General features: G+C 62.8%; 36 protein-coding genes (1 of these 36 running past the window's edge). 23 read left to right on the top strand and 13 right to left on the bottom strand.

What is annotated here, in order from left to right:
- Both BW995_RS18875 and BW995_RS18870 read right to left on the bottom strand, forming a co-directional pair.
- Positions 1 to 2,748 carry the 5' portion of an efflux RND transporter permease subunit gene (locus BW995_RS18875; protein WP_076401991.1) on the bottom strand. It extends 345 nt beyond the left edge of the window, so the window shows 2,748 of its 3,093 coding nt (coding positions 1–2,748); its start codon is at positions 2,746 to 2,748; the stop codon falls past the left edge of the window.
- On the bottom strand, positions 2,748 to 3,914 hold the full coding sequence (locus tag BW995_RS18870) for an efflux RND transporter periplasmic adaptor subunit (RefSeq protein ID WP_076401990.1): 1,167 nt from the start codon (positions 3,912 to 3,914) through the stop codon (positions 2,748 to 2,750). The genes BW995_RS18875 and BW995_RS18870 overlap by 1 nt, the downstream gene beginning before the upstream one ends.
- A gap of 220 nt (positions 3,915 to 4,134) precedes the next feature.
- Here BW995_RS18870 and BW995_RS18865 point away from each other — a divergent pair, with 220 nt between their 5' ends.
- Genes BW995_RS18865 through BW995_RS20665 form a run of 4 tightly spaced genes read left to right on the top strand, consistent with a single transcriptional unit; the run spans position 4,135 to position 8,738 of the window.
- Complete coding sequence (locus BW995_RS18865) at positions 4,135 to 5,388, top strand: ABC transporter substrate-binding protein (RefSeq protein WP_084194992.1); 1,254 nt, start codon at positions 4,135 to 4,137, stop codon at positions 5,386 to 5,388.
- A gap of 14 nt (positions 5,389 to 5,402) precedes the next feature.
- Positions 5,403 to 7,274 (top strand): ABC transporter permease, encoded by a 1,872-nt coding sequence (locus BW995_RS18860; RefSeq protein ID WP_076401989.1) that lies wholly within the window; start codon positions 5,403 to 5,405, stop codon positions 7,272 to 7,274.
- The gene (locus BW995_RS20670; protein ID WP_076401988.1) at positions 7,271 to 8,065 is read left to right on the top strand and encodes an ABC transporter ATP-binding protein; all 795 of its coding nucleotides are present in this window, start codon (positions 7,271 to 7,273) and stop codon (positions 8,063 to 8,065) included. The genes BW995_RS18860 and BW995_RS20670 overlap by 4 nt, the downstream gene beginning before the upstream one ends.
- Positions 8,052 to 8,738, top strand: coding sequence for an ABC transporter ATP-binding protein (locus BW995_RS20665; RefSeq protein WP_076401987.1), 687 nt, complete (start codon positions 8,052 to 8,054; stop codon positions 8,736 to 8,738). Before BW995_RS20670 ends, BW995_RS20665 begins: the two co-directional genes overlap by 14 nt.
- Here the strand turns inward: BW995_RS20665 and BW995_RS18845 are convergent.
- On the bottom strand, positions 8,702 to 9,421 hold the full coding sequence (locus BW995_RS18845; protein WP_076401986.1) for a GntR family transcriptional regulator: 720 nt from the start codon (positions 9,419 to 9,421) through the stop codon (positions 8,702 to 8,704). The genes BW995_RS20665 and BW995_RS18845 overlap by 37 nt on opposite strands.
- A 192-nt stretch (positions 9,422 to 9,613) precedes the next feature.
- Here BW995_RS18845 and BW995_RS18840 point away from each other — a divergent pair, with 192 nt between their 5' ends.
- The 12 genes from BW995_RS18840 (at position 9,614) to BW995_RS18785 (ending at position 24,131) form a co-directional block, all read left to right on the top strand.
- Positions 9,614 to 10,918, top strand: a complete 1,305-nt coding sequence (locus BW995_RS18840; RefSeq protein WP_076401985.1) for an NAD(P)/FAD-dependent oxidoreductase — start codon at positions 9,614 to 9,616, stop codon at positions 10,916 to 10,918.
- A 3-nt stretch (positions 10,919 to 10,921) separates the two neighbouring features.
- Positions 10,922 to 11,662, top strand: a complete 741-nt coding sequence (locus tag BW995_RS18835; RefSeq protein ID WP_076401984.1) for a type 1 glutamine amidotransferase — start codon at positions 10,922 to 10,924, stop codon at positions 11,660 to 11,662.
- Between the two features lie 383 nt (positions 11,663 to 12,045).
- Positions 12,046 to 12,885: an ABC transporter substrate-binding protein gene (locus BW995_RS18830; RefSeq protein WP_076401983.1), complete on the top strand. Its 840-nt coding sequence runs from the start codon at positions 12,046 to 12,048 to the stop codon at positions 12,883 to 12,885.
- Between the two features lie 57 nt (positions 12,886 to 12,942).
- A complete protein-coding gene (locus BW995_RS18825) occupies positions 12,943 to 14,277 on the top strand; it encodes a dicarboxylate/amino acid:cation symporter (RefSeq protein WP_076401982.1) in 1,335 nt (444 codons plus the stop codon).
- 78 nt (positions 14,278 to 14,355) lie between these two features.
- A complete protein-coding gene (locus BW995_RS18820; RefSeq protein WP_076401981.1) occupies positions 14,356 to 15,024 on the top strand; it encodes a hypothetical protein in 669 nt (222 codons plus the stop codon).
- 22 nt (positions 15,025 to 15,046) lie between these two features.
- On the top strand, positions 15,047 to 16,021 hold the full coding sequence (locus BW995_RS18815; protein ID WP_076401980.1) for a LysR family transcriptional regulator: 975 nt from the start codon (positions 15,047 to 15,049) through the stop codon (positions 16,019 to 16,021).
- A gap of 208 nt (positions 16,022 to 16,229) precedes the next feature.
- The gene (locus tag BW995_RS18810) at positions 16,230 to 16,715 is read left to right on the top strand and encodes a formate dehydrogenase subunit gamma (RefSeq protein ID WP_076401979.1); all 486 of its coding nucleotides are present in this window, start codon (positions 16,230 to 16,232) and stop codon (positions 16,713 to 16,715) included.
- A complete protein-coding gene (locus tag BW995_RS18805) occupies positions 16,712 to 18,271 on the top strand; it encodes a formate dehydrogenase beta subunit (RefSeq protein ID WP_076401978.1) in 1,560 nt (519 codons plus the stop codon). The genes BW995_RS18810 and BW995_RS18805 overlap by 4 nt, the downstream gene beginning before the upstream one ends.
- Before the next feature lie 12 nt (positions 18,272 to 18,283).
- Positions 18,284 to 21,148 carry a formate dehydrogenase subunit alpha gene (fdhF, locus tag BW995_RS18800; RefSeq protein ID WP_076401977.1) on the top strand — a complete coding sequence of 955 codons (2,865 nt, stop codon included), beginning with the start codon at positions 18,284 to 18,286 and terminating at the stop codon, positions 21,146 to 21,148.
- Between the two features lie 16 nt (positions 21,149 to 21,164).
- Complete coding sequence (fdhD, locus tag BW995_RS18795) at positions 21,165 to 22,070, top strand: formate dehydrogenase accessory sulfurtransferase FdhD (protein ID WP_084194989.1); 906 nt, start codon at positions 21,165 to 21,167, stop codon at positions 22,068 to 22,070.
- The gene (locus tag BW995_RS18790; protein WP_076401976.1) at positions 22,067 to 22,297 is read left to right on the top strand and encodes a formate dehydrogenase subunit delta; all 231 of its coding nucleotides are present in this window, start codon (positions 22,067 to 22,069) and stop codon (positions 22,295 to 22,297) included. Before fdhD ends, BW995_RS18790 begins: the two co-directional genes overlap by 4 nt.
- Before the next feature lie 112 nt (positions 22,298 to 22,409).
- Positions 22,410 to 24,131 carry an OFA family MFS transporter gene (locus BW995_RS18785; protein ID WP_084194988.1) on the top strand — a complete coding sequence of 574 codons (1,722 nt, stop codon included), beginning with the start codon at positions 22,410 to 22,412 and terminating at the stop codon, positions 24,129 to 24,131.
- A gap of 355 nt (positions 24,132 to 24,486) precedes the next feature.
- On the opposite strand, the gene BW995_RS18780 is transcribed toward BW995_RS18785, so the two are convergent.
- From BW995_RS18780 to BW995_RS18745, 7 genes are all read right to left on the bottom strand, one after another.
- The gene (locus BW995_RS18780; RefSeq protein ID WP_076401974.1) at positions 24,487 to 24,696 is read right to left on the bottom strand and encodes a hypothetical protein; all 210 of its coding nucleotides are present in this window, start codon (positions 24,694 to 24,696) and stop codon (positions 24,487 to 24,489) included.
- 171 nt (positions 24,697 to 24,867) lie between these two features.
- The gene (locus BW995_RS18775; protein ID WP_076401973.1) at positions 24,868 to 25,935 is read right to left on the bottom strand and encodes a sulfotransferase family protein; all 1,068 of its coding nucleotides are present in this window, start codon (positions 25,933 to 25,935) and stop codon (positions 24,868 to 24,870) included.
- A 10-nt stretch (positions 25,936 to 25,945) separates the two neighbouring features.
- Positions 25,946 to 27,562, bottom strand: a complete 1,617-nt coding sequence (locus BW995_RS18770) for a sulfatase (protein WP_175617128.1) — start codon at positions 27,560 to 27,562, stop codon at positions 25,946 to 25,948.
- A 772-nt stretch (positions 27,563 to 28,334) separates the two neighbouring features.
- Positions 28,335 to 29,606 (bottom strand): NAD(P)/FAD-dependent oxidoreductase, encoded by a 1,272-nt coding sequence (locus tag BW995_RS18760; RefSeq protein WP_076401970.1) that lies wholly within the window; start codon positions 29,604 to 29,606, stop codon positions 28,335 to 28,337.
- Between the two features lie 138 nt (positions 29,607 to 29,744).
- The gene (locus BW995_RS18755) at positions 29,745 to 30,476 is read right to left on the bottom strand and encodes an amino acid ABC transporter ATP-binding protein (RefSeq protein WP_076401969.1); all 732 of its coding nucleotides are present in this window, start codon (positions 30,474 to 30,476) and stop codon (positions 29,745 to 29,747) included.
- Positions 30,473 to 31,129 (bottom strand): amino acid ABC transporter permease, encoded by a 657-nt coding sequence (locus BW995_RS18750; protein ID WP_076401968.1) that lies wholly within the window; start codon positions 31,127 to 31,129, stop codon positions 30,473 to 30,475. The genes BW995_RS18755 and BW995_RS18750 overlap by 4 nt, the downstream gene beginning before the upstream one ends.
- 102 nt (positions 31,130 to 31,231) lie before the next feature.
- Entirely contained in the window at positions 31,232 to 31,993 is a 762-nt protein-coding gene (locus tag BW995_RS18745) for an ABC transporter substrate-binding protein (protein ID WP_245821543.1), read from the bottom strand.
- A gap of 378 nt (positions 31,994 to 32,371) precedes the next feature.
- On the opposite strand from BW995_RS18745, the gene BW995_RS18740 reads away from it, so the two are divergent.
- Complete coding sequence (locus BW995_RS18740) at positions 32,372 to 32,995, top strand: cupin domain-containing protein (protein WP_076401967.1); 624 nt, start codon at positions 32,372 to 32,374, stop codon at positions 32,993 to 32,995.
- Here the strand turns inward: BW995_RS18740 and BW995_RS18735 are convergent, their stop codons facing one another.
- Entirely contained in the window at positions 32,996 to 34,219 is a 1,224-nt protein-coding gene (locus BW995_RS18735) for a TIGR03862 family flavoprotein (protein ID WP_076402008.1), read from the bottom strand.
- Positions 34,220 to 34,648: 429 nt separating this feature from the next.
- On the opposite strand from BW995_RS18735, the gene BW995_RS18725 reads away from it, so the two are divergent.
- From BW995_RS18725 to BW995_RS18700, 6 genes are all read left to right on the top strand, one after another.
- The gene (locus BW995_RS18725) at positions 34,649 to 38,008 is read left to right on the top strand and encodes a transglutaminase family protein (RefSeq protein ID WP_076401965.1); all 3,360 of its coding nucleotides are present in this window, start codon (positions 34,649 to 34,651) and stop codon (positions 38,006 to 38,008) included.
- Between the two features lie 57 nt (positions 38,009 to 38,065).
- Positions 38,066 to 40,681: a circularly permuted type 2 ATP-grasp protein gene (locus BW995_RS18720; RefSeq protein ID WP_076401964.1), complete on the top strand. Its 2,616-nt coding sequence runs from the start codon at positions 38,066 to 38,068 to the stop codon at positions 40,679 to 40,681.
- Positions 40,678 to 41,553, top strand: a complete 876-nt coding sequence (locus tag BW995_RS18715) for a transglutaminase family protein (protein ID WP_076401963.1) — start codon at positions 40,678 to 40,680, stop codon at positions 41,551 to 41,553. The genes BW995_RS18720 and BW995_RS18715 overlap by 4 nt, the downstream gene beginning before the upstream one ends.
- Entirely contained in the window at positions 41,550 to 43,019 is a 1,470-nt protein-coding gene (locus tag BW995_RS18710) for a circularly permuted type 2 ATP-grasp protein (RefSeq protein ID WP_076401962.1), read from the top strand. Before BW995_RS18715 ends, BW995_RS18710 begins: the two co-directional genes overlap by 4 nt.
- 32 nt (positions 43,020 to 43,051) lie before the next feature.
- Positions 43,052 to 44,023 (top strand): alpha-E domain-containing protein, encoded by a 972-nt coding sequence (locus tag BW995_RS18705; RefSeq protein WP_076401961.1) that lies wholly within the window; start codon positions 43,052 to 43,054, stop codon positions 44,021 to 44,023.
- Between the two features lie 168 nt (positions 44,024 to 44,191).
- Positions 44,192 to 44,908 carry a TetR/AcrR family transcriptional regulator gene (locus BW995_RS18700; protein WP_076401960.1) on the top strand — a complete coding sequence of 239 codons (717 nt, stop codon included), beginning with the start codon at positions 44,192 to 44,194 and terminating at the stop codon, positions 44,906 to 44,908.
- Positions 44,909 to 44,961: 53 nt separating this feature from the next.
- On the opposite strand, the gene BW995_RS18695 is transcribed toward BW995_RS18700, so the two are convergent.
- The gene (locus tag BW995_RS18695) at positions 44,962 to 45,618 is read right to left on the bottom strand and encodes a flavin reductase family protein (RefSeq protein WP_245821542.1); all 657 of its coding nucleotides are present in this window, start codon (positions 45,616 to 45,618) and stop codon (positions 44,962 to 44,964) included.
- Between the two features lie 108 nt (positions 45,619 to 45,726).
- Positions 45,727 to 57,591 carry a hypothetical protein gene (locus BW995_RS20885; protein WP_217696144.1) on the bottom strand — a complete coding sequence of 3,955 codons (11,865 nt, stop codon included), beginning with the start codon at positions 57,589 to 57,591 and terminating at the stop codon, positions 45,727 to 45,729.
- Positions 57,592 to 57,671 lie beyond the last annotated feature (80 nt).

Genomic DNA, 57,671 nt, shown 5'->3' with positions numbered 1-57,671 from the left:
CAGGATCACCCCGATAAAGCCATACAGGTTCAGCGGCATCCCCGACAAATCCAGCGCCAGCAGCGCCCCGACCGCCGCCGACGGCAGGCCCGACAGGATGGTCAGCGGGTGGATGAAGCTTTCATACAAAATCCCCAGCACGATATAGACCACCAGCACCGCCAGAATCAGCAGCCCGCCCATGCCCTTCAGCGACGAGGTAAAGGCCTGCGCGGTGCCTTCAAAGGTGGTCTGGGTGGTCGATGACAGGGCGACCGCCTGTTTCAGCGCCTCCAGCTTGTCCACCGCCTGCCCCAGTGATACCCCCGGCGCCAGATTGAACGACAGCGTCACCGAGGGTAACTGGCCCAGATGGTTGATCGACTGCGGCAGGGACGAGGCGGCAATGCGTGTTACCGCACTCAGCGGCACCAGTTGCCCGCTGCGCTCGGAGCGGACATACAGGCGGCTGAGGTCGTTCAGCTCCTGCTGATACTGCGGCAACAGTTCAAGGATCACCTCGTACTGGTCGGCATCGCGGTACAGGGTCGACACCTGCTGTCCGCCAAAGGCCGAGCCCAGCACGGTTTCAATCTGCGCCGGGGTGATCCCCAGCACCGCCGCCCGGTCACGCAGGATTTCCACATGCACCGCAGGCGACGACAGTTCGAGGTTGCTGGTCACATCCAGAAAGCCCTCGGTCTGCGCCAGCGCATCGGCCAGCCGGATCGACCCGGCATAGAGGGTTTGCAGATTCAGGTCCTGCAAGGTGTACTGATATTGCGCCTTCGACACCGACCCGCCGATGCGGATCGACGGCGGGACGCTGAAATAGGCCTTGATGCCCGGCACGGTCGGCACCATCTTGCGAAGTTCGTTCAGGATGAGGAACACGCTTTTCCGGTCCTCGAACGGCTTCAAGGTCACAAACAGCGTTCCCGAGTTGGCCGAGGCGCGCGACCCTCCGGCCCCGATCGACGACATCACCCCGTCAACACCGGGATGGCTGCGCAGGATTTCGGCCAGTTTTTGCTGGCGAACGGCCATTTCTTCCAGCGAAATGCCGACGGTGCCTTCGGTATAAGCGGTGATGCGGCCACTGTCGCCCACTGGCAGGAAATCCTTTGGCACCACCATGAACAGCCACACCGAGGCGGCAATGCTGGCCAGAAAGGCGCAAAAGGTCAGCCGGTGGTGGCGCATGCACCACTGCAAGGACCGCCGGTACAGGTCCTGTACGGCATCAAAGGCACGCTCGCTGGCCTGATAGAACCGCCCATGCGGCCCGCCATGCCCCCGGATCAGGCGGCTGCACAGCATCGGGGTCAGCGTCACCGACACCACCCCCGACACGATGATCGCCATCACGATGGTCATGGCAAATTCATTCAGCAAGCGCCCGACCACGCCCCCCATGAACAGCACCGGAATGAACACCGCTGCCAGCGAAATGGTCATCGAAATGATGGTAAAGCCCACCTCGCGCGCGCCATCGAGCGCCGCCTGAAAGGGCGACTTGCCCTGTTCCTGATGGCGGACGATGTTTTCCAGCATCACGATGGCATCATCGACCACAAAGCCAACCGACAAGGTCAGCGCCATCAGCGACAGGTTATCGAGGCTGTAGCCCATCGCCGCCATCCCGGCAAAGGTGCCGATCACCGCAATCGGCAGGGCCAGCGACGGAATGATGGTCGCCGACAGGCTGCGCAGGAACAGGAAGATCACCATCACCACCAGTGCCGCCGACAACAGCAGGGTGAACTGCACGTCATGCACCGAGGCGCGGATGGTCAGGCTGCGGTCATACAGCACCTCCAGCGTCACCGTGGGCGGCAACTGGGTGCGGAAGGTTGGCAGCACCTGGCGGATGCGGTCAACCATCTCGATGGTGTTGGCCCCCGGCTGGCGCTTGATGGCGAGAACGATCGAGCGGGTGCCGTTGAACCAACTGGCAACCTTGGTGTTTTCCACGCTGTCCACCGCCTGCCCGATATCGCCGAACCGCACCGGTGCGCCATTGCGATAGGCGACCACCTGCTGCACGAAATCTTCGGATGTCCGCAGCTTGCCACTGGTGTAGATGGTGGCGGTCCGCGTCGGTCCGCTGAGGGTCCCGGCAGGCTGGTTGACGTTCAGCGCCTTGATCGCCGCATTGACCTCGTCCAGCCCCAGACCGCGGGCGGCCAGCGCGTTGGGGTCCACTTGCAGGCGCACGGCATACTTTTGCGAGCCATAGACGTTGACCTCGGCCACGCCTTCGATCACCGACAGCCGCCGGGCCAACTGGCCTTCGGCAAAATCGGCCACGTCGGACAGCCGCATGGTCTGCGACCCCAGCGCCAGATACAGCACCGGCGCATCGGCCGGATTGGTCTTGCGGAAGGTCGGCGGCGAGGTCATCTCGTCGGGCAGATCACGCTGCGCCGACGACAGCGCGGTCTGTACGTCCTGCGCGGCAGCGTCAATGTCGCGATCCAGGGCGAACTGCAAGGTGATCTGCGTTGATCCCAGCGTCGAAGTCGACGCCATCGACTCGATCCCGGCGATGGTCGCCAGCTTGTTTTCCAGCGGCGTTGCCACCGACGAGGCCATTGTTTCCGGGTCGGCCCCGGACAGGGTGGCGGAAATGCTGATGGTGGGGAATTCGACGGCGGGCAGCTCGCTGACGGGCAGGCGCAGATAGCCCAGCACGCCAAACAGGATCATCGCCGCCATCACCAGAATGGTCATCACCGGGCGGCGGATACACAGTTCGGCCAGCGACATTATTTTTTCTCCGTGCCGTCAGCCGGGGCCGGGGCTCCTGCCGGTGGACTGACCACCGTCACCGGTAAACCCGGTGCCAGCCCAAGCTGACCATCGGTCACCACCCGGTCGCCCGCCGCCAGCGCCGGACCACTGTCACCGTCAGCCGCCGCCACCGCAACCTGGGTTCCGTCCTGCCGCAGCACCTTGATCCGTCGCATCTCGGCGGTCTGCTGGCCGTTGATGACATACAGATAGGCCCCGTGCTGCCCGGCATTGATCGCCTCCTGCGGCACGATCATCGCCTGCGGCAAACTGCCCAGACGCACCGCCACCTGTACGAATTCACCGGGCACCAGTCGCAGATCCTGATTGGCGGTGGTCGCCCGCAATTCGACCGTCCCGGTTGCAGCGTCAACCTGTGGGGCAACGAAATCAACGGTGGCGGCAATCCGGTCGTTGATCACCGCCTGCACCGCCCCGCCCGCCATCGCCGCCTGTACCAGCGGGATATCCTGCTGCGGCAGGGTAAAGGCGATGCGGATCGGTGACAGGGTTGCCAGATCGACCAGCGCCGCGCTGTCATTGACCAGATTGCCCGGATGGACCCGCACCGCCCCGGTCTTGCCACTGATCGGCGCGCGCACTTCGGTATAGCTGAGGTTCAGGCGGGCCAGATCGACCGCCGCCTGATCGGCCGCCACCGTTGCCGCCAGCGCCCGTGCCTGCGCGGTAGTTTGCTCCAGTTGCTGGGTCGAGGCATAGCCCTTTTGCGACAGGCTGCCATAACGGCCAACATCGGCGCGGACGCTGGCAAGTTGCGCCTGATCGCGCTCCAGTGCCGCCTCGGCCTGTCGCAAGGCGATCTCATAGGGGGCACGGTCCAGCCGGAACAGCACCTCCCCGGCGGACACCATCTGGCCTTCGCGGAACAGGGTTTCCTGCAACAGGCCGGACACCCGCGCCTTCAGCGACACCGAGGCAATCGCCGTCACCCGTCCGATGCTGTGGGCGGTCAGCGGGAAATCCTGTTGCCGGGCCGGAGCGACGCTGACCGCCACCGCCCGCACCTTGGGGGCCGGAGGCAGCGACGCCGGAGCCTTGCCCAGCACACTCCATCCAACCGCCACTACTGCCACAGCGGCGATCCCCGCCAGCACCAGCCGCCCCCGCTTTGCCGGACGCATCTGGTGCCCTCCCGCCGCAGCGGGGTCTTTTTCCTGAACCATACCTGACCGTCGCTTTCTGCCGCGGAACTGATCTGCGGATATCCTTGCCAACCAAGACTGAACGTAGGATGACCAAAAACGCGAAACAAGCGACCGATTTGTTTATCGGCCTGTTCTTCCCGTGGCCCAGACGCTAAACTCCGGCCTCCATATCCGGGTGACGGGAGCAAGACAGGCGATGCTGACGTGGGTGACTGAGACGCGGACAACGACGCGGGTGGCCGTTCAGGGGGCCATTCGGCGCACCCTGCTGGCGGCAGCGGTAACGCTGTCGGCCCTGTGGGGCACGCCGCAGGCCGGGGCCGCCGAGCCGATCCGCATTGGTGAGGTCAACAGCTATTCCCGCCTGCCCGCCTTCACCGAGCCATACCGCAAGGGCCTGCTGCTGGCACAGGAGCAGATCAACGCCAACGGCGGCGTTCTCGGGCGACCGCTGGAGGTGATCACCCGCGACGACGGCGGCAAGCCGGGCGACGCCATCACCGCCGCCAACGAGCTGTTGAGCCGGGATCAGGTCAGCCTGCTGATGGGGACGTTCTTTTCCCATGTCGGGCTGGCGGTGGCCGATTTTGCCCAGCAAAAGAAGGTGCTGTTCCTCGCCGCCGAGCCGCTGACCGATGCCCTGATCTGGTCACAAGGCAATGACTATACCTTCCGCCTGCGTCCCAGCGTGTCGATGCAGGCCAAAATGCTGGCCGAGCAAGCCGCCAAGCTCCCCGCCAAACGCTGGGCAACGGTGGCTCCGAATTATGAATACGGTACCTCGGCAGTGGCAGCGTTCAAGGATGCCCTGACCGCCCTGCGCCCGGATATCGAATGGGTCGGGGAACAATGGCCCGCCCAGGGCAACATCGACGCCGCCGCCACCGTGCAGGCGCTGGCACTGGTCAAGCCCGAGGCACTGTTCAACGTCACCTTTGGCCCCGACCTGACCAAATTCGTCCGCGAGGGCAGCGTGCGCGGCCTGTTTGATGATCTGCCGGTGGTCAGCCTGCTGACCGGCGAGCCGGAATACCTCGACCCGCTGGGGGCCGAAACCCCGGAAGGCTGGATTGTTACCGGTTATCCGTGGAGCCAGATCACCACCCCCGAGCATCAGGCATTCCTGCAAGCCTATCAGGCCAAATACAATGACTATCCGCGTGTCGGCTCGGTGGTTGGTTACAGCGCAATGATGAGTGCCGCCGCCATCATCAAAAAGGCCGGTTCAACCGACACCGCCGCGCTGATTGCCGCCGCCAAGGGCATCGATGTCGCCACCCCGTTCGGCCCGATCACCTTCCGCGCCGCCGATCATCAATCCACGCTGGGGGCCTTTGTCGGCAAGACGGCACAAAAGGACGGGGCCGGGGTGATGGTCGATTTCAGCTATCGCAACGGGGCAGACTATCTGCCGCCGCCGGAGCAGGCTGCGGCCCTGCGCCCCCGGTAAGACAGGCAACGATCGTGGATTTTCTGCTGGTGCAGGCGCTCAACGGTCTGGCGAGCGCCTCCTCCCTGTTTCTGGTCGCCAGCGGTCTGTCGCTGATTTTTGGCGTCACCCGCATTGTCAACTTCGCCCATGGCGCTTTTTACATGCTGGGGGCCTATGGCGCCTACAGCCTGTATCGCCTGCTGCTGCCGCTGCTGGGCACCGGCTGGGGGTTCTGGCTGGCGCTGCCGCTGACGGCGCTGGCGGTGGCAGCGGTGGCCGCACTGGTCGAAATCCTGATTCTCCGCCGCCTGTATGACGCCCCCGAGCTGTTGCAATTGCTGGCCACCTTTGGTCTGACGCTGATCACCGAAGATCTGGTGTTGATGGTCTGGGGGGCCGAAGACCTGCTTGGCCCGCGCGCACCGGGGTTAAAGGGGGCGGTCAGCATTCTGGGGCAGAAATTCCCCCTCTACGATCTGGCGCTGTTGGCCGTCGGGCCAGTGGTCTGGCTGGCCTTGCGCTGGTGGCTGACCCGCACCCGCTGGGGCTTGCTGGTGCGGGCGGCAACACAGGACCGCGCGATGGTCGCCGCGCTGGGGGTCAATCAGGCGTGGCTGTTTACCGGCGTCTTTGCGCTGGGGGTGTTCCTTGCCGCCCTCGGCGGTGCCATCCAGCTCCCCCGCGACGCCATCCACCATGGCATGGGCCTGCAAGTGATCGTGGCGGTGTTCGTGGTGGTGGTGATCGGCGGTCTGGGCAGCATCAGCGGGGCCTTGCTGGCCTCGGTGCTGATTGCCGAGCTGAATGCCTTTGGCATCCTGTTGTTCCCCCGCATCACACTGGTGCTGATGTTTCTGGTGATGGCGGCGGTGCTGATCGTCCGTCCCTCTGGCCTGCTGGGCAAGCCACAGGCCCCGGCGCAGGCCGTGTCTCCTAGCCGCCCGTGGCAACCATGGCAGCCCCCCGTTCGCTGGCTGCTGCTGGCAGCGGTGGGGCTGGCGGCCAGCGCCCCGCTGTGGCTGGGCGATTACCGGCTGAGTGTTGCCAGTGAAATCCTGATCTTCATGCTGTTTGCCGCCTCGCTGCACCTGATGATGGGGGTTGGCGGACTGATCAGCTTTGGTCATGCGGCCTTTTTCGGGCTGGGCGCCTATGGCGCCGCCCTGTCGGTCCACTGGCTGCAGGCTCCGATGGGACTGGCGCTGCTCAACGGCCCGTTGCTGGCAATCGCCGGGGCGATCCTGCTGGGCGGGTTCTGCCTGCGCCTGTCCGGGGTCTATCTGGCGATGCTGACGCTGGCCTTTGCCCAGATCGTCTGGTCCGTGCTGTTTCAGGGCGGCGAGTGGAGCGGCGGCGACAACGGTCTGCTCGGCATCTGGCCGCAGGCGTGGGCAGCCTCTCCCGCCGCCTTTTATGGCCTGACGCTGGCGGTGGTGGTGCTGGCCATTCTGCTGATCCGCCGTCTGAGCCTGTCGCCGTTCGGCTATGCCGTGCGCGGCTGCCGTGACAATCCGTTGCGCGCCGAAGCCATCGGCCTGCCGCGCGGGCCGCTGCACTGGGCCTGCATGGTTTTTGCCGGAGCCTTTGCCGGGCTGGCCGGGGCGCTGTACGCCTTTTTGAAGGGCAGCGTGTTCCCCGATAGCGTTGCCATTCCGCTGTCGGTCGATGGTCTGGTGATGGTAATGCTGGGCGGGGTGCAGAGCCTGACCGGCCCGGTACTCGGCGCGCTGGTCTACAAGGGCCTCTCCATGTCGCTGATCAGCGCCGTCGAATACTGGCGCCTGATTCTGGGGGGGCTGATTGTGGTGCTGGCAACCGCCCTGCCACAGGGGCTGAGTGGTGTCATCGACCTGGTGCGACGTGCCCCACCCACCGGCCCATCCACTGAAGAGCCACGCCCATGAGCTGTTCCCTGCTGCCTCCGGTGCTCGAAGCCCGCGCCCTGCGCAAAAGCTATGGCGGTGTGGTGGCGGTGGCTGGTCTGTCGCTGTCGGTGCCACGCGGGCAGATCCTCGCCCTGATCGGACCCAACGGAGCCGGAAAGAGCACCACCTTCAACCTGTTGACCGGCCACCTGTCGCCGGACAGTGGCGATGTCCTGCTGAACGGCCAATCGCTCGCGGGGCTGCCACCGCGCCGCATCTGGCGGATGGGGGTCGGACGGACCTTTCAGGTTGCCGCCACCTTTGGCTCGATGACCGTGCTGGAAAACATTCAGATGGGGCTGATTTCAGCCCATAACCGCTATCGCGCCCTGTGGCCGTGGGCCGGGGCGCTGTACCGCGATCAGGCGATGGCCCTGCTTGATCTGGTCGGCCTCGGCCCGCTGGGTCCGCTGCCCTGCGCCACTCTGGCCTATGGCGATGTCAAGCGGCTGGAACTGGCGCTGGCGCTGGTCAATGATCCGCATGTGCTGTTGATGGACGAACCCACCGCCGGGATGGCGCTTGCCGAACGGGAAAGCGTGATGGAACTGACCGTCACCCTCGCCCGCCAGCGCACCATCACCGTGGTGTTCACAGAACATGACATGGATGTGGTGTTTCGCCACGCCGACCGGGTGGCGGTGATCAATCGCGGAACCCTGCTGGCAGACGGCACCCCCGACGAGGTCCAACAGAACGAACAGGTCCGTGATGTCTATCTCGGGCGCGGCGCGACCTATCGAAAGCAGGCCCCCGATGCTGAGCGTTAAGCACCTGAACCTGTGGTACGGTCAGGCCCACATCCTGCACGATATCCACCTTGAGGTTGCCAAAGGCGACGCCGTGGCGCTGATTGGCCGCAATGGCGCGGGCAAAAGCTCGACCATGATGGCCCTTGCCGGTCAGATCAGCCGCCAGACGGGCCGTGTGCGGGGTGATATCCGGTTTGACGGGCGGCCCTTGAACGGACTGCCGCCGCATCTCATCGCCCGGCTGGGTCTGGGCTGGGTGCCGGAAAACCGCCGGATTTTCAGCGAATTGTCGGTGCAGGAAAACCTGACGGTCGGTAAACAGCCCGCCCGCGACGGCCTGCGCCCGTGGACGGAAGAGCGCCTGTTTGCCCTGTTCCCCAATCTGGCCGAACACCGCCACCGTCCCGGCGGAGCGCTGTCGGGCGGAGAACAGCAAATGCTGGCCATCGCCCGCACCCTGATGGGCAATCCGTCGCTGGTGCTGCTGGATGAGCCATCCGAAGGACTGGCCCCGCGCATCGTCGAACAGATGCTCGACGCCCTGCGGGCGATGCGGGCCGAAGGCCTGACGCTGATCGTGTCGGAGCAAAACGTCCTGACCGCCCGGCTGGTGTGCAACCGGGCCTATGCGCTCGACCGTGGCAGCCTGATCGATTATGGCCCGCTGGATTCCCCGGCGCTGCCGATATAGGCGTTCAGCAGCTCGGCGGTACCGGCGTGGGTGATGCCATCGCGGATATCGGCCCCGATCGCCACCCGCAAGGCCATCGCATCGCGGCGACGGATGGCGGTCAGCGCCTCGGCGTGGCGGTCAACGGTGTAATGGTCGCTGAGACGCGACAGCGCCAGCCGGACAAACGGCCCCAGTTGCAGCCACAGGCTTTCCACCAGCGGCATCGCCGTCTGGTGCGGGTTGGCGGTATAGATGATGCGGTGGAACTGCTGATTGAGGATGGTCGCCTGTTCGACATCCCCGGCGGTGTTGGCGGCATCAATGCCCCGATCCACCTCGGCCAGTTGCTCAAGGGTGGCTTCGGTCAGCCACGGCAAAGCCCGCTCGGCAGCATGGGACTCGATGGCAATGCGCAGCTCGCACAGCTCCTGAAAACGGGCCGCCGTCATGTGCGGTACCAGAACCCGGCGGTTGTCGCGCACTTCCAGCGCCTGTTCACTGGCCAGACGGCGCAGGGCTTCGCGCACCGGCATGGTGCTGACATCCAGCGCCGCCGCGATCTCGCGGATGGTCAAAGGCCGCCCCGGCGGGATGCGGCCAATCATCACCGCTTCGCGCAGGACCCGATAGACCCACTGGTTGACGGTTTCCCGTTCGCCGCGCGCCGGCAGGGGAATATTTAGGGCTGCGGACTTTGCCATGGAATTCTGCCTGTTTGCCAACACCTCTGATCTCAGTGGCCTTTACCCTTGTCGCTGCACCGCGTCAACCGGAAGCCGAATGGCTGCATTGCGAAAAAAGTGATCACATTTTATTTGACGCCGCCGCCATCCTTTGCTGTGATCACAGAACACGCCACATTTCCGGCGTCCCACAATCCAAGAGGCCCCAGCATGGCGCATCCGTCTTCCATCCCTCAGGGTGAACTGCCGCAGACCTACTATGCCGCGACGGCCAACCCGACGCCGGAACGGCCATCGCTGAAGGGGCCGGTGGAAAGCGATATCTGCGTGATTGGCGGTGGCTTCACCGGGCTGTCGGCGGCGCTGCATCTGGCCGAACGCGGCTTTAAAGTGGTCCTGCTCGAAGCCGCCCGCATCGGCTGGGGCGCTTCGGGCCGCAACGGCGGGCAGATCGTCAATGGCTATAGCCGTGATCTGGAGGTGATCGAGCACCGCTATGGCCTCGAGGCCGCCCGCACACTGGGCAAAATGTCGCTGGAAGGCGGCGACATCATCCGCGAGCGGATCGCCAAATACGGTATCGCCTGTGCCTACCGCCCGACCAACGTCTTTGCCGCCTATAGCCAGAAGCAGATGCGCGAACTGAGCGGGATGCGCGAAAACTGGCTGCGCCATGGCCACGATGGTCTGGAAGTCCTCGACCGTGACGGCCTGCGGCGGCATGTCGGCAGCGATGTCTATGTCGGTGGCATGATCGACCATCGCGGCGGCCACATGCACCCGCTGAATCTGGCGCTGGGCGAAGCAGCAGCGCTGGAAAGTCTGGACGGAGTGATTTACGAACAGACCCGCGTCCTGCGCATTGACCGCAGCGGCCCGACGCCGGTGATCCACACCCCGGAAGGTCAGGTGTCAGCCCGCTATGCCGTCACCTGCGGCAATGCCTATCTGGGCGATGCGGTACCGGAACTGACCGCCAAGATCATGCCGGTCAGCACGCAGGTGGTGACCACCGAAGTGCTGGGCGAAGCGGTGATCAACGAGCTGTTCCCGACCATGACCGCCGTCGAAGATGCCAACTATGTGCTGGATTACTTCCGCCCGACCGAAGACCACCGCCTGCTGTTTGGCGGCGGCATCGTCTATGGCGGGGCCGAACCGGCGGACATTCAGGCGTGGCTGCGCCCGCATCTGGAAAAGGTGTTCCCGCGCCTGAAGGGCGTGCGGCTGGATTTTGCGTGGAGCGGCAACTTTGCCCTGACCATGACCCGCATCCCGCACTTTGGCCGCCTGCCGGGCAACGTCTATTTTGCCCACGGCTACAGCGGCCACGGCGTCACCTGCACCCATCTGGCCGGTCGCCTGATTGCGGAAGCCATTTGTGGGGATGCCACCCGCTTTGATGCTTTTGCCAATCTGCCCTATTATCCCTTCCCCGGTGGCCGGGCGCTGCGCGTGCCGCTGACCGCGCTGGGCGCGTGGTGGTATGGCCTGCGGGACAAACTGGGAGTGTAAGCAATGCGGATCGGCATTCTCGAAACCGGACGCAGCCGCGAGGCACTGCATGCCGCGCACGGCTCGTACATCGACATGTTCCGCCGTCTGTTCGCCGAACAGGCCCCCGAGATCACCTTTGAGGTGTTTGCCGTCCTTGATGACCAGTTCCCGGCCTCGGTCGATGCCTGCGACGGCTGGCTGATCACCGGCTCGCGCCATGGGGTCTATGAGGGCCTGCCGTGGATGCTGCGCCTGCAGGAGTTTTTGCGGCAGGCGGTGGCCGCCGAACGGCCGGTGGTGGGGATCTGCTTTGGTCACCAGATTCTGGCCGAAGCTCTGGGGGGCAAGGTGCGCAAGTCGGAAAAAGGCTGGGGCATTGCCGTCCACCAGTATCAGGTCGATGATCCCCGCCCGTGGATGGGCGAAGCCGCCCCCCCGACCGACTTCCGCCTGAATGCCATGCATCAGGATCAGGTGCAGGAGCTGCCGCCGTCAGCGCAGGTGCTGGCCTCGTCGGACTTCTGCCCCCATGCCGCCCTCTGTTATCCGTCGGCAGACGGCACGCGGGATATCGCCCTCAGCTTTCAGGCCCACCCGGAATTCACCCCGGCCTATGAACGCGACCTGATCCATGTGCTTTCGGGGAGTGCCATCCCGGCTGAACAGGCGTCCGCTGCCGAACAGGCGGTGGCGCGCGGGGATCTTCAGCCGGAACAACAACGGGTGGCCGGGTGGATTGTCGGCTTTTTGCGCCAGGCGTAAAACCCTCAGGCAGAGCCTGCGCCCACTATCTGAGGGCTACGCACAACATAACCGGAGCGCCCTGCGCGCTCCGGCTGGCCCATTGAGGGCCCGCCCGCCCATGCGGGCGCAAGGCCAGCAGGCGGAGCCTGCGCCCGCCGCCTGAGGGCTACGCACAAAACGACCGGAGCGCCCAGCGCGCTCCGGTTATGTCAAACCGTTAACGTCTTTTTCCCGGTCATGGCTCTATCGTAACACGTATGGTACCATCGCGAGCGTAAGGTGCCCATCACTCTGAAAAGGCGCCATGACTCAGGCATCACGGCTGGGGGAACTGCGTTATGGGGCTGTTGGCGTGTTTGAAACGTCACCAACGACACCGATCAGGATCAGGCCCGAGCCGCATGGGCATTGCGTTGCTGTTCGTACAGGTGTTCCTGGCCGCTGTCCTGCTGGGAGCATCCCCGGTCCGGGCCGATGGCGAGATGCCGCTGGCGCTGGACATTCAGCGGGTCAAGGAACGCGGCACCCTGCTGGTGTCGATGTACCAGCGTGACAATCCGCCGTTTTACAGCATGGACGCCCGCGGGCAGATGAGCGGCTTTGATGTCGAGATCGTCCGCAGCTTTGCCCGCCGTCTGGGGGTGCGCCCGGTGTTCATCCGCACCGGAGCCACCTTTGATGCGGTGGTGGACATGGTGGCCCGTGGCGAAGCCGATATCGCCATTTCCAAAATCAGCCGCACCTTTCCCCGCGCGATGCGCGTTGCCTATACCAAGCCCTATCTGAAACTCCGTCAGGCCCTACTGGTCAACCGCCTGCAACTGGCGCAGATCAGCAATGGCGGCGAACCGGAACAGGCCATCCGCAACCTGAATGGTCGGGTCGGCGTGCTGGCCGGATCATCCTATGAACAGTTTGCCCACCAGAAATTCCCCCATGCAGAGATCGTCGGCTACCCCGACTGGCCCAGTCTGGTGCAGGCGGTGACCAAGGGCGATGTCACCGCCGCCTTCCGCGATGAAGTCGAAATCAAGAAAATCATCAAGGCCCAGCCGGAAATCCTGTTCATGCTGCGCACGGTGGTGTTGACCGACACGGTTGACCCGATCGCCATTGCGGTGAACCCGGATGACACCACCCTGCTGACCCTGTTGAACCTGCATCTGGATGATCTGGCAATCACCCTGTCGGTTGACCAGATTCTTGATGGCCGGTTGCCCCTGATGGACGGGGCATTCTGACGGGATGATCAGGCCGAAGGGCCGATGCCCGCTGTACACGAACAAAGGAGAGTCGCCATGGCGGCGCAAAAAACAATAGTGCAGCGTATCCTGCTCAGTCCCTGGCTGATCGTCATCGGCGCAGGGTGTGGCGTGCTGATCGGCCTGCATGACAAACCGCTGGCACACACCATTGCGCCGTTCGGTGACATCTATCTGACCTTTCTCAAGATGACAGTGGTGCCGATCCTGATTTCGGCCATCGCCCTCAACATGGGCAAACTGATGTCATCGGGGGCCAGTGGAGCCTATCTGTTCCGCCTGCTGTTCGCCTTTCTCGCCACCTTTACCATTTCCGGGATCATCGGCCTGATCGTGGCGGTGATCGGTGAACCCGGCAATGTCGGGGCCGAAGACCTGCGCCTGCTGGGGTCGATCGTCCAGCAGGGCGGTTATTCTCCCGATCTGGAAATGGCGCTGAATGCCCCGCCTGCGCCGCCGAAGGAAAGTGGCTTCCTGCCGTTCCTGCTGCAAATGGTCCCGGCCAACGTCTTTCAGGCGATGGCCAGCGGCGCGACCTTGCAGGTGCTGGTGTTTTCGATGATGTTCGGCATCGCGCTGGGCTCGGTGCCGCGAGAAACCTCCGGCTCGATGTTCCATGCGCTGGAATCGGCCTATCGTGCCCTTGACCGGCTGGTGCACTGGATGATGTACATCCTGCCCCTCGGCCTGTGTGCAATGGTTGCCGTCCAGATTGCCAGCGCCGGGGCCGACATCATCCTGATGATGATGGGCTTTGTCGGGGTGGTGGGCGCCTGTTATGTCCTGATGTTCGTCATCGGGGTGCTGATCTTGTGGCACCGCCTGAAATGCCCGCTGGGGACCATCCTGTCAGAACTGCGCCAACCGCTGATCCTGTCGATTGCCACCGGCAACAGCATGGCCTGTGTGCCGTCGTGCATCACCGCCCTGCACGAAGGCTATCGCCTGAACGAACGCGATGTCGGGCTGCTGGTGCCGCTGGGCATCGGCATCTGCCGCTATGGCAACGTGGTGTATTTCGCCGTTGCCACCCTGTTCATCGCCCAGCTGTATCAGGTCGACGTCTCGCTGATCCAGATGGTGTTCATCGTGGTCGGCTGCATTCTGGCCGGGATCGCCACCGCCGGAGCCTCGGGGGCGGTGACGCTGGCGATGCTGGGGATCGTGCTGGGGCCGCTGAACATGCCGCTGGACGGGGTTCTGCCGCTGTTCATCGCCGTTGAGCCGATCATGACCCCGCTGCGCACCTTTGCCAACGTGTTCCTGAACTGCGTGGTCACCGCGCTGGTCTCCGCCGCCGAAGACACCCCCGACGAAGACGACGCGCTGGAAGAGATCGACCCCACCGCCGAAGGAGCCCCGGCAGAATGATCAGCACCGGTTGCCTTCCGGGCGCAACTGGTGTAGCTCCTGCGCGGTGAATACCCTGACAGCCCGTATGGATGCCCGATGATCCTGACCCCGATTGCCCTGCCCGACCTGCCAACCGCGCTGGAGCAGTTCGACCTGTGCCTTGACGACCAGCCGCTGGCGCAAAAAGCCTTTCGCCGGATTGCCGCCACCCTCGCCCATGTCGAGGATGAAACGCTGGAGCTGTCGCAGAACCCCCGCCATCAGGCCGAAGCGGTGGCGCTGATCCGCACTTTTGGGATGGGCGTTCTGGAACAGCCGCCGACCAGCGGCTATACGTGGGACGGTCAGGCGGTGGCGGTCCAGATGGAGCCATCGGTGATCATCCACGAAATCGGCCATTTGCAGGTCTGCGCCCCGGAACGGCGGACGGCGCTGGATTTCGGGCTGGGGGCCGGGCCGGAAACCGGCTGCCGCAGCGAGGCCGATCAGGCGATGACCGTTCACGGCGTCGAGCGCGAAATGGAAGAGGCGCTGGCCTCGTTGCAGGGCATCCTGTGGGAAGCCGAGGTCAACCAGCCCGCCATTCTGGCCTTTCTGGAGCAGAACTGGCTGGAAGGCGGCGCCAATACCCAGAACAAGGCGCATTTCGTGAAAATCGTCACTCACCTGCACCGCTTTGGCCTGCTTGATGACCACGGACGCCCGACCCGCGCCCTGCGCGAGGCCGATGATGCGACCTTCCTGACGCCGCTGTGCGGAGGATAACCAGTACCTGCGGGAGGGGCCCGTGTTCAGGAAATACCAGTATCTGTTGGCTCTCGCCCGCCATCATCACTTTGGCCGTGCCGCCGCCGAATGCCATGTCTCGCAGCCGACGCTGTCGAATGCCATCCGCCTGCTGGAAGACGAGCTTGGCGTGCTGATTGTCGAACGCGGCCAGTCCTTTCGCGGCTTCACCCTCGAAGGGCTGAAGGTGATCGAAACCGCTCGCCGCATCCTGCAGGAACAGGAAACCCTGCGGCAGGAACTGCGCCGCGATGGCGTTGACCTGCCCGGCGAGTTGCGGCTGGGGGTGATCCCCACCGCCCTGCCGGCGGTCAGCCACCTGATCGCCCCGTTCAGCAGCCGCTTTCCCCACGTCCGCATTTCCCTGCTGTCGCAAAGTTCGCGTGACATCCAGCGCGGGCTGGACGAGTTCGAGCTGGACGCTGGCATCACCTATCTCGACAACGAGCCGCTGATCAATGTCCGCATGCAGCCGCTGTATTCCGAACGCTATTACCTGCTGACCCGCCGCAGTGAGGCCCTGCGCGATCTGACCTGTCTGTCATGGGCCGAGGCGGCCAATCACCGCCTGTGCCTGCTGACCCGCGACATGCAGAATCGCCGCATCGCCGAGTCTGCCTTTCGCATGGCCGACCGGGTGATCAGCCCGGAGGTCGAGACCAATTCACTGATGACCCTGTACACCAATGTCCGCACCGGACCATGGTCGAGCGTGGTGCCGGGACAATTGTTGACCCTGCTGCCGCTGACCCCGGAGATGATTGCCCTGCCGTTGATAGCCCCCGATGTGACCTATGTGGTCGGACTGGTCTACGCCAATCGTCAACCACCGGTTCCATTGGCGCGGGCGCTGGCAACGGTGGCCGTCGAAGAACATCTGACCGCCCACATCGCCCGTTTTACCAGCGAAACACTGGGCAAAATGGGCATTCAGGACCCGCCCAACCCGCGCGGACGGCCATCGGTCACGCTGTGACCCACCCCCGTTCGGGCGGGCGCCGGCACACCCCGGCGGCGACCGAACCCCCTAAAAAAACTATCAGAACCCGGCTGATTCCGCCCGCATACCGCAGGGCGTCATAGCTTTTTGCTATTGCCGCATGGAAAAATACAATTTGCCGACTGCTTTTCCCTGCCCAATCCTACCCTTATGGAGACCGGTTGGCACCGCAGAGGGATACAGGATGGAACGGCATCGGCCATGGGCAGAGGAACGCGCCTGCGCAATTCTCGCAGAACACCAGCATCTTCGCGGCGCCTTGCTGCCGATGCTGCACGCCCTGCAGGAAGAGTTCGGCTATATCGACGATGCGGCCCTGCCGCTGCTGGCGAAAACGCTGAACCTGTCGCGGGCTGAAATCCACGGGGTGGTGTCGTTCTATCACGAATTCCGCCGCCAGCGCCCCGGCCAGCATGTGCTGAAGGTCTGCCGCGCCGAAGCCTGCCAGTCGATGGGGGCCGAGGCGCTGATTGCCCACATTCAGGATCACCTGCGGATTGACTTTGGTCATACCTCGGCCGACGGGCGGTTCTCGCTGGAGGCGGTCTATTGCCTCGGCAACTGCGCCCTGTCGCCGTCGCTGTTGCTGGATGACACGCTGCATGGCCGCGTCTCGCCCGCCCGCTTTGATGCCCTGACCGCCCCACTGGTGCAGGAGGCCGCCGAATGAGCCGTCCCGTCGTTTACATCCCCCGCGATGCTGCCGCCCTGTCGGTTGGTGCCGACGAGGTGGCCGCCGCCCTCAGCCTCGAAGCCGAGCGGCGCGGGATTGATCTCCATCTGGTGCGCAATGGCTCGCGCGGGATGCTGTGGCTGGAACCGCTGGTCGAGGTCAGCACCCCCGCCGGACGGGTGGCCTATGGCCCGGTCAGCGCCGCCGATGTCGCCGAACTGTTCGATGCCGGGTTCCTGACCGGCGAGCCCCACCCGCTGGGCCACGGCCTGACCGAAGAGATCTGGTATCTGAAGCATCAGGAACGGCTGACCTTTGCCCGCTGCGGGGTGATTGATCCGCTGTCGGTCGAAGATTACCGCGCCCATGGCGGCTTTGCCGGGCTGGAACGCGCCCTGACCATGAGCGGGGCCGAAATCTGCGCCGAAGTCACCGACAGCGGCCTGCGCGGACGCGGCGGGGCAGGCTTTCCCACCGGCATCAAGTGGAAGACGGTCCACGACGCCCACGCCGACGAGAAATTCATCTGCTGCAACGCCGACGAAGGCGACAGCGGCACCTTTGCCGACCGGATGATCATCGAGGGCGACCCGTTCACCCTGATCGAAGGCATGACCATTGCCGCCCTCGCCGTCGGGGCGCGGCAGGGCTATGTCTACCTGCGCTCGGAATATCCGCACGCCGCCGACACCCTGCGCGCAGCGATCCGGCTGGCCTATCAGCAGGAATGGCTGGGCGATGGCATCCATGGCACCGCCCACAGCTTCCATCTGGAGGTCCGCATCGGTGCCGGGGCCTACATCTGCGGCGAAGAAACCTCGATGCTGGAAAGTCTGGAGGGCAAACGCGGGCTGGTGCGGGCCAAACCGCCGCTGCCCGCACTCGAAGGGCTGTTCGGCAAGCCGACGGTGGTCAACAACGTGCTGTCGCTGTGCTCGGTGCCGGTGATCATGGCCAACGGAGCCAGTGCGTACCGCGACTTCGGGGTTGGCCGCTCGCGCGGGACCCAGCCGTTCCAGTTGGCAGGCAACATCAAGCATGGCGGGATCGTCGAAAAGGCCTTTGGCATCACCCTGCATGACCTGATTTACCGCTTTGGCGGTGGCTCGGCCAGCGGGCGACCGATCCGGGCGGTGCAGGTCGGCGGGCCGCTGGGGGCTTATTTACCCGAAGACAAGTTCCACCTGCCGAAAGACTACGAAGCCTTTGCCGCACAGGAAGCAATGGTTGGTCACGGCGGCATCGTGGTGTTCGATGACCGGGTGGACATGGCGCGCATGGCCCGCTTTGCGATGGAGTTCTGTGCCGCCGAAAGCTGTGGCAAATGCACTCCCTGCCGCATTGGCAGCACCCGGGGGGTCGAAGTCCTCGACAGGATCATTGCCGGACACAACCGCGAGGCCAACCTCGCCCTGCTCGATGACCTGTGTCAGGTGATGACCGACGGCTCGCTGTGCGCCATGGGCGGGATGACCCCGATGCCGGTGCGCAGCGCCATCAAGCACTTCCCCGAAGACTTCCACCGCCCGGCCCACACGCAGGCCGCGGAATAAGGAGGACGCCCGATGACTTCCCCCCATTGCGGAACGCCCGCCCTGATCCGTGAAACCGACCATGGCACCCCGGCCAAACCCGGCGGTGCACCGGTCAGCCTGACCATTGACGGGCGGCAGGTGACGGTCCCCACCGGAACGTCGGTGATGCGGGCGGCCTCCGAAGCCGGGATCGACATTCCCCGCCTGTGCGCCACCGACAGCCTGAACCCGTTCGGCTCCTGCCGCCTGTGTCTGGTCGAAATCCAGGGACGGCGGGGGACTCCGGCCTCCTGCACCACCCCGGTGGCCGAAGGAATGCAGGTCTGCACCCAGAACCCCCGCCTCGCCAAGCTGCGCAAGGGGGTGATGGAGCTATATATCTCCGATCATCCGCTCGACTGCCTGACCTGCCCGGCCAATGGCAATTGCGAGCTGCAAACGATGGCCGGAACCGTTGGCCTGCGCGATGTGCGCTATGGCTTTGACGGGGAAAACCATCTGCGGCAGGAAAAGGACACATCAAACCCCTATTTCACCTTTGACCCGTCGAAATGCATCGTCTGTTCGCGCTGTGTGCGGGCCTGTGAAGACATTCAGGGCACCTTTGCCCTGACCATTCAGGGCCGGGGCTTTGACTCCAAGGTCTCGCCCGGTGCCGCCCAGTCGTTCATGGACAGCGATTGCGTGTCCTGCGGGGCCTGCGTGCAGGCCTGCCCCACCGCGACCCTCAGCGAAAACAGCATCATCGAGCACGGCCAGCCCGAGCACAGCGTCATCACCACCTGCGCCTATTGCGGCGTTGGCTGCTCGTTCAAGGCCGAGATGCAGGGCGAAACGGTGGTGCGGATGGTGCCCTACAAGGATGGCGGGGCCAACGAAGGCCATAGCTGCGTCAAGGGCCGGTTCGCCTTTGGCTACGCCACCCACAGCGACCGCATCACCACCCCGATGATCCGCGACAAGATCAGTGATCCGTGGACTCCGGTCAGTTGGGAAACCGCCATCGGCTTTGCCGCCGAGCGTTTCAAGGCCATTCAGGCACGCTATGGCAAGGACGCCATCGGCGGCATCACCTCGTCACGCTGCACCAACGAGGAAGTCTATGTGGTGCAAAAGGCCATCCGCGCCGCCTTTGGTACCAACAACGTCGATACCTGTGCCCGCGTCTGCCATTCTCCCACCGGCTATGGCCTGTCCAAGACCTTTGGCACCTCGGCGGGGACGCAGGATTTCCGCAGCGTTGAACAGGCCGATGTGGTGATGGTGATCGGGGCCAACCCGACCGATGGCCATCCGGTGTTTGCCTCGCGGCTGAAAAAGCGCCTGCGTGCCGGGGCGCGGCTGATCGTGGTCGATCCGCGCCGGATTGATCTGGTGCGCAGCCCGCACATCAAGGCCGATTATCACCTGCAACTGCAACCCGGTGCCAACGTCGCCCTGGTCAATGCACTGGCCCATGTGATCGTCAGCGAAGGACTGGAAAACCGCGCCTTCATCGCCGAACGCTGCGACGAAGCCGACTTTGCCTACTGGCTGGAGTTCATCCGCGATCCCCGCCACGCCCCCGAAGCGGTCGAAAGCCTGACCGGCATCCCCGCCGCCGACCTGCGCGGAGCCGCCCGCCTGTATGCCACCGGTGGCAATGCCGCCATCTATTACGGGCTGGGGGTGACCGAGCACTCGCAAGGCTCGACGATGGTGATCGGCATGGCCAACCTCGCCATGCTGACCGGCAACATTGGCCGCGAAGGCGTCGGCATCAACCCGCTGCGCGGTCAGAACAACGTGCAGGGCTCGTGCGACATGGGGTCGTTCCCGCACGAATTTCCCGGCTATCGCCATGTGTCGGATGATACCGTCCGCGCCCTGTTTGAAGTGGTATGGGGCACCGCCCTGTCGGCGGAGCCGGGCCTGCGCATCCCCAACATGTTTGACGCCGCCCTCGCCGGAACCTATCGCGGCCTGTACGTGCAGGGCGAAGACATCGCCCAGTCCGACCCCAACACCCAGCATGTCACCAGCGCGCTGGAAAGCCTCGACTGTCTGGTGGTGCAGGACCTGTTCCTGAACGAAACCGCCGCCTTTGCCCATGTGTTCCTGCCCGGCACTTCGTTTCTTGAAAAGGACGGCACCTTTACCAACGCCGAACGCCGCATCAACCGCGTTCGCCCGGTGATGGCCAGCAAGACCGGCAAGGCCGAATGGCAAGTGACCTGCGAGCTGGCCACCGCCATGGGCTATCCGATGCACTATGACAGTGCCGCCGACATCATGGACGAAATCGCCCGCGTCACCCCGACCTTCCGCGGGGTGTCCTTTGACCTGCTCGACCGCAAGGGCAGCGTTCAGTGGCCGTGCAACGATGCCGCCCCCGATGGCACCCCAACGATGCACATCGGTGGCTTTGTCCGCGGCAAGGGCCGGTTCATGATCACCGAATTCGTCCCCAGTGACGAACGCACCTCGCGCTTCTTCCCGCTGATCCTGACCACGGGCCGCATCCTCAGCCAGTACAACGTCGGCGCCCAGACCCGCCGCACCGACAACGTTGCCTGGCACCCGGAAGACATTCTGGAAATTCACCCCCACGATGCGGAACAGCGTGGCATTCAGGACGGCGAAATGGTATCGCTCGCCAGCCGGATGGGGGCCACCACCCTGCGCGCCTGCCTGTCTGACCGCATGCCGCAGGGGGTGGTCTACACCACCTTCCACCACCCGGTGACCGGTGCCAACGTTGTCACCACCGACCATTCCGACTGGGCGACCAATTGCCCCGAATACAAACGAACCGCCGTGCAGGTGACGCGATCAAATCAGGCGTCGGACTGGCAGGTGCAAAAGCAGGACGCCGACAGTGAACGCCGGCGGATTGCGCCACCGGCGGCAGAATAGCAGAGAGAGCCTGACGATGACCGACCCCGTGTGTGCCCTGCCCCTGACCGACCTGCTGGACGACGACGACCTGCCGCCGTTCGTGCCCGGTGGATCACGGGAAGCGCACGGGATCGGGCACCGCCCACACGACAAGCCGGAAGCGGTCAGCTGGCAGGTGCCGGACGAAACACCGGTGGCGCTGGTCTATAACGGCGTTTCGCATGCGGTGATGATGGCCACCCCGGCCGATCTGGAAGATTTCGCAGTCGGCTTTTCACTCGCCGAAGGACTGTTGACGTCGGCATCGGCCATCGAAGACATTCATCTGGTTCCCCATCCCCCCGGGGTGATGGTGGCGATGGCGGTGACACCCGAGGCCCTCGACCACGACGCCGCCCCCAGCCGCAGCATGGCCGGGCGCTCTGGCTGTGGGCTGTGCGGGGTGGAAAGTCTGGAACAGGCCATCCGCCCGCCGCACCTGCTGCCGTCCGACCGCCGGGCCGCCGCTGCCCGTATCCCGCCGCAGGCGATCATCGCCGCCCTGCGCGCCCTGCCCGATCACCAGCCGCTCAACCGGCAGAACTTTTCCGTCCATGCGGCAGCCTTTTGTCAGGCCGACGGCACCATCGTGCTCGCCCGCGAAGACGTCGGCCGCCATAACGCCCTCGACAAGCTGATCGGGGCCTGTGCCCGGCAGGACATCAGTCTTGAGGATGGTTTTGTGGTGATGTCCAGCCGGTGTAGCTTTGAACTGGTGCAGAAAGCCTGCGCCGTCGGTATTGCCTGTCTGGCGACCCTGTCCGCTCCGACCGCCCTCGCCCTGGAACTGGCCGGGGCAGCCGGAATGGTGCTCGCCAGCCGCAGCAAGGGGGGCGGTGTGGTGCTGTTCACGCCTCCCGATGACCATACTCAGCAGACCATGCAGGGGGATCGCGCATGAAAGAACAGGACATGGTGCGGATGGCGAACCAGATCGCCGCCTATTTCGCCTCGTATCCCGCCCGGACGGGCGAACAGGAAGTCCACAACCACATCACCAGTTTCTGGGAACCGCGCATGCGCAGCCACCTGCGCGATTACATCCTGCAAGGTGGCAAGGGGCTGCATCCGCTGGTGGTCGCCGCCATGGCCGAACGGAACGAATCCGTTTCACTATCGCGGTCATAGGACAGCCCATCCCCACCCTTTTCACGGCACGGGCGACTGTTCGCCCGCACACATCCCTGTCTGACAAGACCAGACACTGGCAGCGGCAGGGAGCATCTGGGAGGCATTGACAGTGAACATTATTGAGGGTCTCAAAAAGGAGCAGATCGTTGCTCCTGAAGGCTATAACCGCTGGCTGGTTCCTCCGGCCTCGGTCGCCATCCACCTGTGCATCGGCTCGGTCTATGCCTGGAGCATCTTTAATCCCGCCCTGACCAAGGAACTGGGAGTGGTGGCCAGTTCCTCCGCCGACTGGTCGCTGACCTCGGTGGTGTGGATTTTCTCAGTGGCAATCGTCTTTCTCGGCCTGTCGGCAGCCTTTGGCGGCAAGTGGCTGGAAAAGGTCGGCCCGCGCATGGTCGGCTTTGTTGCCGCCTGCTGCTGGGGCGGTGGTTTTGTGATCGGCAGCGTCGGAATTGCCTATCATCAGTTGTGGCTGTTATACCTCGGATACGGCGTGCTGGGCGGTTGCGGGCTGGGGCTGGGCTATGTCTCGCCGGTGTCAACGCTGATCCGCTGGTTCCCTGATCGCCGGGGGATGGCCACCGGCATGGCAATCATGGGCTTTGGCGGCGGCGCAATGATCGGGGCTCCGTTCAAGGAATGGCTGCTGAAGATCTATTTCGAGGCCCCGCAGTACCTCGGCAAAGCCAGTGACGTCGCCCTGACCACCGAAGGCGGCAAGCGTTTCGCGCAGGTCGCCGGCAGCCTGAAGGAAGTGGTGGTGGCCAGCGCCGCCGATGCCGCCAAGATGCCGATCCCCGGCGCGGAAGGCGTCTATGTGGTCGGCACCGGCTCCACCGGGGCGGCGGCGGTGTTCTTTACCCTCGGGGTGATTTACTTCATCGTGATGGTTGCCGCCGCCTTTTCGTTCCGCGTGCCACGCCCCGGCTGGACCCCGGCGGGCTGGGCTCCGCCTGCAGCCAGCAGCGCCAGTTCCAAAATGATCACCCGCAACCATGTCCATATCGATCAGGCGCTGAAGACTCCGCAATTCTATTTCCTGTGGCTGGTGCTGTGCACCAACGTCACCGCCGGTATCGGCGTGCTGGGCGTTGCCAAGACCATGATGAGTGAAATCTTCGGCTCGACCCTGCCGATGATCGTCAACGGCGGCTTTGCTGCCACCTATGTGCTGATGATCAGCGTGTTCAACATGGTCGGGCGGTTCTTCTGGGCTTCGACCTCGGATTTCCTCGGTCGCAAGAACACCTACTTTGTGTTCTTTGTTCTCGGGATCATCCTGTACGTCTCGATCCCCTTCACCGCCCAGCAGGTCAGCGCCCACCCCGCCGTGATGTGGCTGGTGATGTTCTATGCGGTGACGATGATCATCTTCACCATGTACGGCGGCGGCTTTGCCACCATCCCGGCCTATCTGGCCGATATCTTTGGCACCAAGTTCGTCGGTGGCATCCATGGCCGCCTGCTGACCGCCTGGAGCACCGCCGGGGTTCTCGGGCCGCTGGCGATTACCGAACTGCGTGACCGCTCGCTGCAATCCGAGCTGAAGGCACTGGCGGCCAAGGTTGATCCCGCCGCCTTCCAGAGCAAGTTCGGCGCCACCGTCGATCACCTGAACGAGCTGGTGGCCGCCAAAACCGTCACCATCGCCAAACTGATGGAAATCGCCCCGGCGGGGACCATCGACCCCACCCCCAGCCTGTACAATACCACCATGTACACCATGGCCGGGTTGCTGGTGATCGGCCTGATCGCCAACATGCTGGTCCGTCCGGTGCATGAAAAGCACCACATGCCGCATGAAGAATTTGACGATGGCATGGTGCAGTAACGGGTAAAGAAACAGGGCGAGAGGATCACATCCTCTCGCCCTGTTCGCATTTGTGACCTGCCAGCCTTAGAGTATTGTGCGAAAAGCGGGAACCGGTTTTCGCAAGAACAATGCGACAGAACAAAAGGTTAGACCAGCGTGCCTGGGTCAGATCACAGTACACGACAGTCCGTGCAGAAGAATGGGCTACCGCCCATACCCGTTTGGGTGCGATGCCCCCAAGCCCCCATTTTTTCTTTCAATATCAAATCAATGGGGTCCGGGGCCTCAAGGCCCCGGCGAGGTTTGGAGCAGCGCTCCATGATCTTTTTGTTTTGTGTCGTGTACTGTGGCGTCACATGTAACGCGCGCTGGTCTAGACAGACTTGCGCCCGAACAGCTTGTCCACAATCTGCCTGCCGATCAACAGGACCCGCCGCCAGAAAAAGACGATAATCCCCAGAATTGGCGTCAGGATCTGCAGTAAAAGCCCGCCGGTATTGGGGTCAATGTAGGCATATGCCGGATGACCAACGGCCATGGTGAAAAACAGCAGCACAGCCAGTTTGAGTGCAGACTTGGTCATTTTGCCGCTCGTTTCATCTGTTTTAGAGCAGCGTGCGTTAAACCGGACGCAGGCACGCTGCTCTAACTTTTTGTTTTGTCGCATTGTTCTTGCGAAAACCGGTTCCCACTTTTCGCACAATGCTCTAGTCACCATCCGGTGATGACCTGCAGGGTGCGGGATTATGGAAAGTCAGAAAAATTCTGTCCAGACCTTTTCCACCCGCCGCTGCCAGTCGGCGGGTGGCAGCGCGCGGCGGGCAGTATAGCTGCGATCGCGTTCCAGCTTGTCGGCCAGTGCCTGCGTGTGCAGAAAGCTGCTGTCCAGCCCCAAGGTCTGATACAGGGCGTGAAGCTCGGGCAGCGGATCAGCCACCAGCCGCTCGTAATCGACGTATGCCAGCCGTCCTGCTGGCAGGCGGGCGGCAGCGGCGGCGAACTTGCGTTCCATGACCACCCGGTTGTCCAGAATCACCTGCCGCAGGCCATCATCGGCCAGCGGTGGGCCAAGGGCATAGAGATCAAACATCGAGCGCCACATGCGGAATGTGGATTCGAACACCTCCTGCGGATTGCGCCGGATCATCACAAAGCGGGCCTGTGGCAGCAGAGCGGCGATGGTACCGACCCGACCGGTATGGGTCGGGGATTTCAGCACCACCGGTCGCTTTCCCCCCAGCAGCGAGGTCGCCCGGGTGAAAAACAGGAACGTCTCCTGCCAGGCCCGGCGCTCTGGCTCGCTCAAATCGTCGGGGTCAGCCAGCGACAAGGCATCCGCCAGATGGCGCGGGTACAGCAAGGCTTCGTACGGCGAGCGGGCCCCCATCGCCAGCAGGGCAAATTCATCTTCCTGTGGCGAGTCACCCGCGATCATCACCTCGTCCATCGGACGCTTGACCGCCGCACCTGCTACCTTGCCCGCCCCCAGCATGAACGCATGCGGGTTCATGCAACTGGCAGTGGTCGGAAAGGTAAATTGAGGATCAAGCGACAGCAGGGTGTGCAAATGGGTGGTGCCCGATCGCCAGTGGCCGGTGATCACCACAGGACGATCCGCAGCGGCATCAGACGACAGCGCCTGCACCTGCTCGCGGAACAGCCCTTGCTGCATCCGGCCACACAGGGACAACAGCGGTGCAATCACCTTTCTGCGCACGAACAGACCTCGCCTTTGTCCTTCGCTCCCCTTTGTTTCGCCATAGCGCGCCAGATTGCGCCATGCCGCGCTGTTCAGGTTCAGCACGGCTTTTTCGTTCTGCACCCGTTATCCCCTACAGCTTGATTTCAGGCAGTTTTTCCTGCAGCGAATGGCGGATTTTTTCCACCATCAACCGCATGTCGCCACCGACCTCGTGCTCGTCCTCCGCGCCGATGCCGGACTCCAGCGGGTACAGGCTTTCCTTGCCGCTGTCCATATCCCGCACGTACTGAAAGCCGTCGCTGATCGCCCCCAGCTTGCCGGTCGTCACCGGCTTAAAGCTGCTGTTGCGCTCGAAATATTGATTGATCGCCAGACCGGCCGGAGCCTGTGCGGCAGGTTCCGCCGCCACTGCCCGCAACGACGGGCCCGCCATCCATGCCGGTCTCGGCAGTCCGGCAAAATCAAGCACGGTCGGTGCAATCGACGTTTGATCCGCAACGGTATTGATCCGGCGACCGGTGGTCTGGCCGGGCGTTTTCAGGATCATCGGAATATGGATCAGCGACCGGTGGAATTCGTCGCCACCATGGCCGAAATTGCCTTTATCAAAGACCTCGCCATGGTCTGCCGAAACCATCGTCACCGTGTTGGCCGACAGACCGGACGAGTCCATAAAGGCGATGAAATCGCCAAAGGCGCTGTCAGCCTGCAAAATCCATTCATCATAGCGCAGACGAACCTTGGCAATGTCGTCCTTGATTCTGGCTGCTCCCTTGCTCCGCTCCATGATCCGCGGGTGCAGCATGTCCTGACGGCTATCGAACTGGCCGGGAGCCAGGAAGCGGTAGCGGAACCCTTCGGACGGCAGATAGGGCGCATGGGGGGCCATGACGTGAATCCAGACGAAGAACGGCTCTTTCAGTTCGGACAGCATCGCCTTGGCCGCAGCAAAGGTTTCAGTCGGTGGCTCCAGCGTTTCCTGCTGCCGCAACCCCGGAACGGCCAGACCGGTGACGGTCAGCAGGCGCATGTTCAGGTCCATCACATCGGGGATGCCCGGTGTGGCGAGGATTTCCGGTGGCGGAAACTGTCCCATACCGATCTGGGACGGACAGACAATGCGGTCAAAGGCCCCGTGCGTTGTTCCCATCAACCGCATGGCATAGGGATTGGCAAAAACCGACGCCGTCCTGTACCCCTCGGTCTTCAGCAGGGCGGGCAGTGTGCGGTAGACGTTTTCCCCGTACAGCATGCTCCCCAACTGATAGGTCTGGGTCTGCGAGGGATAGCGGCCAGTCAGGATGGCCGCTATGCCCGGCGTGGTGAAGGTCGAGCAGGCATAAAAATTATTGTAAACATCAGCAGATTTGGCAAAGGCATCAATATTGGGTGTGGTTCCCAGATAATAGCCATAGGTAGACATGTCTTCGGCTGTCAGGGCATCAAAGGTCACCAGCAGGAAATTGCGGTTCGGCGTCTTTGCGTCCTTGACCTCCAGGGCAAAGCCTTTCTTTCTGGCAATATCGGCACTGATGGTCGCCACGGCAACCGCCGAGGCTGCCGTGGCCATGAACATGCGGCGTCCGACAGACGTGTCGTCCTGCCCGGCCCCATCGGCTTGCCCGGTTTGCCCGGCATCCTGAGGCTTGCGAGCCTGTTTGACAGCCCTGAAGACGGAACCGCCCACGATCAGCACGCCAAGGCCAATTTCAGCCGCAAGCCGGACAAGCTCGGAAATGTGCACCACAGACAGGAACTTCTGGTTAATGAAAACCCTGTCCATCACAATCAAAAAGGTCGTAAACCCCAGTCCCCAGCTAACTGCAGAGACAACAGGATAGGTGTGTTCGAAAATATCCTTCTTGTGAAAGAACGCCTTGATCGACTTCAACACAAAGAAAATCAATGCCGACAGGATAATTGATATAACCTGCGAAAAAAGCAGCATGACTGCGCAGTAAACCAGAGCATCATATGGCCGAACATAAAACAACATCGCTCTGGAGTAAAAGAATACATAAAATATTGATGAAACAAGAATCCCATAATTTACCCTTACATATATATTAATAAATTCTGACTTCTTGAATGAAATCGAGCGAAAAAACATCTTCTATTCACCAGAATCGTTGACATGAAAGACGATAAACCGCCCCATAATGGCCATCTCTGCAAAAGGCAACGGCCACGACACACAGCCTAGGCAGGCCCTTCAAGGGAGGGCCGCGATCCGGGGCCACTATGAGCGACAGGCACGCCGTTATGCAAGCACCATCACCGCCAGCGGCCTCCTCACCTCAACGCAAAACGGGCGAGAGGATATCCCTCTCGCCCGCCCTGTCACGAACTGCACCAGCTCACCGCTCAAGCTCTTTGGTTTGTCGCAGTGATTGCGCGCAAAACCGGAACCACTTTTGCGCTCACCGCCCCAGATCAGTATGCATTCAATGTAATGCATACTGATCTGCCTCTTTCGTTTGTCGCAGTGATTGCGCGCAAAACCGGGACCACTTTTGCGCTCACCGCTCCAGATAATCCCGCATCCGGTAATACCAGATCGCCATCGAGGCATAAACCGGATGAAGATCGTGCAGATACAGCGGGTTGATCGCGGTAAACGGCAAGGGCAACGGCATCGTCGGGTCCAGCAGCGTGTCGGCAATCGCCGTTCCGAACGCCGACCCCAGCGCCACCCCGCGCCCGTTATAGCCCAGCGCCATGGTCACCGTCGGCACCGGTCGGTGCAGGTGTGGCAGGTGATCATAGGTCATCGCCACCCGCCCCGACCAGGCGTGTGCAATCGGCATCCCGGTCACATCGGGGAAGAAGTGCTCAAGAGCAGCCAGAATGCGGCGATAGTCACCCATTCCCTGCGGCTCGCGGAATGAGCCCCGTCCGCCCAGCATCAGGCCACCATTCGGCGCGATGCGGAAATAGTTCCCGATCCGCCGACTGTCAGAAACCACCACCTGCTGTGGCAGGATGCGTTGGCGCTGCTTGTCACTCAAGGGGGCGGTTGCCACCTGAAAACTGGTCGCCGGGATCACTGTTGCCTTCAACTGCGGCCACAGGCTGTCGGTATAGCCATTGGTCGCCACCACAACCTGTGCGGCCCGCACCTCGGTACCGCTGGCCATCTTCAGGTGCCACAGCGCGCCATGGCGCTCCATCGACACCACGCTGGTCTGGCCGTGAATCCGCCCGCCAGCCTGCAACACCGCCCGCGCCAATCCATAACAGTACTTCAGCGGGTGCAGCCGTCCGGCCCGACCATCCAGCCAGCCACCGACGAAACCCTCACTGCCGATTTTGGCTTTCATGCCCGCAGCATCGAGCATTTCGACCGGCGCGCCCCGTTGCTGCCATGCCTGCATGCGGGCCTGCAGGGTGGGCAGATGGGCCTGCTTGACGGTGGCCTGAATCCAGCCATCACGCGCCGCCTCGCACTCAAGGCCATGGCGGGCGACCAGATCGAACACCACATCGGCGGTGGCCCCGACAAAGGCAGTCGTTTCCGGCCCGTACAGCTTGTCCAGCATCGGGGGATCATATTTCAGCCCCGGAATCACCTGCCCGCCGTTGCGCCCTGACGCCCCATAGCCCGGCCCCTGCCGGTCCACCACCACCACCGACGTTCCGGCGCAGGCCAGCCGCAGGGCCGCGGTCAGGCCGGTAATCCCGGCCCCGATCACCGCCACATCCGCCGTCACCGTTTCGGTCAGCGGCGGCGTTACCGGCTCCTCTGGTGCCGTTGCCGCCCAGACGGACGGCACCCCATACCCGTTACTCATCCTGTTCCCCTCCTGGAGCATTGTGCGAAAAGTGGGAACCGGTTTTCGCAAGAACAATGCGATAAAACAAAAGCTTAGAGCAGCGTGCCCGCGTCCGGTTTAACGCACGCTGCTCTAGGGCTGTTCATCCAACCCCACTCAAACCGGGTGGGTCACCCGGCGCAGGAAGTCCTGGGTGCGCTCGTTCTGCGGTGCACGCAGAACCTGATCGGCGGTTCCCTGTTCGACGATCGTACCGCCATCGAGAAACAGAACCCGGTCGGCCACTTCGCGGGCGAACTGGATTTCGTGCGTCACCACCAGCATGGTCATGTGCTCATCGGCCAGCGAGCGCATCACCTGCAACACGTCCCCGACCATTTCCGGGTCAAGCGCCGAGGTCGGTTCATCGAACAGGATCGCCTCGGGGCGCATCGCCAGGGCGCGGGCAATCGCCACCCGCTGTTGCTGACCGCCGGACAGGGCTGCCGGATAGGCATCAATCTTGTGCGACAGCCCGACCCGCGCCAGCAACTCCAGTGCATAGTCGCGGGCTTCGGCCTTTGGCTGCCCCAGCACATGCACCGGGCCTTCGATGACATTTTCCAGCGCCGTGCGGTGCGGGAACAGGTTAAAGCGCTGGAACACCTTGGCCACCCGCGTCCGCAGGGCATGAATGGTCGGATCATTGACATCGACCAGCAGGCCATCAACGGTGATCCGGCCCTTTTGATAGCTTTCCAGCCCGTTGACACAGCGCAGCAGGGTGGACTTGCCCGAGCCTGACGGCCCGATCAGGCACACCACTTCACCCTTTTCAACCGTCGCCGAAATCCCTTTCAGGACTTCAAAGGTGCCATAGGATTTGTGCACATCATCAAAAACGATCATCGCGACCTCCGCAGGGCACGTTCAACGCGGCTCATCAGGCTGTTCAGGGGAATGGTCAGGCACAGGTACAGCAAGGCCACCAGCGTGAAGACCGTCATGTTGTCAAAGGTCGAAGACGCCAGCATCTTGCCCTGCATGGTCAGCTCGGCCACCGAAATCACCGACACCTGCGAAGAATCCTTCAGCAGCATCACGATGTTGTTGGCATAGGGCGGAACGACAATGCGGAACGCCTGCGGCAGGATCACCCGGCGCATCATCATCGGGCGGCGCATGCCGATCGACATGGCGGCTTCGATCTGCCCCTTGTCAACGGCCTCGATCCCGGCGCGGAACGTCTCACCGATATAGCAGGAATAGGTCAGCGCCAGACCAATCACCCCGGCCTGAAAGGCGGTCAGGTCGATGCCGATTTCCGGCATGACGAAATAGATATAGAACAGCACCACCAGAATCGGGATGCCACGAATGAATTCGACGAACGTCCGCGCTGGCACCGCCAGCCAGCGAACGCCCGACGTCCGCAACAGCGCCCACACCACCCCTAAAACCGATGCCAGCACCGCTGCCAGCACCGTAACCGCCACCGTCATCCACAAGCCTTGCAGCAGGATGGGTAAATACTCGGTGGCATGTGTCAGAAATTTTTCCATGGCCTATGCCTTTACAGGGTCTTTTCCCCAAAGGGGCGTACAGGAAGGGGTGGCGTGGTCAAAGGCCCTTCCCGTCAGCACCTTCAGAGCATTTTCACGAAATTACAGGCTATATTTGGCCAGAATTTCCGACAGTTTGCCGGTTTCCTGCAGTTTGCGGATCGAGGCGTTGACCTTTTCCAGCAGCGCTGCGTTGTCCTTGGCAACGGCCAGTGAAACATCACCGGGCTTCAGCGGCTGATAGGACTTCACCAGACGGATGCCGAGATCGGGGTTCTTGCTGATCTGATAGGAAACAATCGGCTGATCGCCGAACCCGGCCTTGATGCGGCCCAGCTTCACGTCACGCATGATGTCGGCGATGCTGTCATAAAGCTTCACTTCACTGAAGGTACCGGTGGCCTTCAGGGCTTCGGCAAACGAAGTACCGATCTGGGCCCCGACCACTTCGCCCTTCAGGTCCGACAGCAGGTATTCCTTGGCATCAGTGGCCGCGACGAACATCCCTTCGCCATAGGTGTAAACCGGCAGGCTGAAATCCACCACTTCGCGGCGCTTGTCGGTCGCCAGCATCCCGGCGGAAATGATGTTGATCTTGCCCGAGGTCAGCGACGGGATCAGGGCCGAAAAAGCCACCTGTTCAAACTGCACGCTCATGCCGTTATCTTCGGCAATGGCAGCGGCGAGGTCAACCATCGCCCCGGACGGCTTTTGCGTCGCCGTATCCATGAAGGTGAACGGAACGCCGGTGGTGGTCACCCCGACCACCAGAGTATCGGCGGCCACCGCCGGAACGGCCCATGTCGCCACACAACAACTCAGGACAGCAAAAGCGGCAGACACGATCTTCTTTTTCATATGCATGAAACAAGCCCCTATGTGAGATGAGGACAATATCGTCGTCAAGCGCACCGCCGGGCAGGGTCGAGGAGACTCCTCGATCGGCTGGCGAGCCCTGCGTTCGTCCCGACTACCGCAGTCGGTTTTTTCACTGTACTGAAATGATCGTATCTTGCAACATGATTAGGAGATTTTTTTCAGGGAGATGAAAAAATGATGCGTCCTCACAGCGAACCGTTGCACAGGAAATTGCCTTCCCCTGCAAAGTCCCGTATAGTCGGCTTCCCGCTTCTGGCGATCTTTCAGGATAGCACTCCCCTTGCAACCGAACTTGCCGTTTTCACGGAAACGACAGAACAATCCGTTTTCCACTCCCTATTTTCAACATTGTGATGCCAGCCCATGATCGACATTCCCGCCGCCCCCGTGTCACCCTTACCGACCGCCGAAGACGACATTAGCGAGGATGACCGTTCGCTGGGGCTTGCCATCCGCAAGGCCCGGCAGGCGCAAAACCTGTCACTGCAACAGGTCGCCGAGATGGTCAACATTTCGGTCGGGTTGCTCAGCCAGATCGAGCGCGGCATATCCTCGCCGTCGATCCGGGCGCTGCGCCTGATCTGCGCGGTGCTGGACATGCCGGTCCATGCCTTGTTCAACGGTTCGGAAGCCGCCGTTGAACAGGAAGCCCGCCGTATCGTACGCGTCAATCAGCGGCGGCGGGTCAGCTTTGGTGCCAAGGGGATGGTGAAGGAATTCCTCAACGCCCATAACGAAGGCGTGTTGCAGGTGATGGAAATCACCCTCGAACCGAACGGCGGCTCGGGGGACGACACCTATCATCACGAAGGCGAGGAATGCGGCGTGGTGCTGGAAGGGCGGCTGGAAATCCACATCGACGGCTCGATTTACCGGCTGGCCGAAGGCGATTCCTTTTACTTTGAAAGCCCGCTGCCCCATCGCTTCCGCAATCTGGCCGACGGACAAACCCGCGTTCTGTGGATCACCACCCCGCCGGTGTGGTGATCATTTCTGCCCCCAGCGCACCACCGCATCCCCCACCCAGGCCCCGGTGGCAAAGCAAGCGGTCAGCAGATAGCCGCCGGTGGGGGCTTCCCAGTCCAGCATTTCACCACAACAAAACACGCCGGGCCGGGTGGTCAGCATCAGCTCCGGGGTCATCGAGCCAAACATCACCCCTCCGGCGGTGCTGATGGCCTCGTCGATCGGGCGCGGCCGCAGGACGGTCAGCGGAAAGTCTTTCAGGGTACGGATCAACCGCTCGGGATGATCGAGCAGGCTGGGCCCCAGAATTTCCCGTACCAACGCGGCCTTCACCCCCTCCAACCCCAGCGCCTTTTTCAAGTACGACGACGCCGACAAGCTGCCACGGGGACGGCGCAAATCCTGCCGCAAACGCTCACTGTCCCGCCCCGGCAGCAGGTCCAGCGACAACACCGCCTGCCCGTCCCGTTCACAGGCATCGCGCAAGGCTGCCGAGAAGGCATAAATCAGGCTGCCCTCCACCCCGTCGCGGGACAGAACGAACTCACCCGGTTTGCTGACCTCGCCATACCGGGCCACCACTGTCTTCACCGGCTCGCCAGCAAAGCGGTCACGCAGCACCGGCGACCAGACGACCTCGAAGCCGCAGTTTGCCGGACGCAGCGGAGCCACCCCGGCCCCTGCTGCCGCCAGCAGCGGGCACCACGCCCCATCCGAACCCAGCGAGGCCCAACTGCCCCCACCCAGCGCCAGCACGGTTGCCGCCGGGGGCGGGCAGATCACCGCCTGCCCCTCCGGGCCTTCAAAACACAGACTGCCATCGGCCTGCCAGCCGGTCCAGCGGTGGCGGACATGGAACCGCACCCCCAGCGTCCGCAACCGCCGCACCCACGCCCGCAACAACGGCGCGGCCTTCATTTCGCGCGGAAACACCCGCCCAGAGGACCCCACATAGGTTTCCACTCCCAGCCCTGCCGCCCAATCGCGCACCGCCTGTGCATCGAAACTGCGCACAATGCCTGCAAGAGTGGCAGCCTGCGTGCCATAGCGGGCCAGAAAGTCGGCCTGCGGTTCGGAATGCGTCAGGTTGAGGCCGGTCTTCCCCGCCATCAGGATTTTGCGCCCGACGGAGGGCATACGCTCGTAAACATCAACACGGTATCCCGCTTCAGCAACCCGTTCGGCGGCCATCAGCCCGGCGGGACCGCCACCGATCACCGCAACAGAACGGACGTTTGCTTGCATTGGCCCATGTTTTGCATCACCATCAACCATCACGGTTCCTTTGACGGGGAGGCCCCGCTTCGTGCCATTGTTCCGTTTTCTGGAATGCCTCTTTCATAGGCGATATGCCGTTCTTCTGCCAAGGCTTGATGTTTCTCTCTGGCGAGACACATCCTTTTCCTCTCGCCCTTGCCTACGCCGCCGAACTCCGGTAGCCGCATTTTTTGATCTTTTTGTATGGCCCCCCACCTCGTTACCTCGCGCCCCTGCGGGCCTTTCCCTCCGGACATGCCGTCCCCTGTCGGTCGTTTGTTTCCGCCGCAGTCTTGTCCCGGCCCTGTCACAAACTCTTCTTTTGCCTGCGGGCACGTCCCTTCGCCCATTATCCCCGCCTGATCCCGCCCTTCTGCCTCTCGCCACCTCCCCATTTCAGCAGCGGACGTTCTGATCATGTCTATTCATGTGGCCCTGACTCATCGCACCGCCTATCACTATGACCGTCCCATCTCGCTGGGTGCTCAGGTCGTCCGCCTGCGCCCTGCCCCGCACAGCCGGACCCCGATCCTCAGCTATTCGCTGAAGGTCACGCCCTCGACCCATTTCCTGAACTGGCAACAGGACCCGCAGGGGAATTTCCTTGCCCGGCTGGTGTTCCCGGAAAAGACCACCAGCTTTGAAGTCACCGTTGATCTGGTCGCCGACATGGCGGTGATCAATCCGTTCGATTTCTTTCTGGAACCCAGCGCCGAACAGGTGCCCTTTGACTATGACCACGCGCTGGACAAGGAACTGGCCCCGTTCCGTGATCTGGGCGAGCTGACCCCACGCCTGAAGGCATGGGTGGACTCGGTGGACCTGTCCACCCCGATCCGGACGGTTGATTTTCTGGTGGCGCTGAACATGCGCCTGCAACAGGACATCAGCTATGTGATCCGCATGGAGCCGGGGGTGCAGACCCCGGAAGAAACGCTGGAAAAGGCCACCGGCTCGTGCCGTGATTCCGCCTGGCTGCTGGTGCAGATTTTGCGCCATCTGGGCTTTGCCGCCCGCTTTGTCTCGGGCTATCTGATCCAGTTGACCGCCGACCAGAAAGCCCTCGACGGCCCCAGCGGCCCCGAAGCCGATTTCACCGACCTGCACGCCTGGACCGAAGTCTATCTTCCCGGTGCGGGCTGGGTTGGTCTGGACCCGACCTCGGGCCTGTTTGCCGGTGAAGGCCACATCCCGCTGGCTGCTACCCCGGAACCCGGCTCGGCGGCGCCGATTGATGGCCTGCTGGAAAAGTGCGAGGTCGAATTCAGCCACCACATGGAGGTCAGCCGGGTGCTGGAAACGCCCCGCACCACCAAGCCCTATACCCGCGAACAGTGGAAGGCGATTGAAACGCTGGGCCACGAGATCGACCAGCGTCTGACCGCCGGTGATGTGCGCCTGACCATGGGCGGTGAACCGACGTTCGTTTCCATTGACGACATGAACGGCGAGGAATGGACCACTGCCGCGCTGGGGCCAACCAAGCGCCTGCTGGCCGGTCGCCTGCTGCGCCGCCTGACCGACACATGGACCACCGGCCCGTTGTTGCACTATGGACAGGGCAAATGGTATCCGGGCGAAAGCCTGCCACGCTGGGCTTTGGGCTGTTGGTGGCGCAAGGATGGCGAGCCGATCTGGAAGGATCAGGCCCTGCTGGCCGGTGACGAGTCAAAGGGATCGCTGACCTTTGAAACCTCGCAGGCCTTTGCCCACGCGCTGGCCGAACGCCTGCGGCTGGATGACCGCTGGCTGATGCCCGCCTATGAAGACGTCTGGTATTACCTGTGGAAAGAACAGCGCCTGCCCTCCAACGTTGACCCGCACCAGTCCAACCTGTCGAATGCCGAAGACCGCGCCCGTCTGGCACGGGTGTTCGACCGTGGCCTGCAGTCCCCCGTCGGGGTGGTCATTCCGTTGCAAAAGTCGGACTCCGGCTGGACCTCCGGCCCGTGGTTCCTGCGTGACGAACGCTGTTACCTGATCCCCGGCGACAGCCCGATGGGCTACCGCCTGCCACTGGATTCCCTGCCGTGGGTCAGCGAAGGGGATTACCCGTGGCATTGGGAACGCGACCCGCTGGAACCGCGCGGCAAGCTGCCAACCCACCAGCAGTTCCGCATGCTCGACCCGCGCACCGCCGATGCCATTTCCCACGCCAGCCCCCACGCCACCCATGCCCTGCGCAGCGGACAGGATCAGGGCCGTCCGTCGGCATCGCGGCCCCGCCAGTACCCGAACCGTCAACCGGCGGCACAGGAATCGGCGTCGTGGATTGTGCGCACCGCCGTGTGCGTCGAAGTGCGGGACGGCCTGCTGCATGTGTTCATGCCGCCGCTCACCACCTGCGAAGACTATCTCGAACTGGTCACTGCGCTGGAAGACACCGCCCGCAAGATCGGCCAGCCGATCATGCTGGAAGGCTACAAGCCGCCGCAGGACGTGCGCCTGAAGCACTTCTCGGTGACGCCGGACCCGGGGGTGATCGAAGTCAACGTCTGCCCGTCGGAAAGCTGGGAAGAGCTGGTTTCCACCACCACCACCCTGTACGAAGAAGCCCGCCAGACCCGCCTCGGGACCGAAAAGTTCATGATCGACGGTCGCCATGTCGGCACCGGCGGCGGCAACCACATGGTGGTTGGGGGAGCGACCCCGGCCGACAGCCCGTTCCTGCGCCGCCCGGACCTGCTGCGCAGCCTGTTGGCCTACTGGCATAACCACCCGTCGCTCAGCTACCTGTTCTCGGGCCTGTTTATCGGCCCGACCAGCCAGCACCCGCGCGTGGACGAGGCCCGCGAGGATGCCACCCACGAACTGGAAATCGCGCTGGCCCAGATCCCGCAGAACACGGAAACGCCGCCGTGGCTGATCGACCGCGTGCTGCGCCATGTGCTGACCGACATCACCGGCAACACCCACCGCGCCGAATTCTGCATCGACAAGCTGTTCTCGCCCGACAGCAGCAGCGGTCGTCTGGGTCTGCTGGAGCTGCGCGGCTTTGAAATGCCGCCCCATGCCGAAATGAGCCTTGCCCAGCAACTGCTGCTGCGCGGGCTGATCTCGACCTTCTGGGATCACCCCTATGATCGTCCGCTGATCCGCTGGGGCAATGTGCTGCATGACCGCTTCATGCTGCCGCATTTTGTGTGGGACGACATCACCGACGTGCTGGCCGACCTGCGCGATCACGGCCTGCCGTTTGAAAACGACTGGTTCAAGCCGCACCAGGAATTCCGCTTCCCGGCGGTCGGGTCGATCACCACCCGCACCATTGACCTTGAACTGCGCACCGCGCTGGAACCGTGGCATGTGCTGGGTGAAGAACCGGCAGGCGGCGGCACTGTGCGCTTTGTCGATTCCTCGGTCGAACGGATGCAGGTGAAAGTCAACAATCTGGTCGAAGGCCGCTATGTGGTGGCGGTGAACGGCGTGCGGGTTCCGTTGCAGGGCACCGGCACCGAAGGCGAATTCGTCGCCGGCGTGCGCTATCGCGCCTGGCAACCGCCGTCCTGCCTGCATCCGACCATCCGTTCGCATGCTCCGCTGGTGTTCGACATTGTGGATACCTGGAACGGGCGCTCGCTGGGCGGCTGCACCTACAACGTTGCCCATCCGGGCGGGCGCAACTTTGAAACCTTCCCGGTCAATGCCAACGAAGCCGAAAGCCGGCGACGGGCGCGGTTCTTCAACATCGGCCACAGCATCGGGCCGGTGCCTGCCCCCGAAGAAGCCCGCAACCCGGACTTCCCGCTGACCCTCGACCTGCGGCGCGCTCCGTAACGCCGCAGGACCAAGGCCATCACTGTTTGCTACCATAAAAAATCAGGATAACGACCCATGGGGACCGGGGGGGAGCACATTCAGCAGGCGACTGTCGATCTGATCGACGAACATACACATGTCGATCTGATCGACAGGCAAGCGAGTGCCACTCCCATCGACGAAATGGTCGATGGCGAAGGGCAAATCCGCTCGCACTGGCAATCCCTGGTGGGGAGCATCTGCTCCCTGCCTGGTGATGTCATGGGCGAACGGATCGAACGCATTCATCGCCATCTGGAAGAAAACGGCATCACCCGCCGGGCCCCGATCGGGACTCCCGGCGTGGCACCGCCCACCGCCCCGTGGGAGTTTGACCTGTTGCCGGTGATCCTGCCCGCCCAGGAATGGGAAGGACTGGCGCAGGGTCTCCGGCAGCGTGCCACCCTGATTGACGCCATCCTGCGTGATCTGTACGGTCCGCAAACCCTGTTGGCCGACGGCAGCTATCCAGCGTCGCTGGTGCTGGGCAACCGGCGCTTTCTGCGCGCTGCCCGCCATGCCCTGAAACCCGGAGCCCGCTTTCTGCACGCCTATGCCGCCGATCTGGCCCGCGGGCCGGACGGGCAATGGCGGGTGGTGGCCGACCGCCTTGATGCCCCGGCGGGCAGTGGCTTTGTGCTGGAAAACCGGCTGGTTCTGGCCCGCGCCCTGCCGGAAATCTTTCGCACCGCCCCGGTGCGCCGCCTGCGTCCGTTCTATGAACTGTGGCAACAGGCCCTGCAAGCGATGGCCCCGGCGCACAATGACAACCCGCGCATGGTGTTGCTGACCCCCGGCCCGTTCAGCGAAACCTATGTTGAACATGCCTCGCTGGCACGCGAACTGAACCTGATTCTGGCCGAAGGCGCCGATCTGACAGTGCGCGGCGACCATGTATTCCTGAAAACCCTGTCCGGCCTGCATCCGGTCGATGTGCTGCTGCGACGGATTGATTCCGAATATACCGACCCGCTGGAACTGCGGCCAGACTCGGCCCTGGGGGCCAGTGGCATCATGCAGGCAATCAGGAACAAAACGCTGGCGGTCGGCAATGCCATCGGCTGCGGGGTGCTGGAAACCCCGGCGCTGGCGGCCTTCCTGCCCTGGCTTGCCCAACGCCTTCTGAGGGAAAACCTGCTGCTGCCATCGCTGCCGAGCTGGTGGTGCGGCACATCGGGTCCGCGGGAAGACGGGCTGCGGTTTCTGGACAACCGCCTGATCCGCCGGACGTTCCCGTCATCGGCCACCGAAGCCTTTGACCCGATGGCGATGGACGAAATGGCCCGGAATGCCTTGCTGGCCGACATTGCCCGCCGCCCGCACGAGTTCGTGGTGCAGGAAAAGCCGATCCCCTCAACCACCCCGGTGTGGAGCAACGGCAGGATGGAGCCCCGTCCGCTGATCCTGCGGATGTTCGTGATTGCCACCGCCGACGGCTCCTATACCGTCCTGCCGGGCGGCTTTGCCCGCGTCGGGACGCAGGAAAAGTTCTCTGGCCTCGAAGCCCTGTCGCTGGCCCATGGCGGTATCAGTAAAGACGTGTGGGTGCTGACTGCGGCCGAGGGCGATACCGTCGTCCCCGCCCCGCCTCCGGCTCCGCCACTGGTTCTGCGTCGCAGTGCGGGCGAGTTGCCCAGCCGGGTGGCCGATAACCTGTACTGGCTGGGCCGCTATGCCGAACGGGCCGATAACGCCGCCCGCCTGCTGCGCTGTTGCATCAGCCGGTTGGCCGAAGGCATCCTTGGCCCCCGCGAGCGCACCGAAGTCGCCATTCTCAGCTCGATCCTTGCCGAACGCGGCCTGCTCGACCGCCCGGTGCCCGAAGCGCTGGTGGACGGGCCGGTGCTGATGTCGGCCCTCACCCGGGCGTGCAGCCCGGGACAGGCGCTGGACGAGTTGCTGGTTGCGGTCGGTCGCCTGTTGCCCGGCGTGCGCGACCGCCTGTCGCCGGACCTGTTGCATGTGCTGGGCCCGCGCCTTGACCATGCCCGCAGCAAATTCCCCAATGGACAGCGCGATCTGGACGGGGCCCTTGACGCGCTGGACTCGTTGATCATCGTGCTGGCGGCGTTGGGCGGGATGGTGGCTGAAAACATGACCCGCCACGCCGGGTGGCGGTTCCTCGACATGGGCCGCAAGCTGGAACGGGCACAGTTTACCTCAGGTATCCTGCGCGGGCTGGCCGCGCGCACCATCCCAGGCCCGGCGGAACCCGGCCTGCGGCTGGCGCTGGAGCTGTGCGACAGCTCGATCACCTACCGGTCACGCTATCGTACCGTCCTGCAATCGCATGCGGTGCTGGATCTGGTGATCGCCGACGAAGGCAACCCGCGCTCGCTGGCCCACCAGATTGGCCGCCTGATCGACCATCTGGGCAAGCTGCCCAGCCCTGACGGTCAGCCGGTGGCGCAAATGGCCCTGCGGCTGGCCCATGCCGCCATGGCGGTGATCTGGGCGCTGGAACTGGAGTTCATGAGTGGCAACCCGGCGGTGGTCAGGCGGCTGGACGGAGACCTGTTCAGTGCCGAACAGCACCTGGCCGGGCTGAACGATGCCATCACCCGCACCTTTTTCAGCCATATCAAGGCGTTGCAGACCCTCGGCTACAGCGGCATCGACACCGACAGTGCGGCTCAGGGGTTTGCGCCATGAAATACGCCATCTCCCACCGCACCACCTATACCTATGGCGAGCCGGTCGATCTGGCCAACCACATCCTGCACCTGACGCCACGCGAAACACCGTGGCAACGGGTGTTGGAGGCCGAAGTCCTGTGCGACCCGCTGCCTCTGCGCCGCAGCCGCCGTCTGGATCACTTTGGCAATACCACCATCCAGATCAGCATCGAAGACCCGCACACCAGCTTTACCATCACCGCCTCGTGTCAGGTCGAAGTGGCTCTGCCCTACCCACCACCACCCGACAGCACGCCGGCATGGGAAAACGTGCGCGGGCAGTTGCTGGGCGACGGCTTTCCGCTGTCCCCCGAGGCCAGTGAATTCACCTATCCCAGCCCGCTGATCCCGCTGCTGGACGATGCCCGCGCCTATGCCCTGCCATCGTTCCCGGCCAATCAGCCCCTCCTGTACGGGCTGCGCGACCTGACCCGCCGCATTCATCGTGATTTCCGTTTCCAGCCGGGGGCGACCGCCGTTTCGACCCCGGTGCAGGATGTCCTGCGGGAACGGCGCGGAGTCTGTCAGGACTTCGCCCATGTCCAGCTCGCCTGCCTGCGGGCGCTGGGCCTGTCTGCCCGCTATGTGTCGGGCTATCTGCGCACCCTTCCTCCCCCCGGTCAGTACCGCCTGATCGGTGCCGATGCCTCACATGCGTGGGTATCGGCCTGGTGTCCCGGTTTTGGTTGGATCGATCTGGACCCGACCAATGATCTGGTGGTCGCCGAAGACCATGTCACCCTTGCCTGGGGCCGCGACTATGCGGATGTCAGCCCGGTGCGGGGAATAATCCTCGGTGGCGGAAGCCATTCCCTCGATGTTGCCGTGCAAATGGATGAACTGTCATGAGTCAACCAAACACCATCCCCCCGACCACCGGCCTGCTGAGTGGCTATGATCCCGGCAACTTCTTTTGCGAGCTGACCAGCACGCGCCCACAGGGCGACGGGGCAGCCGATCAGAAAGCGCTGGTCGAGCGCCTGCATGGTCTCGACCTGACCCACCTGCGCCAGCGGGCACAGGAAGCAGAAAACGAGCTGCACAATCTGGGCATCACCTTTACCGTCTATACCGAACGCAACGCCATCGACCGCATCCTGCCGTTCGACGTGATCCCGCGTGTGCTGACCCCCGGCGAATGGCAAAACCTGGAAGAAGGCGTTGTCCAGCGCGTTGCCGCCATCAACCTGTTCCTTGAAGACATCTACCACAACCAGAAAATCCTGAAGGACGGGGTTGTTCCCACCGATCTGGTGCTGGGCAACATCAACTATCGTGACTTCATGGTCGGGATGGATGTGCCCTGCGGCACCTATGCCCACATCTGCGGCATTGACGTTGTGCGCGATGAACAGGGAACCTTCTGCGTGCTGGAAGACAATGCCCGCACCCCGTCGGGCGTGTCCTATGTGATCGAAAACCGCAACCTGATGCTGCGCGCCTTCCCCGACCTGACCGAGCTGACCCGCCTGCGTCCGGTGGACAACTACGGCATGATGCTGCGCTCGGCGATGCAGGAAATAGCCCCGCCGGTCGATGATCCGCAGGTGGTCCTGCTCAGCCCCGGCATTTATAACTCGGCCTATTTCGAACATGTGTTCCTCGCCCGTGAAATGGGCGTGCCGCTGGTCGAAGCCAGCGATCTGGTGGTCGATAACGAGCGCGTTTACATGCGCACCACCGCCGGTCTGGCCGCCGTCCATTCGATTTACCGCCGCATTGATGACGCCTTCCTCGACCCGCAGGTGTTCCGCAAGGACAGCCTGATCGGTGTGCCCGGCCTGATGCAGGCCTATCGCAAGGGCAATGTGGCGCTGGCCAATGCCGTTGGCACCGGCGTTGCCGACGACAAGGCGGTCTATGCCTACATGCCGCGCATCATCAAGTACTACCTTGATCAGGACCCGATCCTGCCGAACGTCGAGACCCATATCTGCCGCGAAGCCGATGCCCTGCAGTACACGCTGGACAATCTGGATCAGTTGGTGGTCAAGCCGGTCGGTGAATCCGGTGGCTATGGCCTGCTGGTCGGCCCAAAATCGACCAAAGAAGAAATCGACGCCTTCCGCCTGCAACTGCGGGCCAATCCGTCGAACTACATCAGCCAGCCGATGGTGTCGCTGTCGGTCGCCCCGACGCTGACCGACCGCGGCATTGCCCCCCGCCACGTCGATCTGCGCCCCTTTGCCATCACCGGAAAAAAGACCTGGGTCCTGCCCGGCGGCCTGTCGCGCGTCGCCCTGCGCGAAGGCTCGATCGTGGTCAACTCCTCGCAAGGGGGTGGCTCGAAGGATACCTGGGTCATCGAAGCCTGAGTTTGCCTGAACACCGTTGACGGAGTACCATCATGACTGCGCTGTTAAGCCGCAATGCCGATAACCTGTTCTGGCTGGCCCGCTATGTCGAGCGGGTCGAAAACATGGCCCGCATCCTTGACGTCACCGAATCCTTCAGCCGCGACACCCACAACCGGGGCCGGGGCAGCAACTGGATGTCGGTGGTCCAGATCAATGCCGACGAAGAAGCCTTTACCGCCCTGCACCCGGTGGCCGATGGCCCGCGGGTGGTCGATTTCTACATGCTGGACGCCAGCAATTCGACCTCTATCCCCGCTTCGCTGCAGGCCGCGCGCGAGAATGCCCGCACCCTGCGCGCGCTGATCTCGGTCGAGCTGTGGCAGCAGATCAACATGTTCAACGCCTGGGTCGGCAACCTGCGCCACGAAGATGTCGCCCTGCCCAAGCTGTCGCGCCTGTGCCAGCAGATCCGCGAAGCCTGTCAGGCCCACACCGGGATCGTCGAAGGCACCTTCTTCCGCGATCAGGCGTGGTATTTCTACAGCATGGGCCGGGTGCTGGAACGCGCCGACCAGACCACCCGCCTTCTGGACATCAAGTACCATACCCTGCTGCCGCGGGTCGAAGACGTCGGTTCGGCGCTGGATGTGTCGCAGTGGAACGCCCTGCTGCGGGCTGCGGCGGGCTATCACGGCTTCCGCCGCATCTCGGCGGGCAAGGTCACCCCGGAAGCGGTGGTCGGCTTCCTGCTGTTCAATGACAGCCATCCCCGTTCCGTGTCTCTGTGCATTCGGCAACTGGAGTGGTATGTCACTCAGGTCCGCACTCGTTATGGTCTGAAAGGCTGCTCGGCAGCCCTGGAAGCCCTGGACGAGTTGCGCGCCATGTTTGACGAAGTGACCGCCGCCGAAGTTCTGGAACGGGGTCTGCATGAATTCGTCGATTGTGTGCAGCAGCAACTGGTGCGGATCACCAGTGAACTGACCGCCAGCTACATGTCTGTCGGTCAGCCTGCGGCGTAAACAGACAGCGCCGCCCGATGGCGGCGTGAGAGTCTGACCTGTCGTGCCCCGGTTCCTGCCTGTGGGTGGTCTGATCCTGCAAGACCACCCACAGGCAGGCCCGCTCTCGGGTCCTGCCCTCTGGTGATCCGCCGGGGTGCGCCCTTGCTTATGGAAGGATACAACGAGATGGATGCCCCGACCCTGGATGTCGCCCTGTTCGTACAGCGTTTCGATCCCCAGAGCCTTGATTTTTACCGGCCAATCCTCGCCCGCCATACGGCGTCGATCAAGGTCCGACGGGAAACGACCGCCCTGCCCAATCTGCAAAAGATTTTCCTGCAGACGCTGGCGCTGTCGAACAGCCAGGGCTTTCAGGCGATGGGGCTGCGCGACCTGAGCGCCGCCACCGGCATCAGCCTGGGGGCGCTCTATTCCTATATCGACAGCAAGGATCACCTGCTGCGGATGATCCTCGAACAGGTCAACGACGGCCTCGGCCAGATCATCAGCGAGCAGGCCGCCCAGCCGCTGGAGCCGCGCCAGCACCTGACCACCCTGCTGCGCGCCCTGCTGTACACCGCCGAGGCGCTGCATCCGTGGCTGTTCTTTGCCATGATGGAAGGCCATCACCTGCCCGCCCGCCCCGAGGCTGCAGCCAGCACTGAAGCCCTGCCATCCTGCGGACAGATCATTGATGCCGCCCTGATCGAGGTCCTGAACGCCACCCGGGGAATCGGGCAACTGCGCTGGGCCGACACCACCATGGCCGCCGCCTTGATCAAACCGCTGGTCACCGAATGGGTTCTGAACCGCGAAACCTTTGCCGCCCGTTCCCTGCCAGTCGAACACTACGCCGATGCGGTGGTGGCATTCGTCGAACAGTCCCTGCTGCTGGGGCCATAAGCCACAGGACACGACAAACAGAAACCAGGATCATGGAGCGCTGCTCCAAACCCTCACAGCCCGATCCGGGCATCGCCGCCCCCCGGGCGGGTCATCGCAAAGACATCATTGATCACGGCATAATCCCGATAGCCCAGACGGGCTATCGGGCGCAGCTTGCGCGGATCAACCTGACCGTTGGTCAGCACCTGCGGGTCAATATGGATCGCCACCACCCGCCCGAACACCGCCGCGTTGCGGCTGGCCGGGTCATCGCTCGGTAAATCCAGCACCTGATGCAGGCGGCATTCAAGGCTGATCGGGCTTTCCACAACACGCGGTGCTGCCACCAGTCTGCCCATCTCTGCGCTCAGCCCGGCGGACTGGAACTCATCGACCTCTGGCAGGTGCGGGTGGCTGCTGGCATTCATCGCATCGCGCAAATCCCATGTCGCCACATTGACCACAAAGACGCCGGTTTCCTCGATATTGCGCAGCGTATCCTTCGGACCATGCGGCTGCTGCCCGTTGCTGCCATACACCACCATCGGAGGATTATCCGAAATGGCGTTAAAGAAGCTGTAAGGGGCCAGATTGTTCACCCCGGACGCTGACCGGGTCGAAATCCAGCCAATCGGGCGCGGCACCACACAGCCCTTGAACGGGTTGAATGGCAGGCCATGATCGTTTTCATCAATGCTGTAGAACATCCGTGCGTCCTCTGAAATCATGATCAAGGCCCCCTGCGTCGATCATGACACAGGGGGCCTTGAGTATGGCATATCCAGAGAACAACACCATCGCGTGCCGCGTCTGACACGCGATGGCATCGTTGTTGTTTACACCGAGATCTTTTCCAGATCGTTGAAGTTCAGGGTGTGATCCTCAAAGGTAATCGTCCCGCTGGCATCCTGATCAAAGACGATGTTGTGCGCATCGACCGAGGTCACATGGGCCGGGTCCACATGGATCAGGAAGCTGTCACCATCGGTGCCGGAGACGGTGAAGTCACCCGTCAGGTTACCCGAGCTGTCAGTGGCGGCGTTGATGGTCCAGTCAACACTGGGGTTATCCGCCGCCGGCATGATGTACAGCTGATCAAAGCCCGATGTGCCACCATCGACGGTGGTCAGCGGGTCGCCATAGTTCATCACCAGCGTATCATCAACACCATCATTCCCGAGCAAGGTAACCGAGCTGCCGCTGTCGAACAGCACATCACCCCGGTTTTCATAGCTGAGGTCCATCGAGCCATTCTGGATCGAGGTGGTGGTGCTATCGCTGCCCGCCAATCCGCCATCATCATAGGTGGTGACGCTGATGGTGCGGGTGCCTTCGTCCAGCGTGCCGGTGCTGCTGGTCAGCACCACCGAACCGGCCAGCGTCTGATAAGCGCTGCTGCTGGCATCGCCATCAAACGACAGGGTGCTGGTGCTGGCATCATAGCTCATGGTCAGGGTCGAGCCGTCGATGGTCACCGTCAGGTTGCCATCGAGATCAACACTGACCGTTTGCCCGTAAATGCTCAGGCTGTCGCCGTCCTGCAGGCCACCGGTGATCGCAATGTCCATGTGCGACAGCGTGGTGCTGTCAACATCGCTGATGGTCAGGCCAGACGTTCCATCCGCCTGATCGGCAATCACATAGACCGGACCGTTATAGTCGTTGTCATAGGACGAATGGGTCAGAACATCGACTTCGGGGGCGTCATTGACGGCGGTGACGGTAACGTCCAGCGTGCCGGTGGTCGAAGCGGTGGTGCCGTCTTCGCTGGAAATCAGCTCCAGCCCCAGCGAGACAGTGCCATTCCAGTTTTCCGGCGCATTCATCACCAGACCGGAAATGTCGCTGCCATCAACCGCCCAATAGCTGACGCCGGTGGCGCTGACGGTTTCGTGGATCACCGTGCCGTCGGCAGCGGTAAAGGTACTGCCTGCCGGAGCGCCGGTAATCAGCAACTGCAGGCTTTCGCCGGTGGTATCGGTCAGGGCACCGGTGACATTGAGGGCAATACCGCCGCTCTGGTCTTCGGTGCCGGTGATCGCGGTCGAAGCCAGCGTCAGGGTCGGAGCATCGGCCTGACCCAGCACGGTGACCGAGAACGACATCCAGCCGCTTTCCGCCGAGGCAGCGCTACCATCGGTCGAAATGGCCTGAGCCGTCAGATCCAGCGTGCCGGAGTAATCAACCGGGGCCACGATGTGCAGCACGGCCACTTCGGCGGCGGTGAACAGATAGATGCCTCCACCCAGCGAGGTGCCGATGCTGTTGCCGTTGCCATCGGTAAAGGTTGCTCCGCTCGGGACACCGGCAATTTTCACCGACAGCGTTTCCGAGCCGTCAACGTCAGTGAGCTGGGCGTTCAGGGTCAGGGCAATCTGCTGCTCTTCGCGTGCGTTGTCGCTGGCGGTGACGTCCTGCGGGTTGATGGTGGCGGTATCGGATACTGCCGCAACGTCAACGGTAAAGGTCTGGCTTTCGCTCACCACCACCTTTGTTGACAGTTCCATGGTGTAGGCGGTGACCGACAGGGTCATGGTGCCCGACCAGTCCTGTGCCGGGGTGATCTTCAGACCGCTGATGGTGCCGCTGCCGGCATCAATCGCCGAGCTCTTGACCGTCCACGAGGTATAGGTGACGCCATCAACGACATAGGTGCCGTTGTTGGTGGCGCCTTCGATGGTTGCCCCTTCGGGGACGCCGGAGATGACCACCGACAGGGCTTCGCTGCCATACTCGTTGACCGCGCTTTTCAGGTCGCTGTCATGGGCCGTCAGGTCGAGGGTGATGGCGGTATCTTCCGCTCCGCTGGCATCAGCGGTGGTGATCACCGCACTGTCGGTTTCCGGGGTGATGGTGACCGACAGCGAGCCGGTCGAGGTCACCGAAGACGCGCTCACCAGACTGCCATCGACCACGCTTTCGTCATGGACCGACACACTGAACCCGAGGTTCAGGGTACCACTCCAGTCCGCTGGCGGCTGGACGCTCAGGCCGCTGAGGGTGATCGAGCCGCTATCGTGGAAGGCGCTGCCCGAAACCCCGAAGTCACTGGTGATATCCAGCACGTAATCGCCGTTGGCATCGGCGGTCAGAACCACACCGTTGAGGGTCAGCACCGACCCGGCGGGCAGCGAGCTGCCATCGATGGTGATGGTGGTACCGTCAAGGTATTCCGAACCGTCATTATCGCTCTGCGAGATGGTCAGGGTGAACGGAACACCGCTGCTGTCTTCGGTGGTGTCGGCACCGGCGGCCACCGTGGCCGCGATGCTGGCTCCGTCCGAGACCGGGGTGATGTGGGCCACCACATCGGTGGCTTCTGCCGATTCCAGCGTCGAAGTTCCCCAGGTGTTGGTGACCTTGACGGTCATCGACAGATCACCGGCGTAATCTTCCGCCGGGGTGAACGACACGTCGTCCACCTTGTCCGCCGGAATGACGATGGTGTCGTTGACGATGAAGTAATCGACATTCAGCGTGCCGTTGATGGTCACACCATCGGGCAGGTCGGTGATCACCAGCGCCGTCGAGCTGTCGGCATTGGTGAAATCAGCCTGCAGGGTAAAGCTGGTGTCCTCGGCAGAGGTCACGGCGGTAATCGTCACTGCCGGAGGTTCCGGGGTATCAGTGCCACCGCCACCACCGCCGGTTCCGGCGGGGATGCTGAAATCAACGGTGGTGCTGCTGGTGGTGCTGTCGCTGCCGCCATCCGGGTCGGTGTCAACGATCTTGGCGGTGATGGTCAGGGTTCCGTTCAGGCCATCAGCGCCAACCAGATGCAGGTCGCCACTGGCATACTGGGTGGCGGTCACGATCCACACGCCATTACCAGCCGCAACCCCCATGTTCAGGGCCGCCCCGCTGGGAACGCCCGAAATCTGGTAGTAGCTGATCGTTTCCGAACCGTCGGTATCGCCCAGCGTGGCGCTGATGTTCAGGTCCACGCTGTTGTCGTTGCTGACCTCGTTGGTGGCGGTAACGGTAAAGCTGTCCAGCTGGTCGGCAACTGCGGTGATCACCACCGACTGGGTCGAGGTAACGGTAACCGGCGTCGCACCGTCTTCGATTGCCGTGGTCGAGATGGTGACCGGCACGTCCTTTGACCAGTTTTCCGGCAGGCCATCCATGGTCAACGGCAGGGTGACCTTGCCGTTGGCATCGGTATAGGCCGCCAGATCGGCTGCATCGAGGGTGATGGTCTCGCCCGCCGTCAGGTCATAGGTGGTGCCGTTCAGGGTCAGGGTCAGGGTGGTGCCGGACGGCAGCCCCAGGCTGTCGGTATCGACGCTGATGGTGACGCTGGTGATGCTTTCCGCCCCATCGGTAACGTCATTGGGCGTGACGGTGATGGTCACCGGAATGTCAACCTGCACCCCGTTGTCAACCGAGGCATCTTCGGCTGCACCACCGCTGAGCGCAATGGACTGGGTGTCGGTGGTCGGATCGATCACCAGATTGACGCTCTGCGTGGTTTCGCTGACGTCGCCATCGTCTTCGGTGACCACCACCTTCAGGGTGAAGGCATCTTCGAGGGTGCCGCTATAGTTGGTGTCGTCCAGCGTGATGCGGACATCGGCCAGATGATCGGAATCGACCGCCCACTGACCATTGCCAATGTACAGCAGGTACTGTTCGTTGCCGGGAGTCATATAGACGTTGACGCCATCGGCGATATCGGAAATCACCACCGACACCGTTTCCGAGCCATCGGTATCGGTGCTGCCGAACTGGTCAAAGTGCGGGTTGATTTCCACAACCGCCCCGTCCTTGCCTTCGGTTCCGGCAATGCTGAAGTCGTCACCGGTCAGCACGGTGCCGTTATAGGTGGCAGCGTCGGCATCCCCCTTGATGTTGATCGACAAGGTGGTGCTGCGTTCGGCGTAGTCGCCATTGCTGCTTTCGGTCGAACGGGCGGTGATGGTCAGGGTGACGTCGGTATTCGAGTCCGCAGCCGGACGGAAATAGACGTTGTCCAGGTCATCGGCGGCAATGACATAGGCGTTGGCCGTGCTGTCCCACGCCAGTTCATTGCCATCACGGTCTACCAGAATGCCACCGTCAAAATCACCGCTGACATAAACGGTCACCGTTTCCGAAGGATCGCGGCCATTCTGGCTGTCGCTGTCGGTGATGGTCGCATCAATGTCGAGCTTGACATCATGGTCTTCCACCACGCGGGCATTGTTGACCACCAGCGTCGGCGTATCGGCCACCGCATCCACAGCCACGGTGAAGGCCACGGTGGTCGAGGCGTTCTTCACCGACACGTTAGTGCCGGTGGCAGATTCGGTGGTGGTGACGGTCAGCTGGAAGCTGACAGCATCGGCGGACGAAAGGTCAAGGTCGGTCGGCGGCAGGATGGCCACCTGATCGAGCTTGTCAGTGGCGATGATCCACACCCCGTCACCGCTGTCGGTGGCGGCGGTAAAGGTACCATCCGCCGCCAGATAGCCGACGGTCCAGCCATCGGGAACATTGGTGATCTGCGCCGAGCTGATCGTTTCCGAGCCATCGACATCAACCAGCGCCGCGTCGATGTTCAGGGCCAGCGGCGTGTCTTCACTGGCGGTCAGCGAACCGCTGCCGTCGCCCACCTGCACTGTCGGGGCATCGGCCACCGCGGCCACGCTGATGGTGCCGTTGGCAACGGTCACCAGCGTTTCACCGTTGTCGCTGACGGTGGCGGCGATCTTGTAGGTAACGTCGGCGTCCGAATTGGCAACCGGGGTAAACACCAGACCGCTGATCGAATAAGTCGAGCCACTCTTGCTGAAATCGTCGGCATCAATGCTGTAGGCATAGACCGGCGGCGTATTGGCTGCTGCCAAACCGCCAAAGGTCGGGTTGCCGTCGGCATCATAGCCGGTGACCAGCTGGGCATGCAGTTCGGTGCCGTTCAGTGTCACCGTCCCGTTCAGCATGTCGCTGTCCGAGGTCATGATGTAAACGGTGTCGGTCAGCGTTTCCGAACCGTCGGTATCCTGCAGACCGATGGTCGGGGTAATGGCGATGCCACCCGCCTGATCTTCGACACCGCTGTTGCTGGCCGAAATCACCAGGGCATCGGCTTCGGCGTCAACGGTCAGGGTAACGGTGTAGGTCTCGGACGAGGCTTCGCCGTCACGGGTCAGGGTCGGGGTCGAAATGTTGGCATCATTTTCGGTCGCCACGGCGGTGATGTCGAACTTCAGCTTGTCGCTGGCCGTTGCGCTGGACCAGTCGGTGCTGCCACCGATGTAGGTATAGGCCAGATCCGATGCGGCAATGGTCCAGTACCCGCTGGCGGGCAGGCTGACATATTCGTCGGCGGTGATCACACCGTCGTGGTTGCTGTCAATCGCCAGCACCGAATGTTCGCTGTCCTGCGGCGCGATCTGCAGGGTCAGGGTCTCCGAGCCGTCGGTATCATGCAAGGCCGGGTTGGTGACCGCATCGGCCAGCTTGTACAGATGGTCTTCGACGATCGTCTTGCTGCTTTCGTCAACGGTCACGGTCGGGGTATCGGCATCACCATAGACCACCACCGAAACCGAGGTGCTGGTGGTCGAGGTTGCCTTGCCGCTGGCGACTTCGCCGTCGCTGCCGCTTTCGGTGATGGTAGTGTTCAGCTTCAGGGTGTAGTCGAGGTTGGAATTGGCCGGGGCCTTCATCTGCACCGATGCCAGTTCGCTCGCGCTCAGGCTGCTCAGGTTATAGGTATAGGTGGTCACACCGCCAACAGTGCTGCTGCTGCTGGGGGTCAGGGTACCGCCACTGTACTGCAGGCTGGCCCCTGCCGGGACACCGGACAGGGTGACGCCGGTGATGCTTTCCGAACCGTCGGTATCCCGCAGCTTGGTGGACAGGTTCAGGCCAATCCACTGGTCTTCAACACCGGTCCCGCCACCCGACGAAATGGCCGTATCGGCCACCGCGTTGACGGTAACGGTGATGGTCGCGGTATTCGATACCGCCGAGTCCGGGGCAACCGCGTCGGTCGCGGCATTCTCATGGCTGGTGCCAACATCCACGTCGGCAACCACCGCCCGGGCGGTCAGGGTGAAGTCGGTATCAACGTTGGTGGCGGTGGCAATGCGGACGTTGCCCAGCAGGCTGTCGTCAATGGCGTATTCGCCGTTGGCGTTGGCATTCACGGTGGTCCAGGTGCTGCCGATCTTGACCTGCAGGATCGAGCCGCTGGGCATGCCGCTCAGGTAGACGGTCACCTTTTCCGTACCATCGGAATGGGTCAGGGTATCGGTCAGGCTGTTGAGGTTAAGGGTGCTGTAGGTCGAGCTGGACGTCCGTTCGTTGATCGTCACAGACATGTCGTTGAGTTCAATGCCGTTGGTGCCGACATCGACCCACAGGGTATCACTGGTGATCGCCTGATCGCCACCATTGGCTTCGGTGGTGACTGCGGTCACCGTCAACTGGAAGTCAGCCGAAGCCCCGCTGGGCGGGGTGATGGTCAGATTGGCCAGCGCATCACTGACCGATTCCCCGGCATGAATGGTGATCGCATAGACCACCTTCGACGAGGTCGAGGTCAGGACGGTGCCGTTTTCCAGTGTCACCGAGCCGGTCATCGCGGTCAGGGACGTCCCCCCCTGCGCCAGCACCGAGCCCGCCGGAACGCCGGAAATATAGATGGTCAGCGTTTCCGAACCATCGGTATCGACCAGCCCGCCCGAGCTGATGTTCAGGCTGATGGCGGTGTCTTCCATCCCGGCAGCATTCTGCCCGTCAATGGTCACCGCATCGGCCACCGCCACCACGGTAATCGACCCGGCGCTGGTGGTGGTTTTGGTCGAGCCGTCGTGATCGAGCACGGTGGCCGACAGGCCATAGCTCACATCAACGTCCGAGTTGGCGGTCGGGACAAAGGTCACCGACGACGAGCCGGACAGGCTGTAGGTGTGGGTGCTGCTGTTATAGGTGAACAGCGAGGCATCAAGGTGATAGGTGATCGAGCCGTCGGCATTGGTGGTGTAGGGCGCTTCGGTGCCGTTGATCATCACCTTGCCAGCCGCCTGGTCGCCAGCATCAAACACCATGTCAACGGTGCCGGTCAGGCTTTCCGAGCCATCGGTGTCGGTCAGCTTGACGGTCGGGTGCAGGGCAATGGCGGTGTCTTCGTTGCCGCTGTCGCTGGCCGTCAGCACCACGCTGTCGGCCACGGCGATCACCGTGATGGTGCCTTCACCGGTGGTGGTTTTGGTCGAGCCGTCATGGTCCAGCACGGTGGCCGACAGGCCATAGGTGACATCAACGTCCGAGTTGGCGGTCGGAACAAAAGTCACCACCGACGAGCTGGACAGGCTGTAGGTGTGGGTGCTGCTGTCATAGGTGAACAGCGACGACGACAGGTGATAGGTGATCGAGCCGTCGGCATTGGTGGTATAGGGCGCCTGAACGCCATTCACCATCACCTTGCCCGCCGCCTGATCATCGGCACCGAACACCAGATCAACGGTACCGGTCAGGCTTTCCGAGCCATCGGTATCGGTCAACTGGATGGTCGGGTGCAGGGCGATGGTGGTGTCTTCGTTACCGCTGTCTGCCGCAGCCAGCACCACCGCATCGGCAACGGCGGTAATGGCAATGGTGCCTTCGGCGGTGGTGGTTTTGGTCGAACCGTTGTTGTCCAGCGTGGTGGCCGACAGCTGGTAGGTAACGTCCACATCCGAGTTTGTCACCGGCTGATAGGTCAGCGACCCGGCATCCTTCAGGCTGTAGGTGTTGGTGCTGCTATCCAGTTCAAACAGCGACACATCAAGGTGATAGGTCACCGTGCCGTCGCCATTGTCGGTATGCGGAGCCTCAACGCCGTTGACCAGCAGGGTGCCGCTGGCGAACACCAGATCAACGGTGCCGGTCAGGCTTTCCGAGCCGTCGGTGTCGGTCAACTGGAAGGTCGGACTGAGCGGAATGCCGCCGCTCTGGTCTTCGACCCCGGCATCGTTGGCAACGATCACCAGCGCATCGGCATTGCCATCAACCTGCAAGGTGACGGTGTAGGTGTCAGAGGACGCCTGCCCGTCGCGGTCAAGGCCCGGCGTCGAGACAGAGGCATCGTCTTCGGTCGCCACGGCGGTGACGTCGAATTTCAGGCTGGAGGCTTCGTCAGACCAGTTGGTGCTGCCACCAATGTAGGTATAGGCAAGGTCTTCCGGGGCAATGGTCCAATAGCCGCTGGCCGGCAGGGCGACGTATTCGCTGCTGGAGATCACCCCGTCGTGGTTGCTGTCAATTGCCAGCACTGAATTGGTGCTGTCTTGCGGGGTAATCCGCAGGACCAGGCTTTCCGAGCCGTCGGTATCGGCCAGAGCCGGATCGGTGACGGCATCGGCCAGCTTGTACAGGTGGTCTTCGACGATGGTCTTGCTGCTCTCGTCAACGGTAACGGTCGGAGTGTCGGCATCCCCATACACCACCACCGAGACGCTGGTGGTGGTCACCGAGGTCGAGGCGCTGCCCGATGTGCCAACGCTGCCGCTTTCGGTGATCACCGTTTCCATCTTCAACGTGTAGTCGAGGTTGGAGTTGGCCGGGGACTTGATCTGCACCGTCGCCAGTTCGCTGGCGCTCAGGCTGGTCAGGTCATAGGTGTAAGTGGTCACACCGCCAACCGTGGTGCTGCCCGACGGCGACAACGAGCCGCCGCTGTACTGCAGACTGGCACCGTCCGGAACGCCGGACAGGGTCAGGCCGGTAATACTTTCCGAACCGTCGGTATCCTGCACTTCCGAGGACAGGTTGAGGTCAATCCACTGGTCTTCCACCCCGGTACCGCCGCCCGAGGCAATGGCGGTGTCGGCCACCGCATTGACGGTAACGGTAATGGTGGCGGTGTTCGATACCGCCGAGTCCGGGGCAATTGCGTCGGTCGAGGCGGTTTCGTGGGCCGTGCCAACGTCCACGTCTTCGGTGACGGCGCGGGCGGTCAGGGTAAAGCTGGTGCTGTCATTGACGGCGGTCGACAGGCGCAGGTTGTCGAGCAGGCTGTCATCAATGGCATACTCCCCATTGCTGTCCGCGCTCAGGGTCTGCCAGCTGCCGCCGTCAAACACTTGCAATGTCGATCCGGCGGGCAGGCCGCTGAGGTAGACAGTGACCGTTTCCGTGCCATCCGCATGGGTCAGGCTGTCGGTCAGCGAGTCAAGATTCAGGTAGTTCCAGTTGGTGTCAGACCCAACTGTCTGTTCGTCAATGTTGACGTTCAGGTTGTTCAGCGTAACGGCATTGGTGCCGACATCAACCCACAGGGTGTCGCTGACGATTGCCTGATCGCCGCCATTGGCTTCTTCGGTCACAGCGGTAACGGTCAGCCCGAAGTCGGCGGAAACGCCGCTGGGCGGGGTGATGGTCAGGTTGGCCAGCGCGTCGCTGGCCGACTCCCCGGCGTGGATGGTGATCGCATAGACCACCGTCGAGGAAGTCGACGATAGCACCGTGCCGTTTTCCAGCGTCACCGAACCAGTGATCGCGGTCAGGGCGGTACCATTCTGCGCCAACACCGAGCCAGCCGGGACGTCGGAAATGTAGATGGTCAGCGTTTCCGAGCCATCGGTATCGACCAGCCCACCCGAACTGATGTTCAGGCTGATGGCAGTATCTTCCATCCCCGCCGCATCCTGGGCGTCCAGCGTGACGGCATCGGCGACAGCGGTGATGGTGATGGTGCCTTCGCCGGTGGTGGTTTTGGTCGAGCCGTCGTGATCCAGCGTGGTGGCCGACAGGTCATAGGTGACGTCAGCATCCGAGTTGCCGGTCGGGGCAAAGGTCACCGAGCCAGCATCAGTCAGGCTGTAGGTATGATTGCTGCTGTCCAGCGTGAACAGCGAGGCATCAAGGTGATAGGTGATCGAGCCATCGGCGTTGGTGGTGTACGGCGCTTCAACGCCGTTGATCATCACCTTGCCTGCCGCCTGATCATCCGCCCCGAACACCAGATCAACGGTGCCGGTCAGCGTTTCCGAACCGTCGATGTCGGTCAACTGAATGGTCGGATTCAGGGCAACCGAGGTGTCTTCGTCGCTGGCCGAGGTCAGCCCACCGAGGTTCACACTGTCAGCAACGGCGGTGATGGTGATGGTGCCTTCGCCGGTGGTGGTTTTGGTCGAGCCGTCGTTGTCGAGCACTGTGGCCGACAGGTCATAGGTGACGTCAGCGTCCGAATTGCCGGTCGGGGCAAAGGTCACCGAGCCAGCATCGGTCAGGCTGTAGGTATGCGTCGCGGTATCCAGCGTGAACAGCGAAGCATCGAGGTGATAGGTGATCGAGCCATCGGCGTTGGTGGTGTACGGCGCTTCGACGCCGTTGATCATCACCTTGCCAGCGGCCTGATCATCCGCGCCGAACACCAGATCAACGGTGCCGGTCAGCGTTTCCGAACCATCGGTATCGGTCAGCTGAACGGTCGGGTTCAGGGCAACCGAGGTGTCTTCGTTGCCGCCATCGCTGGCGGTCAACACCACCGCATCGGCGACAGCGGTAATGGTGATGGTGCCTTCGCCGGTGGTGGTTTTGGTCGAGCCGTCGTGATCCAGCGTGGTGGCCGACAGGTCATAGGTGACGTCGGCGTCCGAATTGCCGGTCGGGGCAAAGGTCACCGAGCCAGCATCGGTCAGGCTATAGGTATGATTGCTGCTGTCCAGCGTGAACAGCGAGGCATCGAGGTGATAGGTGATCGAGCCATCGGCATTGGTGGTATAGGGCGCCTCAACGCCATTGATCATCACCTTGCCTGCCGCCTGATCATCCGCGCCGAACACCAGATCAACGGTGCCGGTCAGCGTTTCCGAACCGTCGGTATCAGTCAACTGGATGGTCGGATTCAGCGCCACCGAGGTGTCTTCGTCGCTGGCCGAGGTCAGCCCACCGAGGTTCACACTGTCAGCAACGGCGGTGATGGTGATGGTGCCTTCGCCGGTGGTGGTTTTGGTCGAGCCGTCGTGATCCAGCGTGGTGGCCGACAGGTCATAGGTGACGTCGGCGTCCGAATTGCCGGTCGGGGCAAAGGTCACCGAGCCAGCGTCGGTCAGGCTGTAGGTATGATTGCTGCTGTCCAGCGTGAACAGCGAGGCATCGAGGTGATAGGTGATCGAGCCATCGGCATTGGTGGTATAGGGCGCCTCAACGCCATTGATCATCACCTTGCCTGCGGCCTGATCATCCGCCCCGAACACCAGATCAACGGTGCCGGTCAGCGTTTCCGAGCCGTCGGTGTCGGTCAACTGGATGGTCGGATTCAGCGCCACCGAGGTGTCTTCGTCGCTGGCCGAGGTCAAGCCACCGAGGTTCACACTGTCAGCAACGGCGGTGATGGTGATGGTGCCTTCGCCGGTGGTGGTTTTGGTCGAGCCGTCGTGATCCAGCGTGGTGGCCGACAGGTCATAGGTGACGTCGGCGTCCGAATTGCCGGTCGGGGCAAAGGTCACCGAGCCAGCGTCGGTCAGGCTGTAGGTATGATTGCTGCTGTCCAGCGTGAACAGCGAGGCATCGAGGTGATAGGTGATCGAGCCGTCGGCATTGGTGGTATAGGGCGCCTCAACGCCATTGATCATCACCTTGCCAGCGGCCTGATCATCCGCCCCGAACACCAGATCAACGGTGCCGGTCAGCGTTTCCGAACCGTCGGTGTCGGTCAACTGGATGGTCGGATTCAGGGCAACCGAGGTGTCTTCGTCGCTGGCCGAGGTCAGGCCACCGAGGTTCACACTGTCAGCAACGGCGGTGATGGTGATGGTGCCTTCGCCGGTGGTGGTTTTGGTCGAGCCGTCGTGATCCAGCGTGGTGG

The sequence above is a fragment of the Insolitispirillum peregrinum genome (assembly GCF_900156605.1).
In the GTDB taxonomy this organism is placed as follows: domain Bacteria; phylum Pseudomonadota; class Alphaproteobacteria; order Rhodospirillales; family Rhodospirillaceae; genus Insolitispirillum; species Insolitispirillum peregrinum.
This window is presented reverse-complemented; position numbering and strand designations above follow the sequence as displayed.

Coding starts and splice junctions, on each gene's coding strand:
- BW995_RS18735 (WP_076402008.1), bottom strand. CDS start 34,219: ATGCAAGCAAACGTCCGTTCTGTTGCGGTGATCGGTGGCGGTCCCGCC.
- BW995_RS18865 (WP_084194992.1), top strand. CDS start 4,135: ATGCTGACGTGGGTGACTGAGACGCGGACAACGACGCGGGTGGCCGTT.
- BW995_RS20670 (WP_076401988.1), top strand. CDS start 7,271: ATGAGCTGTTCCCTGCTGCCTCCGGTGCTCGAAGCCCGCGCCCTGCGC.
- BW995_RS18755 (WP_076401969.1), bottom strand. CDS start 30,476: ATGATCGTTTTTGATGATGTGCACAAATCCTATGGCACCTTTGAAGTC.
- BW995_RS18710 (WP_076401962.1), top strand. CDS start 41,550: ATGAGTCAACCAAACACCATCCCCCCGACCACCGGCCTGCTGAGTGGC.
- BW995_RS18805 (WP_076401978.1), top strand. CDS start 16,712: ATGAGCCGTCCCGTCGTTTACATCCCCCGCGATGCTGCCGCCCTGTCG.
- BW995_RS18835 (WP_076401984.1), top strand. CDS start 10,922: ATGCGGATCGGCATTCTCGAAACCGGACGCAGCCGCGAGGCACTGCAT.
- BW995_RS18760 (WP_076401970.1), bottom strand. CDS start 29,606: ATGAGTAACGGGTATGGGGTGCCGTCCGTCTGGGCGGCAACGGCACCA.
- BW995_RS18705 (WP_076401961.1), top strand. CDS start 43,052: ATGACTGCGCTGTTAAGCCGCAATGCCGATAACCTGTTCTGGCTGGCC.
- fdhD (WP_084194989.1), top strand. CDS start 21,165: ATGACCGACCCCGTGTGTGCCCTGCCCCTGACCGACCTGCTGGACGAC.
- BW995_RS18725 (WP_076401965.1), top strand. CDS start 34,649: ATGTCTATTCATGTGGCCCTGACTCATCGCACCGCCTATCACTATGAC.
- BW995_RS18845 (WP_076401986.1), bottom strand. CDS start 9,421: ATGGCAAAGTCCGCAGCCCTAAATATTCCCCTGCCGGCGCGCGGCGAA.
- BW995_RS20665 (WP_076401987.1), top strand. CDS start 8,052: ATGCTGAGCGTTAAGCACCTGAACCTGTGGTACGGTCAGGCCCACATC.
- BW995_RS18820 (WP_076401981.1), top strand. CDS start 14,356: ATGATCCTGACCCCGATTGCCCTGCCCGACCTGCCAACCGCGCTGGAG.
- BW995_RS18750 (WP_076401968.1), bottom strand. CDS start 31,129: ATGGAAAAATTTCTGACACATGCCACCGAGTATTTACCCATCCTGCTG.
- BW995_RS18830 (WP_076401983.1), top strand. CDS start 12,046: ATGGGCATTGCGTTGCTGTTCGTACAGGTGTTCCTGGCCGCTGTCCTG.
- fdhF (WP_076401977.1), top strand. CDS start 18,284: ATGACTTCCCCCCATTGCGGAACGCCCGCCCTGATCCGTGAAACCGAC.
- BW995_RS18780 (WP_076401974.1), bottom strand. CDS start 24,696: ATGACCAAGTCTGCACTCAAACTGGCTGTGCTGCTGTTTTTCACCATG.
- BW995_RS18745 (WP_245821543.1), bottom strand. CDS start 31,993: ATGCATATGAAAAAGAAGATCGTGTCTGCCGCTTTTGCTGTCCTGAGT.
- BW995_RS18740 (WP_076401967.1), top strand. CDS start 32,372: ATGATCGACATTCCCGCCGCCCCCGTGTCACCCTTACCGACCGCCGAA.
- BW995_RS18825 (WP_076401982.1), top strand. CDS start 12,943: ATGGCGGCGCAAAAAACAATAGTGCAGCGTATCCTGCTCAGTCCCTGG.
- BW995_RS18695 (WP_245821542.1), bottom strand. CDS start 45,618: ATGATTTCAGAGGACGCACGGATGTTCTACAGCATTGATGAAAACGAT.
- BW995_RS18810 (WP_076401979.1), top strand. CDS start 16,230: ATGGAACGGCATCGGCCATGGGCAGAGGAACGCGCCTGCGCAATTCTC.
- BW995_RS18870 (WP_076401990.1), bottom strand. CDS start 3,914: ATGCGTCCGGCAAAGCGGGGGCGGCTGGTGCTGGCGGGGATCGCCGCT.
- BW995_RS18715 (WP_076401963.1), top strand. CDS start 40,678: ATGAAATACGCCATCTCCCACCGCACCACCTATACCTATGGCGAGCCG.
- BW995_RS18790 (WP_076401976.1), top strand. CDS start 22,067: ATGAAAGAACAGGACATGGTGCGGATGGCGAACCAGATCGCCGCCTAT.
- BW995_RS18840 (WP_076401985.1), top strand. CDS start 9,614: ATGGCGCATCCGTCTTCCATCCCTCAGGGTGAACTGCCGCAGACCTAC.
- BW995_RS18700 (WP_076401960.1), top strand. CDS start 44,192: ATGGATGCCCCGACCCTGGATGTCGCCCTGTTCGTACAGCGTTTCGAT.
- BW995_RS18720 (WP_076401964.1), top strand. CDS start 38,066: ATGGGGACCGGGGGGGAGCACATTCAGCAGGCGACTGTCGATCTGATC.